The sequence below is a fragment of the Arthrobacter sp. B0316-1-20 genome (genome assembly GCF_059091865.1).
In genome coordinates this window covers 1-44,583 of the sequence record NZ_JBNHHC010000039.1, presented here as the reverse complement: position 1 = coordinate 44,583, position 44,583 = coordinate 1, and the positions used below count along the sequence as shown (strand labels likewise).

Sequence of the window (44,583 nt, the reverse complement as noted above, 5' to 3'; positions counted from 1 at the left end):
ACGAGGTCCTCAAAGCACTCCAGGAACACCTCGTCCAACTGCTTAGCCGCTGCCCCTACTGCCAACACGCACCACCGACCTAACAAAGTACTACTAGTAGTGGAAAGCAGCAGTTAATCTGCAATCCCTAGATTCTTTGGAGGATGTCTTCTACGCGGTCTTTGGCGTCGCCGAAAATCATCTGTGAGTTTTCGCGGAAGAAGAGTGGATTCTGCACGCCGGCATAGCCTGAGGCCATGGAGCGTTTGAATACCACGACGTTGCCGGCTTCCCATACGCGCAGTACGGGCATGCCGGCGATCGGGCTTGCCGGGTCCTCGGCTGCGGCCGGGTTCACCGTATCGTTGGCGCCGATGACGAGGACGACATCCGTTCCGGAGAGTTCGTCGTTGATTTCGTCCATTTCGTGGACGATGTCATAGGGCACTTTCGCTTCGGCCAGGAGGACGTTCATGTGTCCGGGCAGTCGGCCGGCCACGGGGTGGATGCCGAAGCGCACGTCCACCTGGCGCTCCCGCAGTTTACGGGTGAGCTCGGCTACCTGGTGTTGTGCCTGGGCGACGGCCATGCCGTATCCGGGAGTGATGACCACACTGGAGGCGTTCTTGAGCAGGTCGGCAAGTTCATCGGCCGTGATTTCGCGGTGGTCCCCGTATTCGGTGTCGCTCCCTTTGGTGGCCTCGATGCCGAATCCGCCGGCGATGACGGATAGGAAGGAGCGGTTCATCGCTTTGCACATGATGTAGGACAGGTAGGCACCCGAGGAGCCGACCAGCGCACCCGTGACAATGAGCAGGTCGTTGTTCAGCAGGAAGCCCGCGGCCGCGGCCGCCCAGCCGGAGTAGCTGTTGAGCATCGAGACAACGACGGGCATGTCACCGCCGCCGATGGAGGCCACCAGGTGCCATCCCAGTGCCAGGGCGAGGGCAGTAACGACGACCAGCAGCCACAGCCGGGAATCCAGCACGTACCAAACAGTCAGTGCCACAAAGGCCAGCAGCGCTGCGACGTTGAGGATGTTCTTGCCCGGCAGGACCAGCGGGGCTGACTTCATGCGGGCCGACAGCTTCAGGAACGCCACGATTGAACCGGTGAAGGTCACGGCACCGATGAACACACCGATAAATACCTCCGCGTGGTGAATGTCTTTCAGGGCGCCGGAGAGGTCCGGTGCCTCAAAGTGGCCGTTCCACCCCACGAGCACGGCGGCAAGGCCGACGAAGCTGTGCAGCAGCGCGATCAGTTCCGGCATGCCGGTCATCTCCACGACGCGGGCCCGCCACAGACCGATGGCCCCGCCGATGACCACGGCCCCGACAAGCAGGGCGATACCGATCATCCCGGCCTGGCTGCCCCAGGCATTCTGCAGTGTCAGCCAGATCGTCGCAGCCAGCGCGATCCCCATGCCGGACATGCCGTAGACGACACCTGCCCGGGACGTTTCATGTTTGCTCAGCCCGGCGAGGCTCAGGATGAACAGCAGGGCCGCCACGAGGTACGCGGCACCGGCGAAGGATTCTGCGGTCAACAGACCGGACATGGTGTTAGACACTGTTGGCTTCCTTGATCAGTTCAGGCATCGGACCGGTCGTCATTTGGCAAACATCCCGAGCATGCGCCGGGTAACGGCGAAGCCGCCGAAGATATTAATGCTCGCAAGCAGGATCGCAACGGCGGCCAGGAGCTGGATGAGGAGGTTGCCGTGGGTGACCTGAAGCAGGGCACCGACCACAATGATCCCGGAGATGGCGTTGGTAACGGACATCAGCGGTGTGTGGAGGGCATGGTGGACCTTGCCAATGACGTAAAAGCCGATCACCACCGACAACACCAGCACCGTAAAGTGCTGCGGCAAGGGCGCCGGGGCAATCGCGGTGATGGCCAGCAGGGCGGCGATACCTGCGGCGATGAGCCCTGCCCTGCGGGAGGGCGTGAGCCACGTGCCCTTGGACGAGCCGCCGGCCTCGGCAGGTTCACCGACCGGGGCAGCGGCCGGTGCCGTGGGGGCAGCGGAAACCTGGACCGGAGGCGGCGGCCAGGTCGTCTCGCCTTCGCGCACCACGGTCACGGCACGCTGCACGACGTCCTCGAAGTCCAGAACCAGCTGCCCGTCCTTACCTGGTGTCAGCAGCTTGAGCAGGTTGACCAGATTCGTGCCATACAGCTGCGAGGCCTGGGCAGGCAGCCGTCCTGCCAGATCCGTGTAGCCGAGGATCACCACCCCGTTGTCAGTAACGACCCGTTCACCGGCGACAGATCCTTCGACGTTGCCGCCCTGGGCAGCGGCCATGTCCACGATCACGCTGCCCGGCTTCATGCCCGCGACGTCGGTGGCTGTGATGAGCCTGGGGGCCGGGCGGCCCGGAATGAGGGCGGTGGTGATAATGATGTCCACCTCGCGGGCCTGCTCGGAGTACAGTTGCCCAGCGCGCAGGTTGTAGGCCTCGCTGGTGGCCTTCGCGTAGCCGTCGGAGGACGTCATTTCAAGGTCGACTTCAACCTTGAGGTACTCCCCGCCGATCGACTTGACCTGATCGGCCACTTCCGGCCTCGGGTCGGTCGCACGAACGATGGCACCGAGACTGCTTGCAGCACCAATCGCGGCCAGACCCGCCACACCTGCACCGGCAACCAGTACTTTCGCAGGCGGCACCTTACCCGCAGCCGTCACCTGCCCGGTGAAGAACCAGCCAAACTCATTGGCTGCTTCAACCACTGCCCGGTACCCGGCAATGTTCGCCATCGAACTCAGAACATCCATGGACTGCGCCCTGGAAATACGGGGCACCGCGTCCATCGCCAAAGCCGTGACCGAACGCGCCGCCAGCGCCTCCAGCAGATCCGGACGAAACGCCGGGCTCAGCAAACTGATCAGAGTCGCTCCGGCCCGCAGCAAACCGATTTCTTCGTCGGCGGGCGGATTCACCTTCAACACCACCGAACTGGCCCACGTTTCTCCCGCAGCGCCGATCGCCGCGCCTGCTCTCACATACGCCTCATCGGTGAACGAGGCGGCCTCTCCCGCACCCATCTCGACCATGACCTCATACCCCAGGCCAATCAGCTGCTTCACCGTGCTCGGCGTTGCCGCCACACGGGTCTCCCGGCCCGACTCGGCCACGATCCCGATGCGTTCCACGTTTCTCTTCCTCTCCGTCCTAATTTATTGCCGTTACAGGCAAAGATCTTTGTCTTGCGGCTTGCCAGTAAGCCCCCGGGGACCTCATGACCACTTCAGTGGAAAGCTCAAATACGCCCGCACGGAAATCGTTACGCTCGACCTCCGGCACACCGGCGCGCAATGCGGTCGAAGCGCTCACGATGGCGGCCCAGGCGTCCAAATCTCAGCAGACGCGAGCACCTGCCCTACGCAGGTATGCACCCCAAGTGCCGGAGGTGAGGTTCATGCCAGCCTCCATCTTCGAAGGTGCGGGATCGACGCGTCAGCACCAGCGAAGGCCACCGGCTTACCCTGCATGGTCCCGATCGTCTCCATGGCGCCCAGGTGCGTCCCCCCGCACTTCCTTGAAGCTGACTAGCTCGTCGGCAAACACGAGTTCACGCATTCCCAGGTCCTCCTCAATGAGCCACAAGACACCCTGGGCGCGAAGAACCTGTTCGATGCATCCAGTCCGACGTCGTCCATCGAGCCAATGAAGCTCGACAATGTCATCCTTCAGCTCCCAAAGCCTTGCGAAGGCAGGGTCGTCATACTTGATATGTGTCACGTAGGGGTTGCTGTGCATAGGGCTTTACCTCGTACTTGGAGACATCATGGTTTGGTTGCCCGGACCAAGGTTGGCATCGGGAGGCATATACGGTAGCGGCCGCGGATGTCGAGCAAGGCCCTGCGCAGCCTCCCTGGTGCGACAGTCCCACCCTTTTTGTTGACACCGTGTGTCAACGCGGCCAAGACGACTCTATTGATTTTGGACACCGAAGGAGACGCACCCATGACCTTCTGGGATGACACCGAAATCATCAGCGTTTATCCATCATCAGATACCCGCACCAACCAGCGACAAAGGAAGGTGCCAACCAAATGGCCGACTATTACTGGTACCCCGGTCGTCCACCGGCGAGGGCACGGCGACAGAGAAGGGACCGGCTTCAGCCGTGCACCGGCACCGCGAGCAGGTCCTTGAGTCCGACCGATACGTCAGCGAGCGCATTACTGGATCCCTCGTACCGCGACCCGACGACGATCTTCCCGTGTGCAAAATCCTTCACAAAATTGATCGCATCGATCGCGATGATCTGTGACTCCTTGAGGTACACCACGCTGAAGCGACCATCAGCAGGATTGCCACGAACCACGAGATCGTCGTACCCGGTGAGAAGCCCGACCGTCTGAAGCCTCTCCTCGAACTGGTGCGACCAGAACCAGGGCTTCGGGGCATACACCTGCGGCGATCCTAGGATGGCGCCCGCCACGGACTTCGCCTGATCGGCGGCGTTTTGCACCGACTCGAGTCGCACTCGCGCACCGCCGTATAGCGGGATCGGGAAGCTCGCGCAGTCACCGATCGCGTACACGTCTGAGAGCGATGTGCGGCCGAATTCGTCCACTTCGATGCCATTTCCGATGACGGCGCCGGCTGTCGCCATGGCATCGATGTTCGGGATCAGCCCGACACCGACGATAACGATGTCCGCTGGAAGAACCTCGCCGCTGCTCAACCGGACGGCCGTGGTATGCCCGGCCTCGCCGATGATCTCCTCGACCCCCGTGCCGAGGCGGAAGTCGACGCCGTGCGCCCGGTGACGGTCTATGAAGTAATCGGCGACAACGGGGCTGGTGACCCTCGCGAGCAGGCGATCTGCGACTTCGATGACCGTGACCGTCAGGCCGAGGTTCCTGAGCGCAGCCGCTGTTTCCAGGCCGATGTAGCCGCCGCCGATGATGACGGCCGCTTCAGCCTTGGCCGCCTCGTCGCGCACCCGTTGTGCGTCTTCAAGGCGGCGGACCGTGTGAACTCCGGCCAGGTCCGCGCCGGGAACCGATAACCGTCGTGCGTCACCCCCCGCGGCCCAAATGAGCACCCCGTACTCGTAGAGCTCACCCTCCGCCGTCTCGACCAGGTGCTGTTTCGGATGAACTGCGACGACCGTGACCCCGCGAATGAGCTCCAGGCCCGGCTTCTGCCAGAACTCAGGTGACCGAAGGAGGAAGTCATCGTCAGCCAAACCCTCGTCGAGGTACCCCTTGGAAAGGGACGGGCGGTCGTACGGCAGGACCGCCTCGGCGCTCAAGACGGCGATTCCCCCCTCAAAGCCACCGGAGCTCAGCGCCGCTGCCGCCTGCACGCCGGCATGACCGCCGCCGACGATCACGGTGCCGTAGCGCGCCTTGACCTCGCCGATCATGCGGATTCCTTCACCGTCTCGTCGGCCTGGATCAGGGTGAGCGCCTTGACCGGGCAGGACTGCACCGCTTCACGCAGCTCGTCGAGGCTTGTGCCGGGAATTCGATCCTCGTGAATGACGAGTTCGCTGTCCTCATCCAGCTCGAAGACGGACGAGGCCGTCTCGCAGACACCCAGGCTGACGCACTTCGAACGATCGACATTAACTTTCATAGCTCTTCTCCGTTGAAATCACTAACCCACTGGTCCTAATGATTGGGCACACCATCGTGGCCCGTTCCGGTGCACCTGCTTACCGCACGTTTCGGGCAGCTTCGAGCAGCCGTTCGCGGGCACGCTCCACCGTCGCGACGTCGGTCCCCGGGCGGAATCCACGCAGCACAAGGTGCAGCGTCGGGGAACCGTCCTCACGAAGCACGGGAGCCGTGATCGAACGCACCGAATCGACACTCTGTGCGTCGAGCGGTCGAACGTTGCCGAGATCCGCGGTCAGCTCCCGCCCCGCGTCGACCAGCTCGCGTTCGAGCGTAGGAGTCGAACCGATTTCGGCGATATCCTCCAGAACCCTGCCAACCGTGTTCATTGGGTCGTTCGCGTACGATACCGTCCACCCTTGTTCGCGGATGCGATCGAGCTGAGCCTCGAGCACGGCACGCTGGTCGTCGGAGACTCCTCCGGGGAGCGCGCCATACCACGCGTCGCGCACCTCACGATTGCCCCACGCTGCGAAGCTGATTCCGAAGGGCGGGCAGAAGGGCAGGATCATGCCGACTCGATCGGCCGGTCCGGTGTATCCGGTGGTCATGACGACGACCAGCTCGTCGCGCTCATGCGCGAACACCCTGCCTTCGACGCCGAACTCAGCTGAGATCTGCTCAAGCTCGGGCCTGAGAGCCTCGGCAAGCCGCGCTGATTCATTCAGGCTCCCGCTAGTGGCCAGGACAAGCGAGCGCAGAGTGAACGTGCCGTAACCACCTTGGAAGAACACCAGTGGGAAGCCCGCGGTTTGCGTCTGCAGATCCAGGACGCGCCCGATGACGATGTCGTGGTCGCCCGCTTCATGGATCTGGACGATTTCGCAGTCGATCCAGGCGAGGCTTCCCTCGATGATCGGGGAGTCCGTCTGTGGCGCCGGACGCCAGTCGATCGTCGCGAAGCGGTCGACTCCCCGCGTTGCGAAGGTTCGACTGACTTCCTTCTGATTACTCGAGAGGATATTCGCGCAGAATCTGCCTGCCTGGCGGATATGCGGGAATGTCGATGACGAGCGGTCTGGAAGAAATGCCACCAGTGGCGGGTCGAGAGACACCGACGTGAATGACCCGAGGGTCATGCCGACAGGAGAGCCGTCCACCGCAGAGCGCGAAGTGATTGCCACGACGCCCGTGGGCAACTGGCCCAAGACATTTCGGAAGTGACGTGCCTCTACGGCGTCCAACTGTTGAGCTGACATGAGAGTGACCTCCTGGGATCAAGATGAGGCGAGGATGCGGTTCTGGGCGAACCGGGTATCGATCTCGCCCTGGGCAGGACGACGGAAACTATCCGGAATATGTCCGTCCAGATCGGCCTTGATCAGCAGCGCGAGGCGTTCAGACTGCGGCCGGGCACTGTTGATACCCGCACCGTTCAACCAGAGGCCACGCTGCCCGCTCTGCCCCCAGAAGCCGCGCCACTCCCCGATCTCGTCAAGCACGCCGACCTCGCCGAGCTTCGCAGCCACCTCCGCACCAAATTGCTCGACCAACTCGACCCTGCGCCCCTCATAGCCGGTTGCGAACACGAACAGCTCCGCCTCGACGACCGTCCCGTCATCCAGCTCGACACCGTTGCGCACAACCCGCACGATCCGGTCGGACTGCAGCACATCGATCTTGCCCTCGATGATCCGCTGCGAGGTTCCCTTGTTCAGGTAATACCCGCCGCCGCGGGTCCAGTACAGACCCAGCCAGCCCATTCCGTTCGGGCCATCCCACAGCTTCACACCCGCCTGCTCGAGACCCTCCAGCAACTCCCGGTCCATCTCGATCATCTTCTTGTGGCTACGCTGGGCGTTCTGCACCCGCAGCGGATAGATCCAGCCCATGCTGTACCGGATATCGACCAGGTCCGTCGGCTGTTCCGGATCGAGGAAGCCGCTGTACACCATCTGGTTCGCCGTCTCCAGCTCCGTCACGATCACCGGACCGCGCTGCACGATGGTTACGGGCATGCCGTTCTTCGACAGATCCTCGGCCACATCGTTCCCGCTCGTGGCGACGCCGAACACGATCGCCCGCTTCGCGTCATAATCGGCCGCGCGGCGGTACTGCTCGGAATGGATCGTCGTGCCCTCGTAGTCCTCCAGCCCGGGAATCGTCGGCAAATGCCGCTTCCCGCCGAATCCGCCGGTGCAATGCACGATGTGCTTCGGGTGCAGCACCCGAACGCTGCCGTCCTCCCGCTCCACCGTCGCGGTCCACTCATGCTTGACATCGTCATACACCGCATTGACGAACTTCGTCGACAACCACACATCGAGATCCAGGTACCGCTGATAGATCTCCAGCCAATCCCCCAGCACATCCTTCGGCAGATACTCCGGGTAATGATCCGGGAACGGCAGGAACGGGAAATCATTCATCTCGATCGGGTTATGCAGGAACAACGAGTCGTACCGGTTCCGCCAGTTATCCCCCACCCGTGGATGCTTCTCGATGATCAACGCGTCCACACCCAACCGCTTCAGATGCGCCGACAGGATCAGGCCCGCCTGACCGCCGCCGATGACCAGCACTTCCGGATCACGGTCCACATACTCCAGATCACGAGCCCGACGATCCTGCCAATGCTCATCAGGCCTTCTGGGCTCGAACCCGATCCCACGCGGATACCGCACCGGCGGCTCCACGCCCTTCACTGCCTCGATCCGCGTGAACAACGCGAACACGTCAAACCCATAGGGGGACTCCGAATTCAGCACCGCATGGAAAAACGCCGTCCCGGACGCTGCGTCCGTCTCGAAATCCGCGAATGCCTCCAGGCGCTCGTCCGCACCCTCGCCCACAAGCCGAGGACCCGGCCAGCGCCGCGACAACACAAATCCCCGCGGATGATTCACCTCCGTGATCTCCATCAGCGCCGACACCGTCGCGTCACGACCATGGAACTGCAGATAATCCCACGTCAAGACACCGTTATCCCGCAAGTAAGACACCTCAGCGAACAGGCCCTCCAACCCCTCACGAGAACCTGCCGCCAACACCGCCTCAAAATCACGGAACCAACGCTGAACACCGTCAATAACCACATCACTCACCATCGAGCACCCACTCCCTCACAGATTTTTCAGAACCACGAACATGAAACGTATGCCACCAGTGCGGCAGCGCCGGGCATCCAGATACCGCCACCGGACAACGCGGTCGATCCGCCAAACTTGGCGGAATTCTCGACCACGAGCGTGCGAAGTCCACGCGATTTCGCGGCCGGTGCCGCGGTCATCCCGCCGACGCCTGACCCCACCACGAGCAAATCGACGTCCAATGCCATGCTTTACCTCCAAACGGTCAGCAGCCCGGCGGTCCGACGCTGCATGACCCCACGCCAACGTTGGCGACGGGCTGCATTGGACCACCACGTCCATGCATTTATTGCACGATACCGTATCCGCGCCATCGGCGCGACCATATTTCGTGATCCCGGCCACGCCGTCGTACCCAGGGCCGGGATCCCCGAAAACCGTCTTAGTACTTGAGGCCGGCCGATGGCGTCGTGGCCCGGCCGCGGCTGCCTGGCGTTATATCGATTGCCTCGCCGTACCACGTCATTCCGTGCGGGATGTTCTCGGGTTCCCAGAGAACCGCTTCCCAGTCGGGATCGAAGATCTGGTACCCGCCCGAGTAGAGCTCGATGCGATGTCCCGACCCGGGGTCATGCACGTAGAGATACATTGCCTGGCCGACGCCGTGTTTGCCGGGACCCACACCCCATTCGATGTCAAGGTCGCGGATCCGATCGGCGGCCGTGAGCATGTCGTGGTAGTTCTCGAGGTTGAACGCGACGTGGTGCATCTGCGCCAGCTTCTCGTCACGGTTGATCCCCAGCGCCACGTCGTGCATCTGCGTCGTCGCTGACATCCAGGAGGCCATGATCGTGGTTGGATGATCGGGCATCATGATGTACTCGCGCCGCTTGAGCCCCATGTTCTCCTGCAGCCAGGCTTCGGTCTGATTCATCGTGCCGGGGCTGGTCTGAATGTTGAAGTGGTCGACCCGGCGCACACCCAGTCCCCGCCGTTTCGAGCTGTTGGTGGGGATCCGCGAGCGCATCTCCTCGGGAGCGAGCGGCTTCTCGATGTCGTAGTAGAACTCGAACGGGTGCTCGCTGAAAGGCATGAGGAACCGGATTGCCGTGCCCCTCCCGGCCTCGCTGCCGGAGGGGAGCTCGAGCACCTCGATCTCCTGCTTCTGGAGTTCGGCTGCGAACAGTTCGACATCCTGAGGCCGCTGCACGCGGAAGCTGTAGGCGTTGACGTTCGCTACGTCCTGCTGGGTGAGGACGAGTGAGTGATGGACGAGCTCCTGGTATCCCCGCAGATAGGCCACACCGTCCTCCTGGTGAACGACCTCCATACCGAGCAGGTCGCGAAAGAACCCCAGCGACTTTTCGAGATCGAGGGTACCGAGGTGGATACTTCCTGCATATGCGATCCGGGGGCCCGGGTCGTACTGATCACGCCAATTCATTGCGTGTTTCTCCTTCATTGTTCTCCTGCGCCAGCAGGAATGTCAGTTGGCCTGCGTCTGCAGATTCAGGGCGATGTCGACGAGCATGTCCTCCTGCCCGCCGACGAGCTTGCGCCTGCCGGCCTCGATGAGGATCGCGCGCGCGTCGACTCCGTACAGGCGCGATGCATTCTCTGCGTGCCTGAGGAAACTTCCGTAGACGCCCGCATATCCGATCGTGAGCGTCTCGCGGTCGACGCGGACCGGGCGGTCCTGGAGCGGGCGGGCGAGGTCATCGGCCGCGTCCTCGAGCGCGTCCAGGTCGCAGCCGGTCTCCCAGCCGAGCAGATTCATGACCGCGACAAGCGGCTCGATCGGCGCGTTCCCGGCTGCGGCGCCCTGCCCGGCGAGCGAGGCGTCGACGCGGTATGCCCCTTCCTCGACAGCGGCAATGGAGTTGGCCACCGCGAGTGAGAGATTCTCGTGGGCGTGGATGCCGATCTGCGTGTCCGGCTCGAGCACGTCCCGGTATGCGCGCACGCGCTCCCGCACCTCGCCTGTGGTGAGCCGGCCCGACGAGTCGGTGATGTAGACGCAATGCGCGCCATACGATTCCATCAGCTTGGCTTGTTTGGCGAGTTCGGCGGCCGGAATCATGTGCGCCATCATGAGGAAGCCTGAGACGTCCATACCGATCTTGCGCGCTTCCGCGATGTGCTGGTGGGCGACGTCGGCTTCTGTGCAGTGCGTCGCGACTCGGACGGAGCGCACACCGAGGTCGTACGCCCTGTGCAGCTCTTTAATCGTCCCGACGCCGGGAAGCAGCAGTGTTGTCACGACTGCGTTCTTCACGTTGGCGACCACCGCTTCGATCCACTCCCAGTCGGTGTTGCTGCCGGGCCCGTAGTTCAGGCTGGCGCCGGCGAGACCGTCGCCGTGCGACACCTCGATCGCGGCAACGCCCGCAGCGTCCAGCGCCGCACTGATCTTCCCGACGTTCTCCGGGGTGATGCGGTGACGCAGCGCGTGCATGCCGTCCCGAAGCGTGACGTCCTGGATGTATACCTTCGCCGTCATCGGGCCACCGCCTTCGCCTGCTCTGCAATCCGCTCCGCAACGCGCGCTGCTGCGGATGTCATAATGTCGAGATTCCCGGCATACGCGGGCAGGTAATGCGCAGCGCCCTCGACTTCCAGGAAGACCGTCACCCGCGTGTCGACCGGAGCAGAGCCCTCGGGCAGGAGGGCCACGACCTCGGCAGGATCGGCGGGGGTGAACTGCACCTCCTGCACGAGACGGTACCCGGGCACATATGTCGCCACCTCGGCGATCATGTCGGCGATGGAGCTGCGGACCGCATCGTGATCGGCCTTGCCGATGAGGGCATAGACCGTGTCCCGCATGATGAGCGGCGGCTCGGCGGGATTGAGGATGATGATGGCTTTGCCGCGCTTGGCGCCGCCGACCTGCTCGATGGCGTGCGCCGTTGTCTCCGTAAACTCATCGATATTCGCCCGCGTCCCGGGACCGGCGGACCTCGACGAGACGGATGCGACGATCTCCGCGTAGGGGACGTCCGTGACTCGCGAGATGGCGGCGACGATCGGGATCGTGGCCTGCCCGCCGCAGGTAACCATATTGATGTTCGGAGCATCGAGATGCTCCTCGAAGTTCACCGGGGGAATCACGAACGGGCCGATTGCCGCCGGTGTCAGGTCGATGAGTCGAACACCGTGCGGTGCCAGGAGTTCGGCGTTGGCGATGTGGGCGCCTGCGCTCGTGGCGTCCATCACGATCTCGACCTCGCCGAACTCCGGCATCTCGATCAGTCCGGCGACGCCCTCGTGGGTCGTGGGGATGCCGAGGCGTCGCGCGCGTGCAAGGCCGTCCGAACTCTCATCGATGCCGACCATCGCCGCAACGCGGAGATTCTCCGAGCCTCGGATGATCTTGAACATGAGGTCGGTCCCGATGTTTCCGGAGCCGACGATCGCGACCCCTGTCTTGTCGCTCATTCCGCTGATTCCTTTCGTGAAAATCGAGCTGTGACGGTGCCCAGTGGCGGGATGTCGGCGATGAAGACATCCCCGGGTGAGACCGGCACCATCGGCCCCAGTGCCCCCGAGAGCACGATGTCGCCTGCCATGAGTGGGGTGCCGAGGTCGATCATCGTCTCGGCCAGCCACGCCACCGCATTCAGCGGATCGCCCAGGCAGGCCCGCCCGTCGCCCGTCGACACGACGTCGCCATTGCGCAGCATCCGCATTGACACCCCAGCCGGTTCGAGGGCGTCCAGGGGCACCCCGTGCGCGCCGAGGACGAACACACCCGACGAGGCGTTGTCGGCGACGGTGTCGGTGATCTTGATGTTCCAGTCCGCGACCCTGCTGTCGACGACCTCGATTGCAGGGAACTGCAGAGCGATCGCATCGCGGATCGTATCGCGGTCGGAGGCATCTGTGATGTCCTTCGACAGAAGAAACGCGATCTCCGCCTCGGCCTTCGGCTGAAGGAGGAACCGGAACGGAATCTCCTCGTCGTCTTTGAATTGCATGTCGTCAAAGAGGACCCCGAAGTCGGGCCGGTCCACCCCGACCTGTGTCTGAATCGCTTCGGAGGTGAGCCCGATCTTCTTACCGATGAGACGAGCACCGCGAACGATCCGACGCTCGGTCACGAGGCTTTGCGTACGGTACGCCGCATTGATGTCGGTGAGACCGATCAGGTCGTTGACCGGCGCGCAGGGCGTACCGGATGCCGTCGCCGCCTCGAGCCGGTCAGCTGCCCGCATGATTGCATCTGTCCTGCTCGCCATCAACCCCTCCCGAGGAACTCGAGCGCAAGCTCATCGAAGCGCCGCTGCTGCTCCCACTGCGGCCAGTGACCCGCGTTCTCGATCAGCTGGAATTCGCCGTTGGGGATTTTCTCTGCCATATCGAGCCCGGCCTTGGCCGGACCTGACGGGTCGTCGCTGGTCCAGATCACCATTGTCGGTGCGGCGATCAAAGCGAGTTCTTCGTCAGTGACAAGGTTGCGCTGCCGGATTTCGGGGGTCTGCATACAGAGGATGTGCGCCATCGACACCGCGAAGCCCGGACGACTGTATATGCCCTGCCGAACCCGGACCAGCTCATCGGTCACCGTCGCCGGGTCGGCCATCAGCCATTCGAGGCGGGCGCGGATCCGCTCATCGCTCGGGTCATCGGCCGCAGCCTGGCTCAGCGAACGAATACTTTCCATGACCTCGGGTCGTGCCATCGTGCCGCCCGGAGTGTTCAGGATGAGCTTCCCGACCCGTTCGGGATACTTCGCCGCGAATTTGACCGCGACCCACCCGCCGAGTGACTCCCCGCTCAGGTGGGCGCGCTCGATGCCGAGTGCGTCCATGAACCCGGTCAGGTGATCTATGTAGTCGTCGATCTCGAGGTCCACGGTCGTGGTCGTGGTCCAGCCGTGGCCCGGGAAGTCGTAGAGGATCACACGGTAATGCTCGCCAAGCGCCCGGAGGTTCTTGAGGAAAGCCTCAAGATGCCCACCGGTTCCGTGCATGATGATGAACGGGTCGCCGCTGCCATGCTCGAGCACCCGCGTCGACCATGAGCCGACCTGAACATGGCGGATCGAGTAGTCGAGACCCTCGAGTTCGGTCCAAAGTGTCATAACGTCTCCTTTCGATACTCAGTCGGCCGAGCGCTTCGAGAACCCGAGTCGCTGCCGCAGCGTTCCGGCCTCACTCGAGTCGGGAGCGACGAGACCACGCTTTCGCAGCTCGGGAACAACGAGCCTCGTGAAGTCCTCGAAGGCTCCCGGCATGAACGTCGGCTGGATGACGAATCCGTCGCACGCACGGCTGGTGAACCACTCCTCCATCTGGTCGGCGACCTGCGTCGGGCTGCCCACCATGCGGTACGTTCCACCGCGCGCCTGTGCCTTCGCGAGGTCCATGATCGTCGCGTTCTCACCGAACGCCCGCTTGGCCCTCGTCACCGCATTCGCAAAAAGACCTGTGCTGCCGGTCACATTGGCGAGGATCTCGTCCAGGATCGGTTCGTCCTGAGGGTAAGCCGACAGGTCGACGTTCGCGCTTTCAGAGATCATCACGAGCTGCTCGCCCGGATCGGTGTTGTCGTCGTAGATCTTCTGCTTGAGCAGCGCCACCTCCTCGGTCTCACCGACGATGGGAAGAACCGACGGAAGCAGCCTGGCTGCACCCTCGGAACGGCCGTATCCCTTCAGTGCCTCCTGGTGCTTGGCGTAGTGGTTCCGCGCGCCGTCGGCGTCGACCGGTGCGGTGAACACCAGGTCCGCCCAGCGGGCCGCAAACTGCTGGCCGCGCCCGGACTGGCCCGCCTGCAGCAGCAGCGGCCAGTCCTGCGGCGGCCGGGGCACCGTCAAGGGCCCCTTCGAGGAGAGGAACTTCCCCCGGAAGTTGAGCTCGTGCACCTTGTCCGGATCGGCGAACGTGCGTGACTCACGGTCGAGGATCACGGCGTCGGGGCCCCAGGACTCCCAGAGGCCGGTCACGATCTCAAGGAACTCGTCTGCGCGGTCGTATCGCATCTCAGGGTCCATGTATTCGGTGCCAAAGTTCTCGGCCTCGTCCGCATTGAGCGAGGTAACGATGTTCCAGATGGCCCGGCCCTGGGACATGTAATCGAGCGTCCCAAATGCGCGCGCGACGTGGTAGGGCGCGTAGTACGTGGTTGAGTACGTCGCCCCGAGCCCGAGCGTCGAGGTCTGACCAGCGAGCAGGCTCATGATCACCAGCGGATCGAGCTTGACCACTCTCGATCCGCGGCGCACGGCTTCCGCCGGGCTATTGCCGTACGTCGTCGGCATCGCGAGGCGATCGTCGATAAACATGGCATCGAAGCCGCCACGCTCAAGAGTGCGCGCGATGCCGACGTAGTAATCAGGATCGAGGATCCTCGGATCCGTCGCAAGATGCGTCCACCCACCCATCGATGCCTGGACTGTGGATGCGGAAACGAACGCGACTAGGTTCATCGTCCGGTCTGTCATTGAAAGGTTCCTCACTCTATGTCGGTCTGGAAATCTGTTCGTCCGTGATGCCACCTCAGGTGAGCGCCGGACTGGCCTGCAGCGCATCGATCTCGGCCTGCGACATCCCCAGCTCGCTGAGGATCTCCTCGTTGTGCGCGCCCAGCTCGGGAGCTGCGTTACCTCGCCGCTTCACGTCGTACCTGCCGAAGGCGACCGGGAAGCTTGGCATGGCGATCTCGCCGAGCTCCGGATGCTGGATCGGCACGACGTAGTCGTTCGCCAGCGCCTGCGGGTCGGTCAGCACGTCCTGCCATGTCTGGACCGGAGCGAACATGATGCCCTTGGGGACGAAGACCTTATCGACCCACTCTGAAGCGGTCTTCGTGCGGAAGATGGGGGCCAGTTCGTCGTAGGTCCGCTCCAGCGCGTCAAGATCGGTCAGATCGAGTCCATCGCCGATCAGGTCGGGACGCCCGAGGGTCTGGCAGAAGTGCGCCCAAGGCTTAGTACCGGGATTGGTTCCAACGATCCAACGGCCGTCCGCGCACTCGAAGATGCTGAGCATCGGTGACTTGCGTTTTCGGTCGTAGCGGAGGTCGGGGAGGGTCCCAAGCGCGGAAGTTGCGGCGAGCCACCCGTGGAACAGCCACGCACCGGCTCCGTACAGGGAAACATGCACATCGGTGCCACCGTGACCGCGCTCCCGCCCCAGCAGCGCCGTGATTGCCGCATTCGCAGCCATGGTTGCTGCCAGGTGGTCCACGGTCAGACCCGGCAGCGGAACAGGGCTCTCGCCGGCCATCGCCCACATGATTCCCGAGCCGGCCTGACCGAGCGTGTCGAAGGCGCCGTGATCAGCACGGTCCCCCCGTGAGCCGAAGCCGGTGACATTCACATGCACCAGGTCCGGATTCAGCGACGCCAGCGTCTCATAGTTGATTCCGAGCTTGCGCTTGGTCGGCGGACGCAGGTTCGTGAGGAACACGTCTGCGCTACTTACCAGCCGTTGCAGGACGTCGCGGCCGGCGTCCGAAGCGATGTCCAGGCAAAGACTGCGTTTGCTGTGATTGGAGATGTCAAACAGGAGATTCCAATCATCGTCCCGGTCGATGTCCCGTGTGCGCAGCACCGTCGATCCCAGCCAGGTCCGCTCGGGGTCGCCACCCGGCGCTTCAATCTTGATGACGTCGGCGCCCAGATCCCCGAGGATCGCACCGGCACCCGGTCCCGCATGCCACACGCCGACATCGATGACCCGGATTCCCTCCAAAGGTCTTGCCATCACTTCATCACCTCTCGCTCAACCATTTCCGTCACTGCAATGACCTCAGCGATCAACAACTCGTCGACATCCAGGCCGACTGCACTGAGGACCTCCCTCGTATGCTCGCCCGGCAAAGGCGACGAACCGATCGCCGGGGGAGCCGGGCTGTACCCGCCGATTCGTGGCGCTATGCCCGGCTGCACACCGGCATCCGACCGCACGATGGTGCCGCGAGCGAGAACGTGCTCATTCGAATCAGACGAGGTCAAGGTCTCCACCGGCACGACGCACGCGTCGGTTCCGTTGAAGACCGCCATCCAGTCGTCGAGCGGTTTCATACGGATCCGATTCGCGATCACCTCGCGCATCGTGTGCCAGGTCGTGCGGTCGTACTGACTCGCCGGGTCGATACCGACTCCGCTGATCCGCACGAACTCCTGGAAGAACTTCGGCTCAAGTGGAGCAACCGCTAGGTATCGCTCGTCTTGCGTCGCGTAGACCGAATAGAACGGTGCACCTCCGTCGAGCAGGTTCGAGCCCCGCTCATCGACCCAGCGACCACCGTTGAGCATGGTAAACGTGCCGGCGAGCAGACTCGCCGCGCCGTCGACCATCGCGACGTCGACGACGTCCCCGACCCCGGTTGCGCGTGCCTTCAGAAGCGCGGCAAGCACGCCGATCACGAGAAATGTACCACCGCCGCCGAAGTCACCGCCGATGTTGAGCGGGATCTGTGGAGGACCACCCTTGCTGCCGACTGAGTGCAGAAGTCCCGTGACCGCGATATACCCAAGATCATGGCCGGCGGTCGCCGCATACGGCCCCTCCTGGCCCCATCCCGTCATCCGGGCATACACCAGCGAGGAATTCCAGCCCTGCACGGTGTCAGGGCCGAGGCCGAGCCGCTCCATCACCCCCGGCCGGAACGGATCCACGAGCACGTCCGCGTCTTCCACCAGTCGACGCACCACATCGAGTGCCGAAGAATTCTGCAGATCGATGGCGACGGATCGCTTGCCTCGGTTCAGGATGCTGCGCTTTTCCCCCGGCCCTGCATCCCGACGGTCGATGCGAATCACATCCGCTCCCAGGTCGGCGAGCAGCATGCACCCGTACGGCCCTGGCCCGACCCCTCCGAACTCGAGTACGCGGACTCCGGCGAGTGCGCCGGTCATCTCCATCGACGCGCTCATTTCGCACCTCCGTGCTCTACACCGGGCCACGTGGCGTAGTCGGGCAGGCCGCGAACAGAGTCGTCAGCCGTCGCATGAAGCTGTTCTATCGGCCACGGGTGCGTGAGTATCCGCGGGAGGTTCAATTCAATGCCGCGGACCGTGATCCATCCGACCGCGTCCTCCGTCGTGAGGATGCCGGTGCGGACCTTGCCCGGGTGCAACGTGGAGACGCCGATGCCCTTGTCGGCGAGCTCGCCGCGAAGGGTATGCGACGCGGCATCGACCGCGGCCTTCGACGCCGCGTACGCTCCCACGCCCGTGACGCCAGCACTCATTCCGGATGATATTTGCATTTTGTCCTCTCAGCACCGCGTAAACGGTTGCGATCGGCGAGTCCTAGCCTCGGCGAAGAGGTCATCGTGGATGGCGTGCCCGTGTACCGCCCGAATGCCGGGCTTGGTGATGTTCGCGATCAACACGCTCTCCTCCTTGAGATTGGTTCAGGCCGCTCGGGGACGCATCATGCGATCTGGCTCACTAATTTGACCCCAGCTTAGTACACAATGTGCATGATCTTCATCCTCTATGTGCATGCTACTCCATATTTCTCTGTGCGAGGAACCGGAATCCTGCACCCACAGGACTGAGGTCCACGTGGCCGAGCGCCGGGGTATGCCTGCCGGCTCACGCCCCAGCTGTCACTGCCTTAAGTGCGCGGGCACACCTGGTGTCTATGATCCTGTCGGGTTCGGGAGAGCCCCTTGTAATTGAGAGAGTGACGTCCAGGAAAGTTCAGCGCCATGTCGGGTAACAACGCACCCGGACATTACATTTGGACGTGCTCATCGCACGCGATCGACTGCGCTTCCGTGACAAGCTCGAAATAAGAACGTCGCGGGTCGCTGACGCCGTCCCAGGAGTCCGTCGCGTCCTTCATCTGTTCGACGATGTCTCGCCACGGCGTGCGCTGTGATAGCTCGATCCAGCACCCGAACGTCGACCGCACATTGAGGTAGGCGAAGCGCCCGCCACCCGGCGGGTCCGCGATGAGCCCGACGGAGGCGCCTCCCGCGAGGAAATTCGCCATGGTGGCGTCGAAATCCTCGGTCTCGATCATGAAGTGGTGGAAATACCCCGCCGGCGGGATCTCCACGTCAGGGGTGCCCCACTCCGTCCACGGTGATGGCGCATCGTTGAGGGGGCGGATGACCTCGAACTGCACATTCCCGATGTACCCCATGGCGGTCTCGAGCTTACCGTCGGTGGGCTGCCCACGGTAGATCTGGTTCTCCGGTTGGACGACTGCGGTTTACACGGGCCCGAGCCCGGCGTGGCGCTGCCAGAATCCGACCGTCGCGTCCCAGTTCTCGGCATCGCAGAAGTAGGCCATCTGTCGGATGTTGCTCGGGATCATGACGTGCTCCTTCAGAGTGGGGGCCAGCGCCGTCTCGTTACCAGGCCGCAGAGCCGCGGCTTAACCGCCGCCCCTGGTCGAGCGCATTGATCCGTCCGATATCGGCGGGGTGAGCTCGAAATCGAAGATCTGGAAGTTGGCTTGGATGTGTGCGAACGTCGCGGATTTCGGGAAGACGATCCGCCCCTGCTCAATGTGCCAACGGAGAACGACCTGCGCGATCGACTTGCCGTGTGATTCGGTGATGGCTCCCAGATGAGGCAGCGAGGCGCGATCTACCTTGCCCTGCGCCAGTGGCGCCTACGCCTGCACCCGGACACCGAGCCCCTCCAGGTATGTCCGCAGCTCCCGCTGCTGGAACAGCGGATGGAGCTCGACCTGGTCAACGGTCGGCAGGATCGTCCCCGACCGGCGGATCAGCTCGAGGTCGTTGATACGGAAGTTGGCCACGCCGATGGTGCGGGCCTTTCCGCTCTCGGCAACCTCCTCCATGGACGCCCAGGTGTCCTGAATCAGACCGAGGCCAGGATGTGACCAGTGGATCAGGAAAAGGTCGACATAGTCCAGCCCTAGGCGGTCGAGGCTGTCGTCGCGGGGCACCCCGCTCGTGGCGACCGCACGGCCCAGCCCCTCCTCGTTGCCATAGATCGGAGCGCAGTCGAAGTGGCGGTACCCGACTTCGATCGCCTGCTCGATCGCTCGCGTGCTCGTGTCAATACCCGCAAAATCGAATGGCCCGAGTTTAGGGGATCGCCGGCACACCGCCGAAACTGGTATCGAGACCGCCTTGTTTCATCCGCCCGGACCCCTCAGAACACCGCAATCGGATTAACCGGGGAAGAGGTGCCCCCGTTCAGCACCAGCGGCGCCGTGAACAGCATGAACTCGTCGCGGTCCTCGTCGCGGCAGGCGAGCGCCAGCGGCTCGAGCAGCGCGTTGTCGAGGACCGCCAATCCGTACGAAGCGATCGCCCCGTGAATGGTCCATGTGACGTCGTAGCCGTACGGCTTCGCGTCGAGCATGTCCCAGACGAGCACCCCGACGTCGTGCCGGCGAATGAACGGAAGGCAGGAGGCGTGCAGGCCGGGGCTCTCTCTGATGCCCTCGGCATTGGTGTAGTGACCGTATGGGCGGTCGGGGTGCGCCTGCTGCCATGCCTCGCGGCCGCTGTACACCACAAGCGCATCGCCGGGGCGCAGTTCGATCCCCCGCTTCTCGAGGATCTCCTCGAGTTCGCCGCCGTGCACCGGCTCGTCCTGCTCGACGTAGTCAGTACCTCGATGGCGTGGAACGTCGAGGATGACTCCCCGCGTCATAATTCCGTCGGACCACGCGTCGATCGATCCGAAGTTGGCGCCTCCGATCTCGACGGTCTCCTCGGGCACACGGCCGTTGTACATGCCGTCCTCATCCCAGATGTGGCACAGCGCGTCGAGATGCGTCGTTGCATGACCGTGGGGCGCCAAGCCGAAATAATCGCCGGCGTACCCACCCCTGTGGATCGGACTGCGCGTCCAGGAATGCACGGCCGGCTGCGGATTCCCCGGGCCCGGCGTCGTCGCGATTGGCCGCGAGAGAGACACCGTACGCCCGCTGCGCACGAGTTGCGCTGCTTCGACTCGCTTTGCCGGGGTGATTAGATTGATCGTACCCCGCTCGTCGTCCTCGCCCCAGCGTCCCCAGTTACGCTCGAGGTCGAGGTAGCCACGCACCTCTTCGAAGGTTGGCAGTTTCCTGGCCATGAAGTGACTCCTTTGACGCTTAGATCCGCTTGGATCACCGTATCCAAGCACTTAGTACATACCTTACAATTTCCGGCGTGCTCGTCCAGCGGAATTTCCGCTGAGCCCGGCAAGCCCGACAGCGATCAGCGAGAGAGCCGCGCTGACGACCACTCCGAACGTGACTTCGGCCTTGCCGATCGGTGCAATCAGGTCGGCGACCACCGCGGAGATAGCCTAGCTGGCCGCAAGGCAGGGCATCGCGGTGAGCACGCCGATCGTCCGGGCGGCACGCGCGAGCACGACGCCGATGATGAGCCCGAGGATGCTGCCGATCGGAGCCCATCAGGGCACCGCACCGAAATCAAACGGCGCGGTGAATGCACTGATGGCCACGGCGACCAAGGGGGGCGAGGCTCGCGATGGCGAAGTTGAGGACTGTCATCGCCGGCCACTCTCCGGTGACGATGACCGCCCAGCAGGCTGCTGGAATGCCGCGAGCACCCCGGCGACGACGACGAGCGGGACGAGGAGGAGGTTCTCCAACTCGAAGCGTCCGATACCGGCAACGATCGTTGCAGCGAACGCCGTGGCGATCCCGGCGACCCTCACGACGGTCGTGGCTCGTCGGCCACCCGGTCCGATCCCGCTCGCATCAGCGGCAACCGAGCCTGCCAGCTGCCCGAGCGTCAGTGCGACCGAGAGCGTGACGAGGCCCAACGCCGGCGCAGCTGACACCATCAGAAGGACCGCGACGAAACCCATCAGTCCGCCCAGGAACCACCACCAGCGAATTTCCGAACGTCGCTGCCGGAGGTTCCGCACGGCACGAGGAAACGACCCCAGCGCCAGCGCAAGCGCAAGGCCGAGGACGAGAGCACTGCCTTGATTGATCGCCGTCGCCGGCAGCGCCGAATTCGTCGCGATGCTCACGCTCGCATTCACGGCTGTCTGCACCGTGACCGCAGCGCCGCAGACAAACACCACGGCAATCGAGAGGACGCCCGAGCGCGACACACGTCTCGGATGCACGGGCGCGGCCGATCGGACACATGTATGCAGATAGAATGTAGCTGACCGGGGCCGATGCGGCGTCCCCAGTGGCCACCCCGATCGTCCGCCCTCAGGTTCAGGACGTGAGGCACTTCGTGTCGGCGACCGAGCGATCCAGCGCAGCCTCGCTTGAGGGCGATCTCATCACACCTTGCGAAGAGATCAGCCTCAAGCGGTTCGGTCAGCGATGCCGGCCTCGCACTGTTGCGGCTCAGCGTGCAGTGAGGCCGCCGTCTGCAACGAGCACGGTCCCGGTGATAAATGATGCTTCCTCGGATGCCAGGAATGCGATGACAGCCCCGATCTCCTCCGGACGGCCCCACCGCCGCATCGGGACGCGCAGCTTGCCGTTGATGAGAGCATCACTTTCCTCATCGTTCGCGAAGAAGCTCTCGGTCATCTGAGTGAGGACGTAGCCGGGAGCCACCGCGTTCGATCGCACATTGTCGACGGCATGGCGCAGTGCGATGTCCTTGGTCAGCCCGACCACGCCGTGCTTCGCCGGACCGTATCCATCAGCGCCGAGCGACCCGGTAATGCCCGCAATCGACGTGATGTTGATGATGCTGCCGCCGCCGGACTTGAGAAGGTGCGGAAGCCCGAAGGTCACACCCCGCCACACGCCGTTGAGAAGCATGTCGATGTTGCGCTCGAACCCATGGTCGGTGCCGTTCGGCGCGACGACACCGGCGGAGTTGACGATGACGTCGACCCGACCGAAGCGCTCGTCGGCAGCCTCGAAGCTCGCCTTCATCGACTCGTCCTGCAAGACGTTCGTCGAGACGAACACCGCCTCGACACCCTGCCCAGACAGTTCTTCCGCGAAGGCGGTGCCGCGGCGCTCGTCAAGGTCCGCGACCACGATGTTCGCGCCTCGCTTCGCAAGAGCCTCGGCTCCCGCCCGGCCGAGGCCGTTGGCACCGCCGGCAACCCAGGCGACTCGTCCAGCCATGTCCTGCGACATCATCAATCCTTCCCTACAAATTCTGCAGTCACTTGCTGAAGGAGCTCGAGGTAGGACCGTGTCGGGGCTGTCGCGCGGTCCCACTCAGAGCTCTGCCGCTTCATCTCGGCGATGTTGTTGAAAGCCATAGGAGTTCCTTTCTTCTTCTGCTCCTCCTGGGAAGGACGTCGCATTCTTTGCTGGCCACTGATTCTCTCCTTCATTCGACATCGTTGTCCGACCCGGCGCGAACGCCGCGGTCGAAGTCATTGCTTCATCAGGCGCCCGTGGTGCGCTCAGTGGCCGCGATACCCGCGTGCCAAGGCCTGAAGGCGCGCCTCAAGCTCATCCACCGGCGCGGGGTGGGTGAGGCAGTAGGGGTCGTTGTGCAGGATGGCCTCGGCCACCTGCCAGCCGACCCATTCCGGCCCCTTGGCTGTGCGCTCGGGGCCGGAGTCAGTCATCGTTCAGGTCCCACCGCCGATCCGCTCCGTTGGAAGGTGCGGGTTGAGGTTGGGATTACCACTGGACCGGCAGGCTGCGCATGCCGAAGATAAAGGGATCGCGTCGGAACTCGGGGGTGGCGTTGTCAGCGATACGCAACGAGGGAATCCGCTGGAAGAGCTTGCTGAATACGGCCTGCAGCTCGGCCCGGGCGAGGTTCTGCCCCAGGCAGGAGTGGATGCCGAATCCGAACGCCGTGTGGCCGAAGCTGATGTCACGGTCAAGGTCGATCTCGCTGGGGTTGGGGAACATCTGCGGGTCGTGATTCGCCGCGTGCGGCACGACCGCCAGGCCCTCCCCTGCGGGGATCACGATTTCGTCGACGGTGATCGGTTTCGTCGTCGCACGCCCGATCACCTCTCCGATGATTGACTGCGTGCGCAGCATCTCCTCGATAAGCACTGGAATCTTGTCCGGCTCATCGTTGATGCGCTGAATGAGGTCGCGGTTCTGCATCATCTGGAGCGCGCCAAGGGAGATGGTGTGTGCTGTCGTTTCATGGCCACCGACCACGAGCACGAAGGTGTTCCCGACAGCTGCCTCGTGGGTGAGCTTGCCGGCATCCACCATTCGGATGAGGTCGGTGACGATGCCGCCGGCCGGGTTCTGGCGCTGCTCGGCGAAGATGTCCTCGACGAGCGCGTACAGCTGGGTGATCGCGGCGTTTCGTTTCTCGGCGCTCACCAGGGAGGAGGTGTTGGACTCACCCAGCCGGTCGAAGGTCGCCGCCATGCTGTAGTCGACTCCGAGGAGCATGCACACTACCTTGGAGGGGACCACGAGCCCGAAGTCATGGTACAGGTCGGCCGGGACGCCCTTCTCAAGCAGGTCGTCGATCGTCTGGTCGGTGATGCGCTCGATCTCCGGTTTCCACGCGGCGATCCGCTTGGCCGAGAAGAAGGAGGCGAAAAGCTTCCGCACGCTGCCGTGAAGCGGCGGGTCCATTCGAGGCAGCATGTTGCTCGGGTTTCCCGAGGGCTTGCCGGCACGGAACTGCGGGAATCCCGGCGCCGTCATGTCAGAGGTCAGGCTGTCGGTCTGCTCGAGGATCGACTGCGCTTCCTGCTGCCGCAGCACGAGCCAGGTGTCCTGGCCGTTGGGCAATCGGACCTTCTTCACAGGCGCTTCCTCCCGCCACCGCTCGTACTCCTTGTTCGGTACGAACGGCTCCTGCCGAACACCGGGATAAGCCTCTACAGTCATTGATTGCCTCCATGTTTCATCGTTGAAAAAGGCCGACGTCGCGATCGTAGGGTATTCACATAGTGAATGTCGAGCATGTGCCGCCGGCTCCCTGTACATTCCGGAGGGGACAACACGCATAGTCGCCCCTCCACTCACCCGCGCCCGGCGTCAGTTGCGCGCGAGACCGGCGGTCAATCCGCCGTCGACGACGAACTCCGCCCCCGTCGAGTAGCTCGATGCATCGCTCGCGAGGTAGAGGACGAGTGCGGCGACCTCGTTCGCCTGCCCCTGGCGGTGGAGCGCCACCGCTTCCATTGCCTTCATGTCGCGACCTGAGGTGATGGCGGTCTCGATCCGCCCCGGGTGCACGGAGTTCACTCGGATCCCGTACCGACCGAGATCAAGCGCCGCGCTCTTCGTAAGACCCCGCACGCCGAACTTCGAGGCCGTGTAGGACGGCATCGCCGCGAATCCCTGGATGCCTGCGATCGAGGAGATATTGATGATCGAGCTCTTACCACTGCGCTTCAGGGGCTCGATCGCCGCCTTGATTCCGTAGAACGGACCGGTGAGATTCGCCGCGATGACAAGGTCCCAGGTCTCGAGGGTGTGCTCCTCGATCGGCTGCCACCGGGCGATCCCCGCGTTGTTGACGAGGACGTCGAGACCCCCGAACTCATCCACTGCCGTCTGGACGGCAGCCTCCCAATCGGCGTAGCGCGTGACGTCGAGATGGACGTATCGTGCGGCATCGCCGAGGTCGGCGGCTACCGATGCGCCGTCGTCGTCGCGGAGGTCTCCGATGACGACCTGCGCTCCCTCCTCGACGAATCGCCTCGCCTGCGCGGCTCCCAGTCCGCCCGCGCCACCGCTGATGAGGGCGACTTTCCCTGCCAGTTCTGCCATGTGCGTTGCTGCTTTCTCTTCAGTTCCCTTGCGTTGCCAGCGGCTGCATCGCACCGGCATTGTCGTACTCTGCGATAGCCAGTTGCAGCGACGCTCGCACGTCGTTCCGCCTGAAGCCGAGCGCCTCGGCTGCAGGTTGCGAATCGAACGTCGTATACATGCCTCGCGGCACGATCATCTCGGCGACGTATGGATGCGATGCGTCCCGCACCTCGGTGAGGGTGCGTCCGCCTCCACTGAGGTCAAACACCAGTTGGAAGTAGTCGCGATAGCTGAGGTTCTCATCGCCGACCAGGAACGCCGCGCCCGCCTCGGCACGCTCGAGCGCACCGAACACGGCCTCGGCAACCGACCGCACCGAGATATAGTTCGTGCCGCCGGGTGGCACGAAGTCGGGGACCCGGCCGGCCGACTCTCCCCGCGCCCACGCAAGCAGCCTCGCGAGGTTCCGCTGTCCCGGCCCGATCACCGTCGACGCGTTGAGGGTCGAGACGTTGAAGTCGGCATCGGCGAGGTCGCGCGAACGTTCATCGGCGAGCTTCCTGGCGCGGACATACGCGACCTGGTCCACCAGCTCCGGTTTGGCCATATGGTAGTAGCTGCCCACCTGGACTCCGCGGCGGACGCCCGCGCGCTTCGCCGCTGCGAAGAAGTTCGGCACCCCGTCGGACTGGTACCGCGACCAGTACTCGTCCGTCTGCTGCGCCGGGTCGGCATGACGCACATCCTGGCCCGCGGCAAAAACGACCGCATCGAAGGGCGCAAGATCGCCCTCTGTGTACTCACCCGCCGCGTAATCACGCAGCAGAACCGGGTACGACGCGACCGGTGAACCGGACGCCGGCGGACGCCGGGCGCCGATAACCACGTCATGGCCGTGCGAGGTGAGCAGATCGGCGACGTGATAACCGATCATGCCCGTACCGCCGACGATGAGTGTCTTCATCGTGGCACCACCTTCCTGTTGTAGACAATCCTGATGCCTCAGGCCCGTGCCCTGTCGCCTCCGTGACCGTTCTGGCCCCGCTCCAACACCGCAGCGAGGCACCAGGTAACAGGCGTCACACTACCGCACCTATCAATATGTGCATACCTCTACGAGGGTGGCAGTTGCCGGCTCCCACCTTAACCGCCGGCTCGTGGGGCCGTTGATTCGTCCGTTAGATTGTGGAAGTTTTGGTAGTGCGGCTTCGGCTGAGCGACTTATGTGCCGAACGGCCTCAGCAGGTAACCCAACTACACCGTCGCTGAGAGCCCCTTTCCGCAGGATTAACGTAGATGATCCCAGGCAATAGCTGTATGGTCGATAAAAGGGTTATGCATTAAGTGTATAAACTTCGGTTTGGCGATGGCTCTCCAGCAGCCGCACGCGAGCATGCTGGGAATATCCGCCGAAGGAACGCAAGCAAGCGGCGAAACTGAGAAGCACCAGGGAGAGGGTATTCAATGGGCGACAGGCTCAAGGGAAAGGTAGCGCTTATTACCGGTGCGGCGAGCGGCATGGGTGCAGCCGATGCTCGCCTACTAGCCGAGGAAGGCGCAGCCGTCGTGGCCGCTGACGTGAACCGGACCGGGCTCGACCAGATGGTGGGGGAACTCACCGAAGAGGGGCTAACTGTCTCGGCGGTGACGTTGGACGTGACGGCGCAGGACCAATGGGAATCAGCAGTCAAGTTCGCAGAACAGACATATGGCGACATCTCGGTACTTGTGAACAACGCCGGAATCATTAGTAAAGTCGGCCTGGAGGAGACCACCCAAGAGATCTGGGATCAGACCATCCAGATCAACCAGTTGGGTGTCTTATACGGGATGCAGGCAGTCGTGCCGGGGATGCGTCGTCACGGCGGCGGCTCCATTGTTAACATCGCCTCCATTCTGGGGCTGGTCGCCTCTGGAAGGTCGACCGCATACCATGCCAGCAAGGGCGCGGTGCGGTCGCTGACCAAAGTCGCCGCAGTCGAACTCGGCAAGGACAAGATCCGCGTAAATTCTGTCGACCCAGGTATTATCGAAACCGCCATCGTGACAAACCTGCTTGCGAACGGTCACGACTTTAGCCCGCAGACGAACGCGATACCGCTGGGGCGGATGGGAGACAGCAGGGAGATCGCCTACGCGGTGCTCTTCCTCGCATCAGACGAGTCCTCCTACATCACCGGCACTGACCTCGTCGTCGACGGCGGACTGATCGTCCACCGGTGACACCGGTCCGAACTGTCTCGGTGGAGATGAGACGACCATCCCAGCGTGCGGTGCCTTTACCGAGCGCTGCTCGCCTCACGCGGAATTCTGTGGAGCGCCGACGCCGACCGCCGGGCGATCGAAACTGCCGTCGGGCTCGATTCCGTGCTGATCCTTCGCGAACGATCCGACATCGCTTCAATCATTGCATTCATCGGTCGCCGCCTGGACGACCTTGCCTATGGACAGGGCTGTGGCGGGGTGCCGTCCAACATCGCGACCCCGTTACATTTATTCTGTCTCCGTGGTCGGGGACATGGTCGCTGGATCCGGTATGACTCTGTCGCCCCTGTCATTGATGATCCGAATCTTCTATATCCGTGAAGCGGCGCTTGGGATCATGCCATCGGGCGCGTGGAGCGCGTTGAGGACACGGTAGAGGCGCCGGGCGAGGTATCTCTTGAGGATGCGTCGGATTTCGCGTGGAGTCTTGCCTTCGGCTTTCCGGCGGTCGGCGTAGAGCCGGGTGTCGGGATCGTGGACCATTCTGACCACCGTGGCCATGTGCAGGGCGCTGTTGAGGCGCCTGTCGCCTCTTCGGTTGTGACGGACGGTGTTGCCCGATGATGCGGGGATCGGGTTAACTCCGGCGAGAGCAGCGAAGGCCGCCTCGGAACGCACCCTGCCCGGATGCGACCAGGCGACGTAGACGACGGCCGCGGTGATGGTGCCAACCCCGATCTCCTCCAGCAACGGGGCAGCGGGGCTGGCCTCGAGCAGTTCCGTGCTACGCGCGTGGTTGTCCTTGAGCTCGGCGTCCAATGCGGTGATGCGTTTGGCGAGCCGGACGGCCTCGGCCCGTGCGGTTGCAAGTGCCAGTTCTTCGTCACGAGTGCGCCAGTTGGAGACGTCGGTGATGCGGCTGTCGGTGAGGGGCTTGCGGGCGTCGATACCCAGGTCGACGGTTCGGAGCAGCGCTGTCAGGGCGTTGACCTTCGCAGTCGGCTCAAGGGATATCTGCTCCCGGGCTGCGACCAGGACCCGTAGGGCGGCACGGATCCCGTCGTCCTGGCGCGGGATGCGCAGATGGGCCTCGTCGAGCGGGAGGGCGGCGGCAGCGATCGCCGCGGCATCCAGCGGATCGGATTCCCTGCGCCTCGGCGCGCCCGCGAGTAGACCCGGGGAGCTTCGACGACGTCATAGCCGGCCCTTGCAGCGGCTCCGGCGAGCAGGGCGCCGTAGCTTCCGGTGCCTTCGATAACCATAACGCTTCCAGGTCCCCGCGGTTCGGCGTGCCGCCCAGCCGATCGCGCGGGCCCTGCCCGCATGGGTGTTTGGGAACGTCTCCATGCCCAGTTGCTCGCCGTTGGCGGCGAGCAGGGCGTAGGTGTGGGTGCGGGCTTGGGTGTCCACGCCGATGACGAACGAGCGGGAGTGTGCGACAGTGGTCATCTCGGCCATGAGTTCCTTCCTCGCGAGCGGGGCAGATGCTTCTGGCTGCAGTGCAGCCGGCATTCGGGCTTCGACGCGGATCTGACCCACGAATGCACCCGCGCGATCAACCGGCTGCGGTCGCTGTTGCTGCAGATCTTCCCAGCCTTGGAACGGGCCTTGCCCGGGGACGTGCTCACCCGCCAACTGGTGCTGGACATGCTCATCAAGTACGCCGGTCCGGCCTGCGGGCGGCCGGACGGGGCAACGTGCTGCGCTGGGCCCGTAACCACAGCCGGAAGGACCCGGTGCACCTCATCGATGCCGTCTTCGCTGCCTTTGGCGAGCAGACCGTGATCGTGACCGGCACCGAGGCCGTGGAGTTGGTCATCCCCAGGGTTGCCGGGCAGGTCAAGGAACTGAGGCAGCAGCGGGACATCGTGGCGGAGGAAGTCGAAAAGCTCCTGGACGACTTCCCTCTTTCCAAAGTCTTGATGTCCATGCCGGGAGTAGGCATCAAGACCGCGGCAACGATACTCCTGACCATCGGCGACGGCAGCAGCTTCGAAACCGCCGGACACCTGGCTGCCTACGCCGGCATTGCACCGGTCACGCGTCGTTCCGGCACTTCGATCCGCGGCGAATTCCCCGCCCGCTCCGGGAACAAGCAGTCCAAGAACGCCCTGTTCCGATCCACGTGGGTCGCTTCCTGCCACGACCCGCTGTCCAAGGCCTACTATCAACGCAAACGCAACCGAGGAAAGAAACACAACGCTGCCGTCATCTGCCTCGCCCGACGCCGCTGCGACGTCATCTTCGCCATGCTCAAGAACGGCGCTCTGCGAGCACAAAGACCCCAAAGCAGCTTGACCAAAACCATAGGCAAGTCGGCGAAGAGGACCGCCAGTACCTGCTCTGCCGCGACCTGGACGGGAACTACATCGAGCTCATCAAGGGCACCCCGCCCGGCTGAGCCCGCTGCTGGCCGCCGGAACCCGCCTTAGTGGGCGTCAAGATGCGGCCTGACGGTGCCGTCGCGCGCAATGGTGTCGTACCTGGCGCGCTTGATGCGAATCGTCTCAACCCGCCACCTGCCGTCGCTTTCGCGCACTAGATCTCATGGTAGTGCCCATAATAGATGCGCTCCCGATCCAGTCCTTCCGTGAGGATCAGCCGCTCGACGAGCGCTCAGGTGCCGCGGGCATGGTTCCCGTCAATGACCTCTATGTCCGGGGTTGACACGCGGGTGACGACGAACGTTTTCGCCATCGCGTCGGGAATCCACGCACGAAGATGCGCGCGACCGCGGTGCCGGGTCGGCTCCTTCTGCCCGGGCGGCGGAGCGAAGCTCGCGACGACATTTTCGGCCAGACACTCCCAGTCGCGCTCCTCCAGCGCCCGGACGTATCGGGCCTTGACCCGCATGATCTCCGCGACGATACCATGTGGCGCGATGGCATCGACCGCGCTCATGGGAGCTCCTGAGTGTTCGGGAAAGCCTTCGGGATCGCCTCGCCCAGTCCGAAGTCCGGCGTCGCGACCATCGACACGATCTTGCCGGCGTCATCGAACCGCATCGACTCGTAGACGAACACATGCAGCGGGCCTTCAGGTCGCTCCAACTCCAAATGGAACGTGAAACCCGCATACTGGCCGGCGACAGCCACCACCCCGAGCTGCTCGAGAAACCTCACCTTGCGCGGCCGCGAGTAGAACTCGCGGATGGCGTCACCGGTCTTCGGCTCGCTTCCGATCGGATCCTCGACCGAGGCTCCTTCCGAATAGCAGGAGAGGATGCCCTCGACATCGCTCCGGCGGACGGCATCGAGGTACCCCTCGACCAAGTCGACAATGTGTTCCCTGATCAATGACATGCTGCTCCTTTCGTTGGTCTTCGCGGCCACCGCGGCTACGCGTTCGTGGCGGTGAGCAGCTCGGGCGTGATCACGCGGATCGGATCCGTGCCGTCCCAATTTCGTGCACCCTCCGAAACGAGTCCGTAAATGGAGAGCAGATGATCACTGGCCGAGATGACCTCGAGCATGCACCCCATCTGTGCGCGGGTATCGGCGTAGATCGTGCGCTGTCCTCCGGCGCGCGGCATCTCGCCCGCGATCTCGATTCCTGCTGCTACGAGCACGGCGGCTTCGCTTTCGACGTCGTCGGTGAACTTGCACACATGGTGGAAGCCGGTTTGCCCCGGCGGCACGACATCGCGGTAGGCGGACTCTCCGGGACTCGTCTGCTCAATGAGTTCGATCTGGCTGGCGCCTGCTTGTGCGAGACCGACTCGAATGGTGAGCGGCGCGGCGCGGCCCCGATGGATCGCATGGTCCCACTCGACTTGCATGGTGTAGAATGGCCCGACACCCATTGCAAGCCATCCCTCCATGGCGTGCTCGAGCGAGTCAACGACCCACGCGTACTGGACCACGTCCATCCTGGGCAGAATCACTGCGCCTCCTCATGTCGTTCGGTAGAGCGGTTCATTCAGGGCAGAAGCTCGTGCGCGAGTCCCCCCCACCCCCCCCCGCGGGGCACCGACCCGTGGGGCACGGTCTTAATGGGCCCCAGAGCGTGCTCGAGCCCGAGCTCCGCATGTTGAATGAGCAAGATCGCGAGATCAGGCGGGAAGTGCCTCCTTGCCGGGCGGGCGAAGAGGTCGTTGTCGCCGATGGTTGCCCGGCCTGAGCTACCCCACGCCCGGCGCCAGACACTCAGGTCGTGGCGAAAGTCGGCGTGACGGCGACACTGACTGCGTTGGCGCCGGCGACCTTCCCCTGCAGAGTGTCGATTGCCAGCTCGAACTGGTCAAAGCCGAACGTGTGCGTGCGCAGGCGGTCGATGGGCGCATCGGTCGAGACGAGAAGATCGCACGCACGCTGGTACGCCTCGTTTCCCTGCGCGGCCACGCCGATCATCCGCAGGCCGTTGTCCACCATCCGATCGACCGGGAACCCGTCCATCGGTGCCCCCTTGATGCCCGCCTGCACGAACGTCCCCCCGCTGCGCAATATCGCGAGGCCGTCACGGATCGGCTGCGTAGCGTGCGGTGTCGTGTCGACGACAATATCGAAGCCCTCGCCGCCGGTGGCTTCCATCGCGCGCGTTACAAGATCCTCGTTATTGACGTCGACTGTGACGTTCGCCCCGAGTTCGCGTGCCAATGCGAGCTTGTGCGTATCTCCGCTGAGCCCCGTGCTGAGCACCAGACCTGCACCGGCGAAGCGAGCAGCGATCACGCACGCCAGGCCTCGCTGGCCGGACCCGAGAATCGCGATCCGGTCGCCGGGCTTCAACTCAGGTGTCAGGACAGCCCAGCTCATGGCGTTCGCCAAGGGATTGTAAAGCGTGGCTGTCACGGGGTCGATAGACGAAGGAAGCTTGTAGACAACAGTCTTCGGATCGAGGTAGGCGTGCGTGGAGTATCCGCCCCACAGACCGGGTGATCTGTGCAAGGGGAGGAATCCGTAAAGCGCCGGGGCGGCAGGGTGATTGCGACACAGGTGCGAATCGCCACGGAGACAGACACGGCAGTGCCCGCACGCGATGAGCGGGTTCACTGCGACGCGATCTCCGATCGACAGTCCCGGAGGAGGATTCGGGCCAAGATCCTCAATGATCCCCACGATCTCGTGTCCGAGGATTCGGGGGTATGCGTCGCTTCCGTCCAGCGGGTTCGCGCCGACAACCCCTGCGAACGCTTCGACATCCGTGCCGCAGATGCCGTTTGCTTCCACTCGCAGCAACCCAGCACCCTCGTCGAGACCCGGGAGCGGAATCTCACGGAACTCCTGCTGAAATGGGCCGGTCTGAACCAGAGCCGTCGCCTTACTAACCATATCTGTCCCGATCGTCCAGTGGGTCGGCGCCGCGCAAGTGCCCTGTGCGGCTCACCCCATCTCCTGCTTCATGTACCCGCGGAGGCCCATCCCGGCATCCGACAAGCTCGTAACCTTCCGCACCGAATGAGTCAGGCTGGCGGCGTTGGCTTCCCGTTCACCGCGATAACGTAGTGGGTCGTCGCGCCCGCCTTTCGATACTGCGCGGCCTCCTGGTACTCGGGGGAGTGAAAGAACCGATCGATCTCCTCCATGGAGTCGAACTCCATCACCACGAGATGGCCGGGCGACTCGCCCTCCAGAACAACCGGCGGCTCCTCCAGGGGGGAGACGATGTGAGAGCGCGTCCTGAAATTTTCGAGTATCGCTCTGGCCTTCTGGCGATAAATCGCGTAGGCGTCCGGATCGTGGATGTCGATAGCGGTCACAATATATGCGGACATATTCAGTGTTACCTCACTTTGCGGGAATCGCTGCTTCTTTGCGTGAACCGGTGCTGCGAGCCGCCGACCTCATGCTTTACCTCCAACCGGCCAGCAGCCCGGCGGTCCCACGCTGCAAACCCCACGCCCACGTGGGTGAGGGGGCCGCTACAGAGCACCGACCTATGCATTTATGGCACAAACCCCCTGAAGCATAACCGCCTGAACCGAGCAGTGCAACACACCGACGAGACGCCGTAAAGTGCCCGCGAAAGGGTGACGCTCGGTATGGGAAGTTCGTGAACGGTTCTTGGAGACGATGATGTTCCGGTTGCTCCGCTCGAGAGGTATTTGGCTTTTCTGAGCGCGGTTGATCGGTCGCCGAACACGGCGAAGGCGTATGCGCACGATTTGAAGGACTTCTTCGTTTTCCTCGCCTATCGGGGTCAGGATTGGCGCCGAGTCACGCTGGAAGACCTTGGCGGGTTCGTGGAGTGGCTTCGGCTGCCGCCGGCAGGACGGACCGGACAGGTGGCCGTGTTGCCCGTGGCTGCCTCGCAAGTCAGGCCGGACACGATCAACCGGAAGTTGTCAGGTGAACTCGTTTTACCAGCATCAGGCACACCACGGGGTGGAGCTGGCCGATCTGCTGGTAGCCTGGGCGGCACCGGGAACGGATCTTCGGGGAAGCGTTCTTACACCACATCAGTAAAGGGCGCCCGCAGCAGCGCAGAGCAATCACGTTGCCAATTCCAAACAAGCTGCCCAGGGTGCTGACCGTCGGGGAGGTACGGTCCGTTCTGAACGCGTGCACCCGGTTGAGGGACCGCCTGCTATTCGCGCTGCTTTTTAACACCGGAATGCGCATCGGCGAGGTGCTCGGACTGCGCCACGACGACCTGTCGGTTGTCGAGCGCGAAGTCAGCGTTGTTGCGCGTTTCAACGAGAACGGTTCGACTCATCATGAAAACTTTCCTTGTCATAAGGGCACAGCGCCCGCGTCTGCGTAATCCGTGTAATCTTCCATACAGTTGCACTATGCGCATGATAAACTAGCCTTCAAAAGGGCTGGTACGACATGGCCCTGAACAACAACCCAAAACAAATCCCGGCTTCGAGAGGTTCGCAAGTGTCTGACTGGACTGATATCGACAATAAGATGCTCGACCCTGAGTGGTACACGAATGACGCGTATCACGCGGTCTTCGCGCGCCTTCGCCAAGAAGACCCAGTGCATTACACCCATGACACCGTGTATGGCAAGGACTACTGGCTGCTGACGCGGTATGACGATGTGCGTGATTACCTCGCGGACTTCCGCACATTCAGTTCACGGTGGGAGACGCGGATCCCCAGGAGCCCTAAGCGCTACACCCCCGAGGAGCGCTTCGAGTACGGCTTCTACGCGGATCTCACCCGAATCGACCCGCCCGTCCACACCCTGTATCGAAGGCCCCTCAACAAGTTCTTCAGTGCGCCGGCCATCGGCAAGCACGCCAACCGGGTCGAACAGATCATGGACGAGATCATCGATGACGTGGCGGGTCTGGACGAGTGCGACCTGGTGGAACAGATCGCAGGACAGTTGCCGATGCGGGTGCTGCTGGGGCTACTGGGCGTGCCCGAGGAGGACTGGGATCATCTGCGTGACGCCGTGTGGCGGTGGCTGGCCCCCGGCAACCCCAAGTACACGATCGACAACGACCCGGCGAAGACGTCGCTCATCGGGCAGCAGCAGCTCATGGAATACTGCGAGAAGCTTGCGCTCGCGCGCCGCGCGGAGCCCCAGGACGACTTCGCGACTCTCATTGCGAACCTGACGATAGATGGAGATCTCCTCAGCGTCTACGAGCTCCGCACGTATTTCAAGATCATAATCGGTGCGGGATTGGAGACTACGCGCAACGCCGGGGCTGTCGGTCTCTGGCTGTTCATGACGCACCCCGACCAGCGCGAACTGTTGTTGAGCGATCCGACGCGCATCAACGGGGCGATAGACGAGGTGCTGCGTTGGGTGACACCGGCGAAGTCCCGCTTCAGAGTCGCGACGAAGGACCTGGAATTGCATGGCAAGCGCATCAAGGAAGGTGATTGGGTCATCGGTTCTTTGGCCTCTGCGAACCGTGACGAGACGAAGTTCGAGAACCCGAACGTGTTCGACATCACCCGGCCAGAGGTGCCGCATCTGAGCTTCGCCCACGGCGTGCACCTCTGCCTGGGGCGGATGCTCGCTCGTCTCGAGCTAAAGACGATGCTTCTCCGCGTCCTGACCGCGTTCCCCGACATACAGCCCACAGCTGAGCCGACATGGCTGCCAGACGTGACCTCGACGGGATTCATCTCTCTCCCCGTGGCATACACGCCGCGCACTTCGGCCCTGGTCGGCTGAACCACACTGATGGATGAAGAGACACGTAACGCAAGTACGTCGTCACAGGTTCGACCAGCGGGATCGGAAAAGCGGTTGCCGAGCTCTTGACCGAGCGTGATAACTGTGTAATCGGAGTCGATGTCCGCGACGCCGAAAACAGCGTGGATCTCTCGACGGATGCAGGGCGTCGCGCTCTCGTCTCGGAAGCCGCCAACCTCAGCGGTGGCACGATCGATGCTGTTATCGCAAGTGCGGGACTGGCGCCACCGCCCCCTGCGACGGTGGCGGTGAACTACCTCGGTGCGACCGCCACCCTCGAGGGGTTGCGCCCTCTACTGGTCGACTCTCCTGCGCCGCGTGCAGTGGCGACGTGTCCGACGTCGGCACCATCAGTCGTCACGTGACGGAGTCAGGAGCCAGCCACCTCGCCGTCGTCGACATCGATCTGACGAAGGCCGAGGAGGCGACAGCCGGCGTCGCCGGCAGCTTCGATCTCGAGGTGCTGCCCTTGGGCGCGGACGCGCGGTCCTCAGCCGAGGTGACAGCGGCCTGACGACTGCAGTGCGCGAGTTCGGCGGGCTCGACGTGCTCATTACGGTCGTCGGTAGCGCAGGTACATTCGTCCCATGGCGACACCTGCACGACATGTCGGATGAACAGTGGGATCTGCTTTTCGAGGTGAACCTTCGTTACGTCTTCCATGCGCTCCGTGCGGTTTTGCCGACCTTCATCGAGAACGGCGGCGGAACGATTGTCAGCCTCGGGTCGGACGCAGGCACGCCTGGCATTCCGCTCACTGGCGCCTATGGTGCGGTCAAGGCCTGGGCTCGCCAACCTTGCGGCCACCGTCTCGGCGAAGTACGGACGCCAGGGCGTTCGCATGAACGTCATCCACGCGGGCATGATCATGACCCCGGCGGCCATCGTGAGCCTGCCGGATGCGATTCGAGAGGCGATGGCACGCGCCGTTCCTGCCGAGCGTCTGGGGACGCCGGACGACATCGCTCGCGTCCGATGATTCGAGCTACCTGATGGGCCAGGCGATCAGTATCGACGGCGGCGCTTCCGCGACCACCGTTCTGCCTGCCCCGAAGCCCGCGAAGTAGCTCACGAGCATCACTGTCGAGCTCGCGCACAAAAGACCGGGCATCGCGCGGCCGCATGTGCTCGAGCATGTCGCCAATCTTGGGGCAGGACGCATGCGGCACAATATGCATAGGTGCGTCGACTAGCAACCATCATCCCCCGGCCCGGCTGCTCGCCGAATGCCGCCGAGGGACCCGTTCCGCTCCACCTGTTCCCCGCAATATAGGGGTGCGCTAAGGTGTTACCAGATCAAAGGAGATTGCACTATGTACAAACCTCAATTTCGGTCCAAGCTGACGAAGATGATCGAATCGGGCCAGACGCCGCTCGGCGCCTGGCTCACCTCGACCGACCCATCCACGTCGATGATCCTCGGCAGCGTCGGCTACGACTTCCTGATCATCGATGATGAGCACGGGGTGCTGGGCCCGCGCGACATCCTCAATCACGTCCGGTCCGCCTGGGCGAACGGCATTCCCGCGATCCAGCGAGTCGGGTCCAACGACCTTCGGACCATTCAGCGGGCGCTGGACACCGGGGCCGACGGGGTCATCGTGCCGAAGGTCAGCACTGCCGACGAGGCACGGCGCGCCGTGCAGTGCAGCCGTTACCAGCCGTCCGGGCGCGGTCAATGCCAGGTCGTGCCCGCGACGACCTGGTCACAGGACGACTGGTCCGGGTATGTCGACAACGCGAATCGCGAGATCACCGTGATCCCGCTGATCGAGACCGCAGCCGGCGTCGAGAACTTCGCCGAGATCGCTGATCTCGACGGCATCGACTTCGCGTTCTTCGGCTACGCCGACCTTGCGCTCGACATCGGCCTCGACATGTACACCGAGCGCGAGAAGCTCGCCCCGTACTGGGATCATGTCAGGTCGGTCGCCGCCGCGAAGGGCATCAAACTGGGCACCCCGCTCGGCGCCGGTTTCGAGGGAACGACGTGGGGCACGGCCGGGAGCGACCTCAATCTCCTGCGCACATCGGCCCAGGAGGCCATCCGCGTCGCCCGCGAACGCTACTCCCCCGTCTCGGCTTAGAACCGTTCTCATGATGGCTGCGCCGGGCCCGGGACACGTGAGCTCTCCAGCGCCGGTAATCCCGCCTGGTCCGCACGACCCCGGGCCCCGTTCGGCGCCGCTCATCGTGCTGCTCGCGACGCTCACGGTCATGGGCCCGCTCACGATCGACTTCGTTCTTCCCGCAACCGCGCCGATGGTCGCCGGAGTCGGTGCCCCGGCGAATGTCAGCGCGACGGCGATCACCGCCGCGTTCCTCGGAGTCGGCGTGGGACAGTTCTTCTGGGGCCCCGTGAGCGACCGCTACGGACGCCGGAGACCGCTCCTGTTCGGCATCGGCATCTTCGTCCTCGCCTCGATCGGCTGCGCGACAGCGCCCAACGCGGAGGTCCTCATCACCTGTCGGGCGATCGGGGGTCTCTGCGCGGGCTCGGGGATGGTCATCGGACGCTCGATTCTCCGCGATCTCTTCCATGGCCCTGCGCTCGCTCGCATGTACACGCGCCTCGTCATTCCGATCGCATTCACCTCGGTCCTCGGCCCCATCCTCGGCAGCCTGATATCGGAAGCGGCGAATTGGCGGTGGGTCTTCGTCGCGATCACGGCGATCGGAGTCGCCCTCGGCATCCTAAGCGCCATCATGCTGCCGGAGACGGCCCCCGCGGCTGCCGGCCGGGGGCACGGGTTCGCCGCCCTGCGCACCTACCTCGCCCCCATACGCGAGCCGAGCTTCCTCGTGTCCGGAGGGGTCGTCGTAGTCGGTTCGGTGACAATGTTCACCTGCGTCACGTCGCTCTCCACCGTGCTGCAGCAGGAGCGGGGGCTGGATGCCGTGGCGTTCGCTCTCGCGTTCGCGGTGAACAATATCGCGATCCTCTGCGGGAGCCAGCTCGCAGCCTTCATCAGTCGGTTCGTCGCACCCCGGGTGATTCTGCTCACCTCCGTGGCGCTCTCGGTCACGGGTTGCGCGGCAACGCTTCTCGTGGTCATCTTCGACGGGCCGCTCTGGATGCTGCAGGCCGCCCTGTTCGCCGTCACCTTCCAGCACGGTGTCATCTCACCGATGGGGACCGCAGTCGCCGTCGACCGCCTGCAGAGGAGCATCGGCGCGGGCGTCGCCGCCATCGGAGGTCTTCAATACTTCGTGGGCAGCATCATCGCCGGGACCGTCGCGGCGGTCTTCGGGACCTCCTCGCTCATCATGGCGATCGGCATGGTCGTGACGAGCGGATTGGCACTGCTGATCAGCCTGGTCAGGCGCAAGGCGTGAACGCGATCCGGACAGTCCGAGCGGACGAGACGCTGCTCACCGTCGCCAATTTTCGAGCAAGCGGCGACAGGTGTGCCGACGCGGAAGCCGGGAGGTTTCCGCGCTCGGGCTGGGCCGATGAACGGGCGATACGAGGTGCAAGGTCGACACCTTCGATGCCATTCCGGCGCATGGTGAGCATGAGTTCGCCTGCTCTGCGCCGGCTGGGCCTAAATGCACATAGTGCAGAGATTAGACACTTTCCAACCGGTAGGTGGGTATGCTTTATGTGAAAACTAGGACAGCCACGCTGGCAATTGTCGACCCAACAAAGGAGTAGTATGACAAAGCCCTGGACCCGGCGCACCTTCCGATTCGGCGCCGTGGAGACAAGCTACCTCGAAGCAGGAGAAGGCAGCCCGATCGTCCTGCTGCACGGCGGCGAGTTCGGCGGGAGCGCCGAGATCACGTGGGAGCGCGTATACGCAGATCTCGCGAAGCACCACCGCGTCATCGCGCCCGACATTCTCGGATTCGGCGAATCCTCCAAGGTCGTGGACTTCGTAGACGGACGCACCTGGCGCCTGCGGCACCTCACCGAGCTCTGCTCCGCCCTCGGCATCGAGAACGCCGACTTCATCGGGAACTCGATGGGCGGCTCCATGCTCATCGCCGACGCAGCCTCCGATGCACCGCTCCTGCCGATCCGCCGGATCGTATCGATCTGCGGCGCAGGCGAGATCTCGAACAACGAGTTCATGGCGGCGCTCATGGACTACGACGCCTCGCTGGAAGGAATGCGGGCCATCGTGCACGCGATGTTCCACGACCCGAGCTACGCCAGCGACGAATCGTACGTGAAGCAACGCTACGAGTCCGCCGTCCAGCCGGGCGCGTGGGAGGCAGTCGCCTCCGCCCGATTCCGCCGCCCGGGCCATCAGTCTTCGGGTGGCGGCGAACTCATCCACGAGCGGATCACGGTTCCCACGCTGCTGATCGAGGGCGCTCACGACAAGCTCAAGCCGGCCGGCTGGGCGCAGCGTCTGGCAGATCTCCTGCCGGCAGGATTCGCAGCGGTGATCGCGGAATCCGGCCACTGCCCGCAGATCGAGCAGCCCGAGGCGTTCATTGCGGCGGTCGAAGCATTCTTCAACGAAACGAAAGGTGACGATAATGCAGAGTGAATTCGACGAAGAGGTCGACGTCCTGATCATCGGAGCGGGTTCCGGTGGCGCTGCGGCCGCATTGACGGCATACGACCGCGGCCTGAAGACCCTGATCGTAGAGAAGTCGCAGTGGTTTGGCGGCACATCCTCGCTGTCCGGCGGCGGAAGCTGGATCCCGGGGGCCGGCGTGCAGCGTCGGGCGGGGTATACTCCCGACCGCGCCGCGACGCTGCGCTACCTCAAGACCATCACAGAAGGAATCGTGCCGGATGCAAAGCTCGAGGCATACCTTGACTACGCACCCAAGATGCTCGACTTCCTCGAGGCACTCGATCCCGACCTCGAGTTCGTCTGGAAGCCCGGGTACCCCGATTACTACCCGAATCTCGAGGGCGGATCCGATCTCGGCAGCACGATCAATGTGCCGCCGATCGACCTGCGCAAGCTCGGGAAGGATGCTGACCTGCTCCACCCCCCGGCGGGCGTCATGCCCAAGGGCATGTGGATGGGTCCGAACGAGCTTCCCGATTTCTACCGTCTACGCCAGACCTGGGGCGGCAAGCGGCTGTTCGTCAAACTCGTGTGGCGCATGTTCACCGCGCGCCTCACAGGTTCGAAGATCACAACCATCGGCCAGGCGCTCATGGCCCGGCTTCTGCTTGCCGTGCGCAAGCGCGGAATCGGGCTCTGGCTGAACTCCCCGATGACCTCGCTCATCGTCGAGGACGACCGCATCGTCGGCGCCGTCATCGAGCGCGACGGCAAACAGATCCGGGTTCATGCCCGCGGCGGTGTCATCGTCGCGGCGGGCGGATTCGACCACAACGTCGAGATGCGCAAGCAGCACCAGCCGGAGTCGCGCTCCGATTGGAGCCTCGGCGTCGCGGAGAACACCGGAGATGGCATCAACGCGGCCGCCGGCATCGGCGCAGCCACCGCGACGATGGACAGCTCCTGGTGGTTCCCCGCAGTCGAATGGGCGCCCGGCAAGCTGCAGTTCAGCCTCAACGAACGTATGCTGCCGTCGCAGATCATCGTGAACGGTGCCGGCGAGCGCTGGATCAACGAGGCCGCGCCATACGAGGACTTCGGCTTCGCGATGATCGCCGGCGAGCGGACCGGTGTGCAGCACATCCCGTCGTGGTATATCACCGACGACTGGTCTTGGCGACGCTACGTCATCTTCGGGCACCTGCCGATCCCGAAGATCCCGTTCGCGCCCGCGCCGACGGGGCATCGACCGCCCAAGGCGTGGCGTTCAAACCCCGCGTTCCAGATGGGCCAGACGCTCGAGGAGCTCGCGGGCAAGATCGGCGTTCCTGCCGATGCCCTTCAGCAGACCGTAGCGCGATACAACAAGGATGCCGCGGCGGGCGTGGACACTCAGTTCCATCGCGGTGAGAGCGCCTATGATCGCTACTACGGTGACATCACGCTTCCCACGCCGAGCCTCGCGCCGCTGCACGGCGGCCCGTATTACGCGTTCCGAATCGTGCTCTCCGATCTCGGGACGAACGGCGGAGTCGTGACAGACGAGCATGCACGGGCGCTTCGGTCTGACGGTACGCCGATCGAGGGGCTCTACGTCACGGGCAACGCGTCGTCGTCGGTGATGGGCCGCAGCTATGCCGGTGCCGGTGCAACCATCGGGCCGGCGATGACCTTCGGCTACATCGCCGCACATCGGGTGGCCGACCAGCTCGCGGCGCAGGGCGAGACAACGGCAAGCGGAGCGGCAGCGCAGTAATCCACGTACGGATCCCCCCGGGAGCTGGGCCGAGAAAACCGGTTCCGGCTCCCGGGTTCACCGTCTGTGGGGGCTCCTACTGATACCAGCCTCCCCGGCCGCCATCGCTCAGGATGGTCTGGCCGATGATGTTGCGTGAGTCGTCGCTGAGCAGAAACAGGATCGGGCCCACCACGTCCTCAGGTGTGGCGATGCGGCCGATCGGAGTGGCCTTGAGTGCCGTCTCGCGGTATCTGCGCGCTCCCTCGTCACCAAGGCCGGCGACGATCGCCGGCGTCTCGTGAAGCCCGAGGGCGAGACAGTTCACGCGCACACCCTCGAGCGCAGCCTCTGCGGCAAGCGACGTCGTCAGGCCGATGATCGCCGCCTTCGAGATCACGTAGGCATGTGTGGACGTTCCCATCCGGGCCCTGATTCCGTTCAGCGAGGAGATATTGACGATCGCACCGCTGTGATTCGGCGTCATCCGCCGCAACGCCTCCTGGCAGTTCCAGAAGGTGCCCCCGACGTTCACCCCCATGACCTTGTCCCACTCCGGCTTTTCCAGGTCGATTGCCTTATAGGTTGTGGACCATGTCGCTGCAAGGTTGACCAGCCCGGTCACGTCGCCGAACCGGCGGTCGACCTCTGCGTAGCCCGCGACGATCGAATCCTGGTCGCCGAGGTCGACCTCCAGGGCAGGTAGCGCGCGTGATCATCGGGCTCGAGTTCGAACGACGGCTTGAGATCGAATCCGGCGACCCTCGCGCCGCGCGCGAGGAGCGCCCGCACGAGAGTCTGCCCCATCCCTCCTCCTGCACCGGTGACGACCACGATCTGCTGACTCCAGTCGAACTCCGTCATCGCTCGCCCCGCTTCGAATCGGACCCCGAGGTGAATCTGCAACATTGCACATATCGGTTCATGTTCGGAGTTTATCTCTCACGCCCGCAGCCGGAGAACAATAGATCCGTTAGACTGACACAAAAGAGACTATGCATTAAATGCAGATACAAAGAAGATGAAGATGCCACTTCATAAGAAGATATCCGCGTTCGGCTGGCCCAGGCGCAACGGCTTCGTGCAGCCGTTGACTGACCGGGTGCTCCTCGCGGGACTCGAGCGCCATGAACACGCCGAGATTATCTGGTCGTCGAAGGTCACCGGCATCACGCAGGATGCCCACGGTGTGACGCTGAGCGTCGAGGATCCGCAGGGCCGGTCTCGCACAATGCGCGCGTCGTACGTCGTCGGCGCAGACGGTGGCCGCAGCGCCACGCGAAAGTCGCTTGGCATCGATTTTCCCGGGACGACGGCGAAGGCTGAATGGCTCGTCATCGACATCCGAAACGACCCGCTCGGCCACCCCGGCGCCTATGTTGACGGCGCAGACCCGAAGCGACCCTACGCCTGCATCAGCATCCCGCATGGCATCCGCCGCTTCGAGTTCATGATGCTGCCCGGTGAGAGCGCGGAACACGCGGAAGACGATGAGTTCATCGCCCGTCTCCTCGAGCCGTTCATCCCACGGGGCACACCGATCGATATCATCCGCCGGCGGGTCTACGCGCACCAGGCCCGGATCGCCGGGCGATTCCGCTCGGGTCGAGTGGTACTCGTCGGCGATGCTGCGCACCTCATGCCGGTGTGGCAGGGCCAGGGTTGCAACAGCGGCATCCGTGATGCGTACAACCTTGCGTGGAAGATCGCCGCGGTCGTCAAGGGCATCGGCGGTGACCGCCTCCTGCTCGTGGCGTGGAACAACGATCCGACCGCGATTCTCGATGCAGACGCGATCGAGGCGGCTCAGCGCGCAGGCACCCGACTCGTCGCGGCCAGGCCCGCGGTCCAACTGTGTTGGGACGCCAGTCACTCGCCGAACGTCATCGGCGACGTCGACGGCTCGTTGAAGCGGTGGTTCAACGCACGAGCTGAGTCCGTCGTGCTGATCCGTCCCGATCGCATGGTCGCAGGCGCGGCCCCCGCTCATGCGGCCTCCGAGATGCTGCGCGCATTCCTCCGCGCGATCGACGCGCCGATTCCGATAGCCTCATCCCATGTCGCCAGCATCTGAGACCCTCCTCCCGGTCAGCACCGGACTCGTGTGGGGCCTCAAACGAAGCCTGCTCGGCTACCTGCGCCGCCTTCCCGACGGACGCATCACCATAGATGACGGAGTGCACCTGACGAGCACGTTCGACTTCCACTTCCCCCTCTTCACGGCTTCGACGTTGGACACGGCGACAGGGTCCGGCATCCTTCGCTTCAGCGGCCTCGTGCACCTGTACGGGCACTTTGGCGCGATGGACGTGACCCTCGCAAACCCGTGGCTGCACCTCGACGGGAGCGCCGGGGTGCTGTCCTTCAATACATCGCAGGACCAGAGCTCCAACGTCAGGGAGTCCCTCTTCGACATTCCTTACGTGCCACGCCCCTCCCCGGTGGATGACACGCTTCGCTGGGAAGCACTTCAGCCGACCATCGGAGCGGCGGGCGCGGAGCTGTTCCAAGCCAACTACTCGATCGGCACCGCGTTCGATCCGATCCACGTACGAATACCGGCCTTCGGCTGAACGAACGCCGCACCCGATGCAGTTCGCACCGGACGCCGCGCTGAAGGACCGCTCGTAGTCACCAGATTACGAGTTCCGAGAGGTACTCGTACGGCCGTTCGCGGTACCGGTCCCAATCGAACTCATTGTGGACATACTCGAGCACCCCAGTCCAGCGGGCACGAGGCCCGGTCGGTCACCGCGTTCACGGACACCCCGATCTGGCAGTTGCCGCTCTTGCCCAGGGTGTCCGAGTAGTGCCGGGCCACCCGGGCGAGGCCAAACCGTCCTTCT

The 44,583-nt window shown here is 63.8% G+C and carries 44 protein-coding genes and 5 pseudogenes; 14 read left to right on the top strand and 35 right to left on the bottom strand.

The features are described from left to right. Positions 1 to 127: 127 nt before the first annotated feature. The 26 genes and pseudogenes from pntB to AC5RW2_RS33640 form a co-directional block, all read right to left on the bottom strand. Positions 128 to 1,540 carry a Re/Si-specific NAD(P)(+) transhydrogenase subunit beta gene (gene pntB, locus AC5RW2_RS33765; RefSeq protein WP_494032156.1) on the bottom strand — a complete coding sequence of 471 codons (1,413 nt, stop codon included), beginning with the start codon at positions 1,538 to 1,540 and terminating at the stop codon, positions 128 to 130. A gap of 51 nt (positions 1,541 to 1,591) precedes the next feature. Continuing rightward, on the bottom strand, positions 1,592 to 3,139 hold the full coding sequence (locus tag AC5RW2_RS33760; RefSeq protein ID WP_494032154.1) for a Re/Si-specific NAD(P)(+) transhydrogenase subunit alpha: 1,548 nt from the start codon (positions 3,137 to 3,139) through the stop codon (positions 1,592 to 1,594). Between the two features lie 971 nt (positions 3,140 to 4,110). Beyond that, positions 4,111 to 5,367, bottom strand: coding sequence for an NAD(P)/FAD-dependent oxidoreductase (locus tag AC5RW2_RS33755; protein ID WP_494032153.1), 1,257 nt, complete (start codon positions 5,365 to 5,367; stop codon positions 4,111 to 4,113). Next, positions 5,364 to 5,579, bottom strand: coding sequence for a ferredoxin (locus AC5RW2_RS33750; protein WP_494032152.1), 216 nt, complete (start codon positions 5,577 to 5,579; stop codon positions 5,364 to 5,366). The genes AC5RW2_RS33755 and AC5RW2_RS33750 overlap by 4 nt, the downstream gene beginning before the upstream one ends. A gap of 79 nt (positions 5,580 to 5,658) precedes the next feature. Continuing rightward, positions 5,659 to 6,819 (bottom strand): flavin reductase, encoded by a 1,161-nt coding sequence (locus tag AC5RW2_RS33745; protein WP_494032151.1) that lies wholly within the window; start codon positions 6,817 to 6,819, stop codon positions 5,659 to 5,661. Between the two features lie 18 nt (positions 6,820 to 6,837). Then, positions 6,838 to 8,667 carry a flavin-containing monooxygenase gene (locus tag AC5RW2_RS33740; RefSeq protein WP_494032150.1) on the bottom strand — a complete coding sequence of 610 codons (1,830 nt, stop codon included), beginning with the start codon at positions 8,665 to 8,667 and terminating at the stop codon, positions 6,838 to 6,840. 26 nt (positions 8,668 to 8,693) lie between these two features. Then, positions 8,694 to 8,897, bottom strand: a complete 204-nt coding sequence (locus tag AC5RW2_RS33735) for an FAD-binding protein (RefSeq protein ID WP_494032149.1) — start codon at positions 8,895 to 8,897, stop codon at positions 8,694 to 8,696. Positions 8,898 to 9,091: 194 nt separating this feature from the next. After that, a complete protein-coding gene (locus AC5RW2_RS33730; RefSeq protein ID WP_494032148.1) occupies positions 9,092 to 10,093 on the bottom strand; it encodes a VOC family protein in 1,002 nt (333 codons plus the stop codon). 42 nt (positions 10,094 to 10,135) lie between these two features. Then, positions 10,136 to 11,149: a 4-hydroxy-2-oxovalerate aldolase gene (gene dmpG / locus AC5RW2_RS33725; RefSeq protein ID WP_494032147.1), complete on the bottom strand. Its 1,014-nt coding sequence runs from the start codon at positions 11,147 to 11,149 to the stop codon at positions 10,136 to 10,138. Then, positions 11,146 to 12,087, bottom strand: coding sequence for an acetaldehyde dehydrogenase (acetylating) (locus AC5RW2_RS33720; protein ID WP_494032146.1), 942 nt, complete (start codon positions 12,085 to 12,087; stop codon positions 11,146 to 11,148). Before AC5RW2_RS33720 ends, dmpG begins: the two co-directional genes overlap by 4 nt. Further along, entirely contained in the window at positions 12,084 to 12,863 is a 780-nt protein-coding gene (locus AC5RW2_RS33715) for a 2-keto-4-pentenoate hydratase (protein ID WP_494032145.1), read from the bottom strand. Before AC5RW2_RS33715 ends, AC5RW2_RS33720 begins: the two co-directional genes overlap by 4 nt. A gap of 23 nt (positions 12,864 to 12,886) precedes the next feature. Next, positions 12,887 to 13,732, bottom strand: coding sequence for an alpha/beta fold hydrolase (locus AC5RW2_RS33710; protein ID WP_494032144.1), 846 nt, complete (start codon positions 13,730 to 13,732; stop codon positions 12,887 to 12,889). A gap of 18 nt (positions 13,733 to 13,750) precedes the next feature. Next, positions 13,751 to 15,094 (bottom strand): NtaA/DmoA family FMN-dependent monooxygenase, encoded by a 1,344-nt coding sequence (locus AC5RW2_RS33705; protein WP_494032143.1) that lies wholly within the window; start codon positions 15,092 to 15,094, stop codon positions 13,751 to 13,753. A 55-nt stretch (positions 15,095 to 15,149) separates the two neighbouring features. After that, positions 15,150 to 16,358 (bottom strand): CaiB/BaiF CoA transferase family protein, encoded by a 1,209-nt coding sequence (locus AC5RW2_RS33700; RefSeq protein ID WP_494032142.1) that lies wholly within the window; start codon positions 16,356 to 16,358, stop codon positions 15,150 to 15,152. Next, positions 16,358 to 17,533, bottom strand: coding sequence for a CaiB/BaiF CoA transferase family protein (locus AC5RW2_RS33695; protein WP_494032141.1), 1,176 nt, complete (start codon positions 17,531 to 17,533; stop codon positions 16,358 to 16,360). The genes AC5RW2_RS33700 and AC5RW2_RS33695 overlap by 1 nt, the downstream gene beginning before the upstream one ends. Continuing rightward, positions 17,530 to 17,850: an SDR family NAD(P)-dependent oxidoreductase gene (locus tag AC5RW2_RS33690; protein WP_494074979.1), complete on the bottom strand. Its 321-nt coding sequence runs from the start codon at positions 17,848 to 17,850 to the stop codon at positions 17,530 to 17,532. The genes AC5RW2_RS33695 and AC5RW2_RS33690 overlap by 4 nt, the downstream gene beginning before the upstream one ends. Before the next feature lie 491 nt (positions 17,851 to 18,341). Further along, positions 18,342 to 18,737, bottom strand: a complete 396-nt coding sequence (locus tag AC5RW2_RS33685; RefSeq protein WP_494032139.1) for a VOC family protein — start codon at positions 18,735 to 18,737, stop codon at positions 18,342 to 18,344. A gap of 252 nt (positions 18,738 to 18,989) precedes the next feature. Then, a pseudogene (locus AC5RW2_RS33680) lies at positions 18,990 to 19,691 on the bottom strand (aldo/keto reductase). Positions 19,692 to 19,738: 47 nt separating this feature from the next. Continuing rightward, the gene (locus AC5RW2_RS33675) at positions 19,739 to 20,671 is read right to left on the bottom strand and encodes a cyclase family protein (protein ID WP_494032138.1); all 933 of its coding nucleotides are present in this window, start codon (positions 20,669 to 20,671) and stop codon (positions 19,739 to 19,741) included. A 63-nt stretch (positions 20,672 to 20,734) separates the two neighbouring features. Continuing rightward, positions 20,735 to 20,875, bottom strand: coding sequence for a hypothetical protein (locus AC5RW2_RS33670; protein WP_494032137.1), 141 nt, complete (start codon positions 20,873 to 20,875; stop codon positions 20,735 to 20,737). 216 nt (positions 20,876 to 21,091) lie between these two features. Then, positions 21,092 to 21,634, bottom strand: a complete 543-nt coding sequence (locus AC5RW2_RS33665; RefSeq protein ID WP_494074980.1) for a DMT family transporter — start codon at positions 21,632 to 21,634, stop codon at positions 21,092 to 21,094. 280 nt (positions 21,635 to 21,914) lie between these two features. Beyond that, positions 21,915 to 22,670: an SDR family NAD(P)-dependent oxidoreductase gene (locus tag AC5RW2_RS33660; RefSeq protein ID WP_494032135.1), complete on the bottom strand. Its 756-nt coding sequence runs from the start codon at positions 22,668 to 22,670 to the stop codon at positions 21,915 to 21,917. Positions 22,671 to 22,942: 272 nt separating this feature from the next. Beyond that, entirely contained in the window at positions 22,943 to 23,110 is a 168-nt protein-coding gene (locus AC5RW2_RS33655) for a hypothetical protein (protein WP_494032133.1), read from the bottom strand. 55 nt (positions 23,111 to 23,165) lie between these two features. Then, positions 23,166 to 24,254: a cytochrome P450 gene (locus AC5RW2_RS33650; protein WP_494074978.1), complete on the bottom strand. Its 1,089-nt coding sequence runs from the start codon at positions 24,252 to 24,254 to the stop codon at positions 23,166 to 23,168. A 249-nt stretch (positions 24,255 to 24,503) separates the two neighbouring features. Beyond that, positions 24,504 to 25,241 carry a glucose 1-dehydrogenase gene (locus AC5RW2_RS33645; RefSeq protein ID WP_494032131.1) on the bottom strand — a complete coding sequence of 246 codons (738 nt, stop codon included), beginning with the start codon at positions 25,239 to 25,241 and terminating at the stop codon, positions 24,504 to 24,506. A 19-nt stretch (positions 25,242 to 25,260) separates the two neighbouring features. Beyond that, the gene (locus AC5RW2_RS33640; RefSeq protein WP_494032130.1) at positions 25,261 to 26,187 is read right to left on the bottom strand and encodes an NAD-dependent epimerase/dehydratase family protein; all 927 of its coding nucleotides are present in this window, start codon (positions 26,185 to 26,187) and stop codon (positions 25,261 to 25,263) included. 500 nt (positions 26,188 to 26,687) lie between these two features. On the opposite strand from AC5RW2_RS33640, the gene AC5RW2_RS33635 reads away from it, so the two are divergent. Beyond that, entirely contained in the window at positions 26,688 to 27,446 is a 759-nt protein-coding gene (locus AC5RW2_RS33635; RefSeq protein ID WP_494032129.1) for an SDR family NAD(P)-dependent oxidoreductase, read from the top strand. A 351-nt stretch (positions 27,447 to 27,797) separates the two neighbouring features. Here the strand turns inward: AC5RW2_RS33635 and AC5RW2_RS33630 are convergent. Continuing rightward, a pseudogene (locus tag AC5RW2_RS33630) lies at positions 27,798 to 28,877 on the bottom strand (IS110 family RNA-guided transposase). Between the two features lie 63 nt (positions 28,878 to 28,940). Between AC5RW2_RS33630 and AC5RW2_RS33625 the strand changes: the two are divergent. Beyond that, a pseudogene (locus AC5RW2_RS33625) lies at positions 28,941 to 29,692 on the top strand (transposase); the annotation flags it as partial. Between the two features lie 352 nt (positions 29,693 to 30,044). On the opposite strand, the gene AC5RW2_RS33620 reads toward AC5RW2_RS33625, so the two are convergent. The 5 genes from AC5RW2_RS33620 to AC5RW2_RS33600 all read right to left on the bottom strand — a co-directional run bounded on the left by AC5RW2_RS33620 (position 30,045) and on the right by AC5RW2_RS33600 (position 33,126). After that, positions 30,045 to 30,329: a nuclear transport factor 2 family protein gene (locus tag AC5RW2_RS33620; RefSeq protein WP_494032128.1), complete on the bottom strand. Its 285-nt coding sequence runs from the start codon at positions 30,327 to 30,329 to the stop codon at positions 30,045 to 30,047. Next, positions 30,326 to 30,730, bottom strand: coding sequence for a nuclear transport factor 2 family protein (locus AC5RW2_RS33615; RefSeq protein ID WP_494032127.1), 405 nt, complete (start codon positions 30,728 to 30,730; stop codon positions 30,326 to 30,328). The genes AC5RW2_RS33620 and AC5RW2_RS33615 overlap by 4 nt, the downstream gene beginning before the upstream one ends. A gap of 35 nt (positions 30,731 to 30,765) precedes the next feature. Then, positions 30,766 to 31,311, bottom strand: coding sequence for a VOC family protein (locus tag AC5RW2_RS33610; protein ID WP_494032126.1), 546 nt, complete (start codon positions 31,309 to 31,311; stop codon positions 30,766 to 30,768). 262 nt (positions 31,312 to 31,573) lie between these two features. Continuing rightward, the gene (locus AC5RW2_RS33605; RefSeq protein ID WP_494032125.1) at positions 31,574 to 32,698 is read right to left on the bottom strand and encodes a zinc-dependent alcohol dehydrogenase; all 1,125 of its coding nucleotides are present in this window, start codon (positions 32,696 to 32,698) and stop codon (positions 31,574 to 31,576) included. Between the two features lie 131 nt (positions 32,699 to 32,829). Further along, positions 32,830 to 33,126 (bottom strand): DUF1330 domain-containing protein, encoded by a 297-nt coding sequence (locus AC5RW2_RS33600; protein WP_494074977.1) that lies wholly within the window; start codon positions 33,124 to 33,126, stop codon positions 32,830 to 32,832. A gap of 345 nt (positions 33,127 to 33,471) precedes the next feature. On the opposite strand from AC5RW2_RS33600, the gene AC5RW2_RS33595 reads away from it, so the two are divergent. From AC5RW2_RS33595 to AC5RW2_RS33550, 10 genes and pseudogenes are all read left to right on the top strand, one after another. Next, positions 33,472 to 33,897 carry a site-specific integrase gene (locus tag AC5RW2_RS33595; protein ID WP_494032123.1) on the top strand — a complete coding sequence of 142 codons (426 nt, stop codon included), beginning with the start codon at positions 33,472 to 33,474 and terminating at the stop codon, positions 33,895 to 33,897. Continuing rightward, on the top strand, positions 33,891 to 34,130 hold the full coding sequence (locus AC5RW2_RS33590; RefSeq protein ID WP_494032122.1) for a tyrosine-type recombinase/integrase: 240 nt from the start codon (positions 33,891 to 33,893) through the stop codon (positions 34,128 to 34,130). Before AC5RW2_RS33595 ends, AC5RW2_RS33590 begins: the two co-directional genes overlap by 7 nt. A gap of 68 nt (positions 34,131 to 34,198) precedes the next feature. Further along, entirely contained in the window at positions 34,199 to 35,509 is a 1,311-nt protein-coding gene (locus AC5RW2_RS33585; RefSeq protein WP_494032121.1) for a cytochrome P450, read from the top strand. A 382-nt stretch (positions 35,510 to 35,891) separates the two neighbouring features. Then, positions 35,892 to 36,044 (top strand): hypothetical protein, encoded by a 153-nt coding sequence (locus AC5RW2_RS33580; RefSeq protein WP_494032120.1) that lies wholly within the window; start codon positions 35,892 to 35,894, stop codon positions 36,042 to 36,044. Positions 36,045 to 36,052: 8 nt separating this feature from the next. Next, a pseudogene (locus AC5RW2_RS33575) lies at positions 36,053 to 36,301 on the top strand (SDR family oxidoreductase); the annotation flags it as partial. After that, complete coding sequence (locus tag AC5RW2_RS33570) at positions 36,192 to 36,509, top strand: SDR family oxidoreductase (RefSeq protein WP_494037090.1); 318 nt, start codon at positions 36,192 to 36,194, stop codon at positions 36,507 to 36,509. The pseudogene AC5RW2_RS33575 and the gene AC5RW2_RS33570, both read left to right, overlap by 110 nt. 334 nt (positions 36,510 to 36,843) lie before the next feature. After that, positions 36,844 to 37,617, top strand: a complete 774-nt coding sequence (locus AC5RW2_RS33565) for an HpcH/HpaI aldolase family protein (protein ID WP_494032118.1) — start codon at positions 36,844 to 36,846, stop codon at positions 37,615 to 37,617. Positions 37,618 to 37,723: 106 nt separating this feature from the next. Then, positions 37,724 to 38,866, top strand: a complete 1,143-nt coding sequence (locus AC5RW2_RS33560) for an MFS transporter (RefSeq protein WP_494032117.1) — start codon at positions 37,724 to 37,726, stop codon at positions 38,864 to 38,866. 320 nt (positions 38,867 to 39,186) lie between these two features. After that, positions 39,187 to 40,029 (top strand): alpha/beta fold hydrolase, encoded by an 843-nt coding sequence (locus AC5RW2_RS33555; protein ID WP_494032116.1) that lies wholly within the window; start codon positions 39,187 to 39,189, stop codon positions 40,027 to 40,029. Continuing rightward, on the top strand, positions 40,019 to 41,758 hold the full coding sequence (locus AC5RW2_RS33550; protein ID WP_494032115.1) for an FAD-dependent oxidoreductase: 1,740 nt from the start codon (positions 40,019 to 40,021) through the stop codon (positions 41,756 to 41,758). The genes AC5RW2_RS33555 and AC5RW2_RS33550 overlap by 11 nt, the downstream gene beginning before the upstream one ends. Positions 41,759 to 41,834: 76 nt before the next feature. Here the strand turns inward: AC5RW2_RS33550 and AC5RW2_RS33545 are convergent, their stop codons facing one another. Both AC5RW2_RS33545 and AC5RW2_RS33540 read right to left on the bottom strand, forming a co-directional pair. After that, a complete protein-coding gene (locus AC5RW2_RS33545) occupies positions 41,835 to 42,404 on the bottom strand; it encodes an SDR family NAD(P)-dependent oxidoreductase (RefSeq protein WP_494032155.1) in 570 nt (189 codons plus the stop codon). Beyond that, complete coding sequence (locus AC5RW2_RS33540; RefSeq protein WP_494032114.1) at positions 42,359 to 42,601, bottom strand: hypothetical protein; 243 nt, start codon at positions 42,599 to 42,601, stop codon at positions 42,359 to 42,361. The genes AC5RW2_RS33545 and AC5RW2_RS33540 overlap by 46 nt, the downstream gene beginning before the upstream one ends. 157 nt (positions 42,602 to 42,758) lie before the next feature. Here AC5RW2_RS33540 and AC5RW2_RS33535 point away from each other — a divergent pair, with 157 nt between their 5' ends. After that, positions 42,759 to 43,811, top strand: coding sequence for an FAD-dependent monooxygenase (locus AC5RW2_RS33535; protein ID WP_494032113.1), 1,053 nt, complete (start codon positions 42,759 to 42,761; stop codon positions 43,809 to 43,811). Continuing rightward, positions 43,795 to 44,310, top strand: coding sequence for an HtaA domain-containing protein (locus AC5RW2_RS33530; protein WP_494032112.1), 516 nt, complete (start codon positions 43,795 to 43,797; stop codon positions 44,308 to 44,310). The genes AC5RW2_RS33535 and AC5RW2_RS33530 overlap by 17 nt, the downstream gene beginning before the upstream one ends. A 146-nt stretch (positions 44,311 to 44,456) precedes the next feature. On the opposite strand, the pseudogene AC5RW2_RS33525 reads toward AC5RW2_RS33530, so the two are convergent. Next, positions 44,457 to 44,583: pseudogene (locus tag AC5RW2_RS33525) on the bottom strand (transposase); the annotation flags it as partial.

Bases quoted from the DNA above. Each gene is read 5' to 3' on its own strand.
- pntB (WP_494032156.1), bottom strand. From the start codon at position 1,540: ATGTCCGGTCTGTTGACCGCAGAATCCTTCGCCGGTGCCGCGTACCTC.
- AC5RW2_RS33755 (WP_494032153.1), bottom strand. From the start codon at position 5,367: ATGATCGGCGAGGTCAAGGCGCGCTACGGCACCGTGATCGTCGGCGGC.
- AC5RW2_RS33750 (WP_494032152.1), bottom strand. From the start codon at position 5,579: ATGAAAGTTAATGTCGATCGTTCGAAGTGCGTCAGCCTGGGTGTCTGC.
- AC5RW2_RS33745 (WP_494032151.1), bottom strand. From the start codon at position 6,819: ATGTCAGCTCAACAGTTGGACGCCGTAGAGGCACGTCACTTCCGAAAT.
- AC5RW2_RS33740 (WP_494032150.1), bottom strand. From the start codon at position 8,667: ATGGTGAGTGATGTGGTTATTGACGGTGTTCAGCGTTGGTTCCGTGAT.
- AC5RW2_RS33735 (WP_494032149.1), bottom strand. From the start codon at position 8,897: ATGGCATTGGACGTCGATTTGCTCGTGGTGGGGTCAGGCGTCGGCGGG.
- AC5RW2_RS33730 (WP_494032148.1), bottom strand. From the start codon at position 10,093: ATGAATTGGCGTGATCAGTACGACCCGGGCCCCCGGATCGCATATGCA.
- dmpG (WP_494032147.1), bottom strand. From the start codon at position 11,149: ATGACGGCGAAGGTATACATCCAGGACGTCACGCTTCGGGACGGCATG.
- AC5RW2_RS33720 (WP_494032146.1), bottom strand. From the start codon at position 12,087: ATGAGCGACAAGACAGGGGTCGCGATCGTCGGCTCCGGAAACATCGGG.
- AC5RW2_RS33715 (WP_494032145.1), bottom strand. From the start codon at position 12,863: ATGCGGGCAGCTGACCGGCTCGAGGCGGCGACGGCATCCGGTACGCCC.
- AC5RW2_RS33710 (WP_494032144.1), bottom strand. From the start codon at position 13,732: ATGACACTTTGGACCGAACTCGAGGGTCTCGACTACTCGATCCGCCAT.
- AC5RW2_RS33705 (WP_494032143.1), bottom strand. From the start codon at position 15,094: ATGACAGACCGGACGATGAACCTAGTCGCGTTCGTTTCCGCATCCACA.
- AC5RW2_RS33700 (WP_494032142.1), bottom strand. From the start codon at position 16,358: ATGGCAAGACCTTTGGAGGGAATCCGGGTCATCGATGTCGGCGTGTGG.
- AC5RW2_RS33695 (WP_494032141.1), bottom strand. From the start codon at position 17,533: ATGAGCGCGTCGATGGAGATGACCGGCGCACTCGCCGGAGTCCGCGTA.
- AC5RW2_RS33690 (WP_494074979.1), bottom strand. From the start codon at position 17,850: ATGAGTGCTGGCGTCACGGGCGTGGGAGCGTACGCGGCGTCGAAGGCC.
- AC5RW2_RS33675 (WP_494032138.1), bottom strand. From the start codon at position 20,671: ATGGCCAGGAAACTGCCAACCTTCGAAGAGGTGCGTGGCTACCTCGAC.
- AC5RW2_RS33660 (WP_494032135.1), bottom strand. From the start codon at position 22,670: ATGATGTCGCAGGACATGGCTGGACGAGTCGCCTGGGTTGCCGGCGGT.
- AC5RW2_RS33655 (WP_494032133.1), bottom strand. From the start codon at position 23,110: ATGACTGACTCCGGCCCCGAGCGCACAGCCAAGGGGCCGGAATGGGTC.
- AC5RW2_RS33645 (WP_494032131.1), bottom strand. From the start codon at position 25,241: ATGGCAGAACTGGCAGGGAAAGTCGCCCTCATCAGCGGTGGCGCGGGC.
- AC5RW2_RS33640 (WP_494032130.1), bottom strand. From the start codon at position 26,187: ATGAAGACACTCATCGTCGGCGGTACGGGCATGATCGGTTATCACGTC.
- AC5RW2_RS33635 (WP_494032129.1), top strand. From the start codon at position 26,688: ATGGGCGACAGGCTCAAGGGAAAGGTAGCGCTTATTACCGGTGCGGCG.
- AC5RW2_RS33620 (WP_494032128.1), bottom strand. From the start codon at position 30,329: ATGAGCGCGGTCGATGCCATCGCGCCACATGGTATCGTCGCGGAGATC.
- AC5RW2_RS33615 (WP_494032127.1), bottom strand. From the start codon at position 30,730: ATGTCATTGATCAGGGAACACATTGTCGACTTGGTCGAGGGGTACCTC.
- AC5RW2_RS33605 (WP_494032125.1), bottom strand. From the start codon at position 32,698: ATGGTTAGTAAGGCGACGGCTCTGGTTCAGACCGGCCCATTTCAGCAG.
- AC5RW2_RS33585 (WP_494032121.1), top strand. From the start codon at position 34,199: ATGGCCCTGAACAACAACCCAAAACAAATCCCGGCTTCGAGAGGTTCG.
- AC5RW2_RS33570 (WP_494037090.1), top strand. From the start codon at position 36,192: ATGCGCTCCGTGCGGTTTTGCCGACCTTCATCGAGAACGGCGGCGGAA.
- AC5RW2_RS33565 (WP_494032118.1), top strand. From the start codon at position 36,844: ATGTACAAACCTCAATTTCGGTCCAAGCTGACGAAGATGATCGAATCG.
- AC5RW2_RS33555 (WP_494032116.1), top strand. From the start codon at position 39,187: ATGACAAAGCCCTGGACCCGGCGCACCTTCCGATTCGGCGCCGTGGAG.
- AC5RW2_RS33550 (WP_494032115.1), top strand. From the start codon at position 40,019: ATGCAGAGTGAATTCGACGAAGAGGTCGACGTCCTGATCATCGGAGCG.
- AC5RW2_RS33540 (WP_494032114.1), bottom strand. From the start codon at position 42,601: ATGACGGAGTTCGACTGGAGTCAGCAGATCGTGGTCGTCACCGGTGCA.
- AC5RW2_RS33535 (WP_494032113.1), top strand. From the start codon at position 42,759: ATGAAGATGCCACTTCATAAGAAGATATCCGCGTTCGGCTGGCCCAGG.
- AC5RW2_RS33530 (WP_494032112.1), top strand. From the start codon at position 43,795: ATGTCGCCAGCATCTGAGACCCTCCTCCCGGTCAGCACCGGACTCGTG.